The 56,273-nt window shown below is 69.4% G+C and carries 49 protein-coding genes and 2 pseudogenes; 37 read left to right on the forward strand and 14 right to left on the reverse strand.

From position 1 onward, the window contains the following. Positions 1–114: 114 nt before the first annotated feature. A pseudogene (locus ACFOMP_RS00005) lies at positions 115–365 on the forward strand (transposase); the annotation flags it as partial. 194 nt (positions 366–559) lie between these two features. Continuing rightward, the gene (aqpZ, locus tag ACFOMP_RS00010; protein WP_289896470.1) at positions 560–1,246 is read left to right on the forward strand and encodes an aquaporin Z; all 687 of its coding nucleotides are present in this window, start codon (positions 560–562) and stop codon (positions 1,244–1,246) included. A gap of 69 nt (positions 1,247–1,315) precedes the next feature. On the opposite strand, the gene ACFOMP_RS00015 is transcribed toward aqpZ, so the two are convergent. From ACFOMP_RS00015 to ACFOMP_RS00070, 12 genes are all read right to left on the reverse strand, one after another. Beyond that, positions 1,316–1,876, reverse strand: a complete 561-nt coding sequence (locus tag ACFOMP_RS00015; protein WP_289896469.1) for a biotin transporter BioY — start codon at positions 1,874–1,876, stop codon at positions 1,316–1,318. 24 nt (positions 1,877–1,900) lie between these two features. Next, entirely contained in the window at positions 1,901–2,503 is a 603-nt protein-coding gene (locus tag ACFOMP_RS00020; protein WP_379027289.1) for a CbiQ family ECF transporter T component, read from the reverse strand. Further along, entirely contained in the window at positions 2,478–3,218 is a 741-nt protein-coding gene (locus ACFOMP_RS00025; protein ID WP_379027291.1) for an energy-coupling factor ABC transporter ATP-binding protein, read from the reverse strand. The genes ACFOMP_RS00020 and ACFOMP_RS00025 overlap by 26 nt, the downstream gene beginning before the upstream one ends. 270 nt (positions 3,219–3,488) lie before the next feature. After that, the gene (gene yjfF / locus ACFOMP_RS00030; protein ID WP_379027293.1) at positions 3,489–4,460 is read right to left on the reverse strand and encodes a galactofuranose ABC transporter, permease protein YjfF; all 972 of its coding nucleotides are present in this window, start codon (positions 4,458–4,460) and stop codon (positions 3,489–3,491) included. Continuing rightward, the gene (locus ACFOMP_RS00035) at positions 4,457–5,476 is read right to left on the reverse strand and encodes an ABC transporter permease (RefSeq protein WP_379027295.1); all 1,020 of its coding nucleotides are present in this window, start codon (positions 5,474–5,476) and stop codon (positions 4,457–4,459) included. Before ACFOMP_RS00035 ends, yjfF begins: the two co-directional genes overlap by 4 nt. Further along, on the reverse strand, positions 5,473–6,984 hold the full coding sequence (locus ACFOMP_RS00040; RefSeq protein WP_379027297.1) for a sugar ABC transporter ATP-binding protein: 1,512 nt from the start codon (positions 6,982–6,984) through the stop codon (positions 5,473–5,475). The genes ACFOMP_RS00035 and ACFOMP_RS00040 overlap by 4 nt, the downstream gene beginning before the upstream one ends. 56 nt (positions 6,985–7,040) lie before the next feature. After that, positions 7,041–8,003 (reverse strand): galactofuranose ABC transporter, galactofuranose-binding protein YtfQ, encoded by a 963-nt coding sequence (gene ytfQ / locus ACFOMP_RS00045; RefSeq protein ID WP_379027298.1) that lies wholly within the window; start codon positions 8,001–8,003, stop codon positions 7,041–7,043. Positions 8,004–8,046: 43 nt separating this feature from the next. Then, on the reverse strand, positions 8,047–9,552 hold the full coding sequence (locus ACFOMP_RS00050; protein ID WP_379027300.1) for an aldehyde dehydrogenase (NADP(+)): 1,506 nt from the start codon (positions 9,550–9,552) through the stop codon (positions 8,047–8,049). Between the two features lie 10 nt (positions 9,553–9,562). Then, complete coding sequence (locus tag ACFOMP_RS00055) at positions 9,563–10,474, reverse strand: Gfo/Idh/MocA family protein (protein ID WP_379027302.1); 912 nt, start codon at positions 10,472–10,474, stop codon at positions 9,563–9,565. Continuing rightward, positions 10,474–12,222, reverse strand: a complete 1,749-nt coding sequence (gene araD / locus ACFOMP_RS00060) for an L-arabinonate dehydratase (protein WP_379027304.1) — start codon at positions 12,220–12,222, stop codon at positions 10,474–10,476. Before araD (ACFOMP_RS00060) ends, ACFOMP_RS00055 begins: the two co-directional genes overlap by 1 nt. Beyond that, on the reverse strand, positions 12,222–13,214 hold the full coding sequence (gene araD1 / locus ACFOMP_RS00065; RefSeq protein WP_289896460.1) for an AraD1 family protein: 993 nt from the start codon (positions 13,212–13,214) through the stop codon (positions 12,222–12,224). The genes araD (ACFOMP_RS00060) and araD1 overlap by 1 nt, the downstream gene beginning before the upstream one ends. A 354-nt stretch (positions 13,215–13,568) precedes the next feature. Then, a complete protein-coding gene (locus ACFOMP_RS00070; protein WP_289896459.1) occupies positions 13,569–14,753 on the reverse strand; it encodes a replication initiation protein in 1,185 nt (394 codons plus the stop codon). Positions 14,754–15,270: 517 nt separating this feature from the next. On the opposite strand from ACFOMP_RS00070, the gene ACFOMP_RS00075 reads away from it, so the two are divergent. From ACFOMP_RS00075 to ACFOMP_RS00110, 8 genes and pseudogenes are all read left to right on the forward strand, one after another. Next, entirely contained in the window at positions 15,271–16,680 is a 1,410-nt protein-coding gene (locus tag ACFOMP_RS00075) for an AAA family ATPase (RefSeq protein WP_379027307.1), read from the forward strand. Continuing rightward, positions 16,673–17,782, forward strand: a complete 1,110-nt coding sequence (locus ACFOMP_RS00080; protein ID WP_379027309.1) for a ParB/RepB/Spo0J family partition protein — start codon at positions 16,673–16,675, stop codon at positions 17,780–17,782. The genes ACFOMP_RS00075 and ACFOMP_RS00080 overlap by 8 nt, the downstream gene beginning before the upstream one ends. 1,002 nt (positions 17,783–18,784) lie before the next feature. Continuing rightward, positions 18,785–19,789: a helix-turn-helix domain-containing protein gene (locus ACFOMP_RS00085; RefSeq protein ID WP_379027311.1), complete on the forward strand. Its 1,005-nt coding sequence runs from the start codon at positions 18,785–18,787 to the stop codon at positions 19,787–19,789. Between the two features lie 202 nt (positions 19,790–19,991). Next, positions 19,992–22,004 (forward strand): annotated as a pseudogene (locus ACFOMP_RS00090) (TonB-dependent siderophore receptor). A gap of 146 nt (positions 22,005–22,150) precedes the next feature. Beyond that, positions 22,151–23,170, forward strand: coding sequence for an iron-siderophore ABC transporter substrate-binding protein (locus tag ACFOMP_RS00095; protein ID WP_379027313.1), 1,020 nt, complete (start codon positions 22,151–22,153; stop codon positions 23,168–23,170). Beyond that, positions 23,167–24,192 carry a FecCD family ABC transporter permease gene (locus tag ACFOMP_RS00100; protein WP_379027315.1) on the forward strand — a complete coding sequence of 342 codons (1,026 nt, stop codon included), beginning with the start codon at positions 23,167–23,169 and terminating at the stop codon, positions 24,190–24,192. The genes ACFOMP_RS00095 and ACFOMP_RS00100 overlap by 4 nt, the downstream gene beginning before the upstream one ends. A 2-nt stretch (positions 24,193–24,194) precedes the next feature. Next, the gene (locus ACFOMP_RS00105; RefSeq protein WP_379027317.1) at positions 24,195–25,232 is read left to right on the forward strand and encodes a FecCD family ABC transporter permease; all 1,038 of its coding nucleotides are present in this window, start codon (positions 24,195–24,197) and stop codon (positions 25,230–25,232) included. Next, the gene (locus ACFOMP_RS00110; RefSeq protein ID WP_289896452.1) at positions 25,229–26,080 is read left to right on the forward strand and encodes an ABC transporter ATP-binding protein; all 852 of its coding nucleotides are present in this window, start codon (positions 25,229–25,231) and stop codon (positions 26,078–26,080) included. The genes ACFOMP_RS00105 and ACFOMP_RS00110 overlap by 4 nt, the downstream gene beginning before the upstream one ends. Here the strand turns inward: ACFOMP_RS00110 and ACFOMP_RS00115 are convergent. After that, positions 26,068–26,778, reverse strand: coding sequence for a GntR family transcriptional regulator (locus tag ACFOMP_RS00115; protein WP_379027319.1), 711 nt, complete (start codon positions 26,776–26,778; stop codon positions 26,068–26,070). The genes ACFOMP_RS00110 and ACFOMP_RS00115 overlap by 13 nt on opposite strands. Before the next feature lie 142 nt (positions 26,779–26,920). Between ACFOMP_RS00115 and araD (ACFOMP_RS00120) the strand changes: the two genes are divergently transcribed. The 12 genes from araD (ACFOMP_RS00120) (at position 26,921) to ACFOMP_RS00175 (ending at position 40,937) form a co-directional block, all read left to right on the forward strand. Continuing rightward, on the forward strand, positions 26,921–28,657 hold the full coding sequence (araD, locus tag ACFOMP_RS00120) for an L-arabinonate dehydratase (protein ID WP_379027321.1): 1,737 nt from the start codon (positions 26,921–26,923) through the stop codon (positions 28,655–28,657). Between the two features lie 9 nt (positions 28,658–28,666). Next, entirely contained in the window at positions 28,667–29,392 is a 726-nt protein-coding gene (locus ACFOMP_RS00125; protein WP_379027323.1) for a ribonuclease activity regulator RraA, read from the forward strand. Between the two features lie 36 nt (positions 29,393–29,428). Continuing rightward, positions 29,429–30,943: an aldehyde dehydrogenase (NADP(+)) gene (locus tag ACFOMP_RS00130; protein ID WP_379027325.1), complete on the forward strand. Its 1,515-nt coding sequence runs from the start codon at positions 29,429–29,431 to the stop codon at positions 30,941–30,943. Positions 30,944–30,957: 14 nt separating this feature from the next. Continuing rightward, the gene (locus tag ACFOMP_RS00135) at positions 30,958–31,860 is read left to right on the forward strand and encodes a 5-dehydro-4-deoxyglucarate dehydratase (RefSeq protein WP_379027501.1); all 903 of its coding nucleotides are present in this window, start codon (positions 30,958–30,960) and stop codon (positions 31,858–31,860) included. After that, the gene (locus ACFOMP_RS00140) at positions 31,857–32,756 is read left to right on the forward strand and encodes a dihydrodipicolinate synthase family protein (RefSeq protein ID WP_379027327.1); all 900 of its coding nucleotides are present in this window, start codon (positions 31,857–31,859) and stop codon (positions 32,754–32,756) included. The genes ACFOMP_RS00135 and ACFOMP_RS00140 overlap by 4 nt, the downstream gene beginning before the upstream one ends. Positions 32,757–32,874: 118 nt before the next feature. Beyond that, positions 32,875–34,389, forward strand: coding sequence for an ABC transporter substrate-binding protein (locus tag ACFOMP_RS00145; protein ID WP_379027329.1), 1,515 nt, complete (start codon positions 32,875–32,877; stop codon positions 34,387–34,389). Positions 34,390–34,440: 51 nt separating this feature from the next. Beyond that, complete coding sequence (locus ACFOMP_RS00150; RefSeq protein ID WP_379027331.1) at positions 34,441–35,502, forward strand: Ldh family oxidoreductase; 1,062 nt, start codon at positions 34,441–34,443, stop codon at positions 35,500–35,502. 32 nt (positions 35,503–35,534) lie between these two features. Continuing rightward, positions 35,535–36,410: a DMT family transporter gene (locus tag ACFOMP_RS00155; protein WP_379027333.1), complete on the forward strand. Its 876-nt coding sequence runs from the start codon at positions 35,535–35,537 to the stop codon at positions 36,408–36,410. A gap of 129 nt (positions 36,411–36,539) precedes the next feature. Then, entirely contained in the window at positions 36,540–37,454 is a 915-nt protein-coding gene (locus tag ACFOMP_RS00160) for an ABC transporter permease (protein ID WP_379027335.1), read from the forward strand. A gap of 9 nt (positions 37,455–37,463) precedes the next feature. Beyond that, a complete protein-coding gene (locus ACFOMP_RS00165) occupies positions 37,464–38,384 on the forward strand; it encodes an ABC transporter permease (protein ID WP_379027337.1) in 921 nt (306 codons plus the stop codon). After that, entirely contained in the window at positions 38,377–39,999 is a 1,623-nt protein-coding gene (locus ACFOMP_RS00170) for an ABC transporter ATP-binding protein (protein ID WP_379027339.1), read from the forward strand. Before ACFOMP_RS00165 ends, ACFOMP_RS00170 begins: the two co-directional genes overlap by 8 nt. Beyond that, the gene (locus tag ACFOMP_RS00175; RefSeq protein WP_379027341.1) at positions 39,996–40,937 is read left to right on the forward strand and encodes a 2-hydroxyacid dehydrogenase; all 942 of its coding nucleotides are present in this window, start codon (positions 39,996–39,998) and stop codon (positions 40,935–40,937) included. The genes ACFOMP_RS00170 and ACFOMP_RS00175 overlap by 4 nt, the downstream gene beginning before the upstream one ends. A 69-nt stretch (positions 40,938–41,006) precedes the next feature. Here ACFOMP_RS00175 and ACFOMP_RS00180 read toward each other — a convergent pair whose 3' ends face one another. Further along, on the reverse strand, positions 41,007–42,158 hold the full coding sequence (locus tag ACFOMP_RS00180) for a 3-hydroxyacyl-CoA dehydrogenase (protein WP_379027343.1): 1,152 nt from the start codon (positions 42,156–42,158) through the stop codon (positions 41,007–41,009). A 144-nt stretch (positions 42,159–42,302) separates the two neighbouring features. On the opposite strand from ACFOMP_RS00180, the gene ACFOMP_RS00185 reads away from it, so the two are divergent. From ACFOMP_RS00185 to ACFOMP_RS00255, 15 genes are all read left to right on the forward strand, one after another. Beyond that, entirely contained in the window at positions 42,303–44,588 is a 2,286-nt protein-coding gene (locus tag ACFOMP_RS00185) for a bifunctional salicylyl-CoA 5-hydroxylase/oxidoreductase (RefSeq protein ID WP_379027345.1), read from the forward strand. Then, positions 44,585–45,325, forward strand: coding sequence for an SDR family NAD(P)-dependent oxidoreductase (locus ACFOMP_RS00190; RefSeq protein ID WP_289896438.1), 741 nt, complete (start codon positions 44,585–44,587; stop codon positions 45,323–45,325). The genes ACFOMP_RS00185 and ACFOMP_RS00190 overlap by 4 nt, the downstream gene beginning before the upstream one ends. After that, a complete protein-coding gene (locus tag ACFOMP_RS00195; RefSeq protein WP_379027348.1) occupies positions 45,322–45,759 on the forward strand; it encodes a MarR family winged helix-turn-helix transcriptional regulator in 438 nt (145 codons plus the stop codon). Before ACFOMP_RS00190 ends, ACFOMP_RS00195 begins: the two co-directional genes overlap by 4 nt. Beyond that, a complete protein-coding gene (locus ACFOMP_RS00200) occupies positions 45,756–46,568 on the forward strand; it encodes an enoyl-CoA hydratase family protein (protein WP_379027350.1) in 813 nt (270 codons plus the stop codon). Before ACFOMP_RS00195 ends, ACFOMP_RS00200 begins: the two co-directional genes overlap by 4 nt. A gap of 3 nt (positions 46,569–46,571) precedes the next feature. Next, entirely contained in the window at positions 46,572–47,708 is a 1,137-nt protein-coding gene (locus tag ACFOMP_RS00205) for an acyl-CoA dehydrogenase family protein (RefSeq protein WP_379027352.1), read from the forward strand. 16 nt (positions 47,709–47,724) lie between these two features. After that, complete coding sequence (locus ACFOMP_RS00210; protein WP_019351525.1) at positions 47,725–48,177, forward strand: cupin domain-containing protein; 453 nt, start codon at positions 47,725–47,727, stop codon at positions 48,175–48,177. Next, positions 48,177–48,596 carry an acyl-CoA thioesterase gene (locus ACFOMP_RS00215; protein WP_289896434.1) on the forward strand — a complete coding sequence of 140 codons (420 nt, stop codon included), beginning with the start codon at positions 48,177–48,179 and terminating at the stop codon, positions 48,594–48,596. Before ACFOMP_RS00210 ends, ACFOMP_RS00215 begins: the two co-directional genes overlap by 1 nt. After that, the gene (locus ACFOMP_RS00220; RefSeq protein ID WP_289896433.1) at positions 48,586–48,984 is read left to right on the forward strand and encodes a RidA family protein; all 399 of its coding nucleotides are present in this window, start codon (positions 48,586–48,588) and stop codon (positions 48,982–48,984) included. The genes ACFOMP_RS00215 and ACFOMP_RS00220 overlap by 11 nt, the downstream gene beginning before the upstream one ends. A 67-nt stretch (positions 48,985–49,051) precedes the next feature. Continuing rightward, positions 49,052–50,692, forward strand: coding sequence for an AMP-binding protein (locus ACFOMP_RS00225; protein ID WP_379027355.1), 1,641 nt, complete (start codon positions 49,052–49,054; stop codon positions 50,690–50,692). Between the two features lie 100 nt (positions 50,693–50,792). Continuing rightward, positions 50,793–51,938 carry an ABC transporter substrate-binding protein gene (locus ACFOMP_RS00230; protein WP_379027357.1) on the forward strand — a complete coding sequence of 382 codons (1,146 nt, stop codon included), beginning with the start codon at positions 50,793–50,795 and terminating at the stop codon, positions 51,936–51,938. Positions 51,939–51,998: 60 nt separating this feature from the next. Beyond that, on the forward strand, positions 51,999–52,910 hold the full coding sequence (locus ACFOMP_RS00235) for a branched-chain amino acid ABC transporter permease (RefSeq protein ID WP_289896430.1): 912 nt from the start codon (positions 51,999–52,001) through the stop codon (positions 52,908–52,910). A gap of 3 nt (positions 52,911–52,913) precedes the next feature. After that, positions 52,914–53,906 (forward strand): branched-chain amino acid ABC transporter permease, encoded by a 993-nt coding sequence (locus tag ACFOMP_RS00240; protein ID WP_379027359.1) that lies wholly within the window; start codon positions 52,914–52,916, stop codon positions 53,904–53,906. Beyond that, positions 53,899–54,663: an ABC transporter ATP-binding protein gene (locus tag ACFOMP_RS00245; protein ID WP_379027361.1), complete on the forward strand. Its 765-nt coding sequence runs from the start codon at positions 53,899–53,901 to the stop codon at positions 54,661–54,663. Before ACFOMP_RS00240 ends, ACFOMP_RS00245 begins: the two co-directional genes overlap by 8 nt. After that, the gene (locus ACFOMP_RS00250) at positions 54,660–55,349 is read left to right on the forward strand and encodes an ABC transporter ATP-binding protein (RefSeq protein WP_379027363.1); all 690 of its coding nucleotides are present in this window, start codon (positions 54,660–54,662) and stop codon (positions 55,347–55,349) included. The genes ACFOMP_RS00245 and ACFOMP_RS00250 overlap by 4 nt, the downstream gene beginning before the upstream one ends. Beyond that, a complete protein-coding gene (locus ACFOMP_RS00255; protein WP_379027365.1) occupies positions 55,350–56,162 on the forward strand; it encodes an alpha/beta hydrolase in 813 nt (270 codons plus the stop codon). Positions 56,163–56,273: the final 111 nt, after the last annotated feature.

Consider the following 56,273-nt stretch of genomic DNA (forward strand, 5'->3'; position numbering starts at 1 on the left):
ATCCCAGCTACCACCCTGGATTCGCGAGATGAATCCCTCACGCGATTTGTGCAACAGAGCCATGTGCCGGCAAAGACTTTGGCATAATGGGCCGTATCGCGAACCGCGTTGCTGAATTGGCTGCTCGCGGATCACGGCTGTGATGCCGATTGGTTCCGCGAAGCCCGGCAAAGCCGGGGGATCAAGCCCTGCGTCCCGCCAGGAAGTCGCGCGGCCAATCCGGCAGATATGACCGGCGCCGCTACCGCATCGGGATCATGTTCGGCCGCCTGAAGGACGGGCGCAGGGTCGCAACACGCCACGACAGATCCCCGAAGGTCTTCCTCTCCGCCATGGCCCTCGTGGCAACCGTGATCATCTGGATAGGACAGATCAATCGGTCCAGGGGCCGGCCCTGCGCGACCGCCGCGGAAATTCCGGCGCCGCCGCGGCACCCGGGGGGCTGGCCGGGGCATCGGAATTTTCTTGCCAAAATTCGGGACTTGCGCTGCACTTCGTCTTGTCCCGGCGCCGCCTCGCGATGCCGGCGGCCGTGTTTTCAATTATGGAGTTCCCAATCATGCGTAAGCAACTGGCCGCCGAGACGGTCGGCACTTTCTGGCTGGTCTTCGGAGGCTGCGGCAGCGCCATCCTCGCCGCCGCCTTTCCCGACCTGGGCATCGGCTTCACCGGCGTGGCGCTGGCCTTCGGCCTGACGGTGGTGACTATGGCCTATGCCGTGGGCGGCATCTCGGGCGGGCATTTCAATCCCGCCGTCTCGGTCGGCCTGACCGTGGCCGGCCGCTTTCCGGCCGCACGGCTGCTGCCCTATATCGCCGCGCAGCTCGTCGGCGCCATCCTGGCCGCCGCGGCGCTCTACCTGGTCGCCTCCGGCAAAGCCGGCTTCGCGCCGGGCGGCTTCGCGGCCAACGGTTACGGCGAGCATTCGCCCGGCGGCTATTCCCTGACCTCGGCCCTGGTGATCGAGATCATCCTGACCGCGATCTTCCTGTTCGTGATCCTGGGCACCACGCATGGCCGGGCGCCGGTCGGCTTCGCGCCGCTGGCCATCGGCCTGACCCTGACGCTGATCCACCTGATCTCGATCCCGGTGACCAATACCTCGGTCAACCCGGCGCGCTCGACCAGCCAGGCGCTGTTCGCCGATGGCTGGGCGCTGGGGCAGCTCTGGCTGTTCTGGCTGGCGCCGCTGCTCGGCGCGGTGCTGGGGGCGCTGGTCTGGAAGGCGGTGGGCGAGACGGACTGAGCCGGGCTTCCCCGCACCGGCCCCGGGCGGCATGATTCCGGCCGCCCGGATGCCCCGCCGAAATCCGCGTCAGGAGGCGCCGTCGCGGCGCTGCCAGGCGATGCTTTGCGGCCGGACCTGCGCCAGCACCTGCACGAGCAGGCCGGTCACCACCGCCTTCAGCAGGTCGCCGGGGATGAAGGCCGCCGACAGCAGCGTCGCCTCGGCCAGCGATTTCTTCAGCGCGAGCGCCATGCCGGCGATGCCGAAGACGTAAAGCACCAGCACGCCGCCCAGCACCGCGCCCAGGCCGGCGGCAAGGCCCGGGTGGCGGATGCCGGATTTCTCGACGAACAGGCCGGTGACGGCGGCAGCCGGGATCCAGCCCAGCAGGAAGCCGGTGGTCGGCGCCATGAACACGCCCAGCCCGCCGCGCCCGCCGGCCAGCAAGGGCAGACCCAGCGCCACCAGCAGGATGAACAGCAGGCAGGCCGCGACGCCGCGCTTCCAGCCCAGCACCGCGCCCGCCAGCATCACCCCCAGCGTCTGGGCCGAGATCGGCACGCCGAAGCCCAGCGTGATCGCCGGCACCAGCCCCAGCGCCGCGATCAGCGCCGCGAACATCGCCACATGGGCAAGGTTTCTTTCCATTCCCCGAACCTTTCTATCGAAGCTCTATCGCAGCGGGCCGCCGCGCGCCCGCAGCGCCTCGGCGACATGATCGGCATCGTCCAGCGCCAGCAGCGCCAGCGGCAGCACCAGTTGCGGCCCCGGCCGTCGGGCCGAGCGCGCCCGCCAAGCCTCGACCAGCGCGCCCGCCTTCTGGATCAGCACCGGCGTGAAGCGGATGACCAGCGGGATCGCCGTCTCCAGCAGGTGCATGGGCAGCCCCAGCCGTTGCAGCGGCCGGCCCAGCGCGCGCACCACATCCGTCAGATCCTCGAGCGAGGTGGTCATGGTCACCAGATTGGCCAGCGCCACCGCCGTCGCCATGCGCAGCGCCAGAAACACGCCCTCGGCCGGGCTGCCCGACAGCGCGTGCCAGACCAGCACCAACCCCACGAAGGGCAGCACGATGCGCAGCGCCGCCAGCCCCGCGCGCAGGAAGACCGGCCCCGGCAGCGCGTAAAGCGCCAGCGCCAGGCCCAGCGCGGCACATTGGAACCACAGCGCCTCGACCGCGAACAGCGCCGTCGAGGCCAAGCACAGCGCCGCCAACTTGGCCGCCGCCGGCCAGCCATGCGCGCGCGTCCTAATCGGAGAGCTGAGAGAGATCATCCAGACCACCCTGACGGATCATTTCCGCGGTAAAGCGCGGCAGCACCAGATCGGCCGCCCCCGAGGCGACAAGCCGCCCGCGGTCCAGCCAGTGCACCTCATCATAGCCGCGCAGATCGCCGGGATCATGCGAAATATGCAGCAGCCGGATGGCGCAGCGGTCAAGATGCCGGCCAAGCTGCATCTTGGTCGGAATGTCGAGACCGGCGAAGGGCTCGTCCAGGATCAGCAGTTGCGGCCGCATCGCCAGCACCGCCATCATGCAGACCAGATGCTTCTGGCCCTGCGACAGCGACTGGATCGGCGCGTCCTTCCAGCCCGCCTTGTCGAACAGCGCCAGAACACGCAGCGCCTCGGCCGCCGCCTCGGATTTCGACCGGCCCTGCTGGCGCAGGCCGAAGGCGATCTCCTCCTGCACGCGGGGGAAGATGATCTGGTGCTCGGGATTCTGGAACAGGATGCCGACGGTGGCCAGCGCCGCCTTGCGGTCGGCCTGGACGTCGATCCCCTCGACCCGCAGCGTGCCGCGGCTCGGCGCCAGCAGCCCGGCCAGCAGCCGCGCCAGCGTGCTCTTGCCCGAGCCGTTGCGCCCCACCACGCCGATGCGCCGCGCCGAGCTGCGCAGCGTCAGCCCGGACAGGATGACCCGCCCCGCCACCTCGTAGCCGAGATCCTCCAGCTGGACGGCATGGCGCAGGTCGGCGGTCGCTTGCATGGCGGGCGGTTTCGGCTTCCGGTTGGTCTGGCCCGCTTGATGTCCGCAACCGGCCCGCCGCGCAAGGGCCATGGGCCGGAAAACAACGGCTCGACGCAAAGAGACAAGCAGGTCCGACGGATCTGCAATCGCGGCCCTGGGCAGCGCGGCCGGCCGGGGTGCTGGGCGGGCGCCGGGCCGCACTTGCACCCGGGTCGCCACCGGAAGGCTCCGAACCCGGCGGTCAAGCTCCAGCCGGGGCCGGGAAACCGGTCCCCGGCACATGCGCCCTCAGGCCCCGGCGGCAAGCCGGGATTGCGACAGCTTCAGCAGGCCCTTCTGCAGCAGGATGAACACCAGCAGCAGCACGCCGATGACGATCTTGGTCCACCAGCTCGACAGCGTGCCGTCGAAGACGATATAGGTCTGGATCAGCCCCATGGTCAGCACGCCGACCAGCGTGCCGAACATATAGCCCGCGCCGCCGGTCAGCAGCGTGCCGCCGATCACCACCGCCGCGATGGCGGTCAGTTCCGTCCCCACCGTCGCCAGCGAATAGCCCGAGCCGGTATAGATCGAGAACACGATCCCCGAGAGCCCCGCCATCAGCCCGGAAAAGGCATAGACCAGCATCGTGGTGCGGCCTTGCCGGACGCCCATCAGCCGCGCCGTCGCCTCGCCGCCGCCCAGCGCATAGACCGAGGCGCCGAAGCGGGTCTTGTGGGCGACGACCATGCCCGCCAGCACGGTCAGCAGCATGACGACGCCGATCAGCGTCAGCCGGCCCTTGCCGGGCATCAGCCAATAGGCCGATTGCAGGGTCTTGTAGAACGGATGCGCGATCGGCACCGAGTCGATCGACAGCATATAGGCCGCGCCGCGCGCCAGGAACATGCCGGCCAGCGTGACGATGAAGGCGGGCATCGCCAGCCGGTCGATCAGGAAGCCCATGGCCGCGCCGAAGGCGGTGGTCAGCGCCAGCAGCAGGGCAAAGACCACCAGCGGGTGCAGCGACGTCTCGCGCAGGATCACGGCGATGAAGACGCCGGAAAAGGCGATGACGCTGCCCACCGACAGGTCGATGCCGCCCGACAGGATCACCAGCGTCATGCCGACCGCGACGATGCCCAGATAGGCGTTGTCGGTCAGCAGATTGCCCATCACCCGCGTGGACAGGATGTTCGGGAATTGCAGCCAGCACAGCAGATAGGCCAGCAGGAAGATCACGACGGTCGCGTAAAGCGGCAGGGCGCGGGTGTTCATTTCGCGGCTCCTCGGTGCAGCGCGGCCTCGCGGCTGGCGCGGTGGCTGTCGCGCCACAGCCGCCATTCCCCGGCGATGCGCGGCGATTGCAGCACCAGGATCACCAGCACCAGCCCGGCCTTGATGACCAGGTTGTATTCGGACGGGAACCCGGCCAGCAGGATGCCGGTGTCGATGGTCTGGATGATGAGCGCGCCCAGAAGCGAGGCGATGATGGAAAACCGCCCGCCCAGCAGGGAATTGCCGCCGATCACCACGGCAAGGATGGCGTCCAGCTCCAGCCACAGCCCGGCATTGTTGGCGTCGGCGCCGCGGATGTCGGCGGTGACGACGATCCCGGCCAGCGCCGCGCAAAGCCCCGAGACGACATAGACCGCGATCAGCAGCACCGTGGCGTTCACCCCGGCCAGGGCGCTGGCGCGGCGGTTGATGCCGATGGATTCGACCAGCAGGCCAAGCGCGCTGCGCCGCATCAGCGCCGCCATGCCCAGGCCGCAGGCCAACCACAGCCAGGCCGGCACCGGCAGGCCCAGCAGGCTGCCCGAGCCGAAGAAGGCGAAGCCGGCGTCGGTGAAGGTCAGGATGCGGCCCTCGGTGATCAGCTGGGCGATGCCGCGCCCCATGGTCATCAGGATCAGCGTAGCGACAAAGGGCTGGATGCCGACCACGGCGACCAAGAGCCCGTTCCACAGCCCCGCGAGCGCACCGGCGGCCAGCGCCAGCAGCAGCGCGGGCACCAGCCCCCAGCCGCCGGCCACGGCCCATGCGGCGACCGCGCCGCAGATCGCCATGGTGGTGCCGACCGACAGGTCGATGCCGCGCGTGGCGATGACCAGCGTCATGCCCACCGCCAGCAGCGCCACCGGCGCGCCGCGCTTCAAGACGTCGACCATCGGCCCGACCAGCCGGTCGCCGCTGACGCCGATCTTCAGGAAACCCGGATAGAACACCGTCACCAGCGCCACCAGCAGCGCCAGCGCGACCAGTTGCGGCGCGATGCGTTTCAGCAGGGTCATGCCGCCACCTCCCCGTCACGGCCGGCACCGCCGGCGATGGCGCGCATGATCTCCGCCCCGGTCACGCGCGGCCCGTCCAGCTCCGCGACATGGCGGCGGTCGCGCAGCACGATCACCCGGTCGGCGCTGGCGACCAGCTCGTCGATCTCGCTCGAGACCAGCAGGATCGACATGCCGGCCTGGGTCAGCTCGCGGATCAGGCGCAGGATCTCGGCATGGGCGCCGACGTCGATGCCGCGCGTCGGCTCGTCCAGGATCAGGAAGCGCGGGTTCATCGCCAGCCAGCGGGCAAGGATGGCCTTTTGCTGGTTGCCGCCGGACAGCTCGCCGATGGGCTTTTCCCGGCCCGAGGTGCGGATGTCGAGCCGCTTGATATAGTCGTCGGCGATGCGGTTTTGCTCGGCGCGTGGGATCCTGCGCGCCCAGCCGCGCCGGGCCTGCAGGCCCAGGATGATGTTCTCGCGGATCGACAGTTCGGCGACGATGCCGTCGGTCTTGCGCTCCTCGGGGACGAAGCCGAAGCCTTCGGCGATGGCGGCGCGCGGGCTGGACAGGTCCAGCCGGGACTGTCCGTCGCTGGCCTCGCCCGATTGCGCGGGACGCACGCCGAACATCAGCTCGGCGCTTTCGGTCCGGCCCGAGCCCAGCAGGCCCGCCAGCCCCACCACCTCGCCCTGCCCCACGGTCAGGTCGAAGGGCTCGACCACGCCGCGCCGGCCGAAGCCGCGGAATTCCAGCAAAGGCGGGCGGACGGCGGCGGTCCGGGCCGCCTGCCCGGCCACCTCATGCTCCAGCGCGCGGCCCAGCATGTGCTCGATCAGCTTCACCCGGTCCAGCTCCGCCGTGCGCTCGGTGACGATCTTGCGGCCGTTCCGCAGCACGGTCACCCGGTCGGTCAGGTCGAACACCTGGTCAAGGAAATGCGACACGAAGACGATGCCCAGACCGCGCTCGCGCAGCCCCCGCACCACGTCGAAGACCATGCGCACCTCGGCCGCGTCCAGGCTGGCGGTCGGCTCGTCCAGGATCAGCACCTTGCCCGACAGCGCCACGGCGCGGGCGATGGCGACGATCTGCTGGATGGCGACGGAATAGCTGCCCAGATCGCGATCCACGTCGATGTCAAGGCCATAGGGCCGCAGCGTCTCGCGCGCCTCGGCCCGCAGGGCGCGGCTGTCGATCAGCCCCCAGCGGCGCGGCTCGCGGCCGAACATCAGGTTCTGCGCCACGGTCAGGTTGGGCAGCAGGTTCACCTCCTGATAGACGGTGCCGATGCCCTGCTCCTGCGCCTCGACCGTGGATTGCGGGTCGATGGTCGCGCCGTCCAGGGTGATGGTGCCGCCGTCGCGGCGATAGGCGCCGGTCAGGCATTTGATCAGCGTGGACTTGCCGGCGCCGTTCTCGCCCAAAAGCGCGTGGACCTCGCCGGCGGCCAGGTCGAAATCCACCGCGTCGAGCGCCTGCGTTCCCGGGAATGTCTTGGTCAAAGACCGGATGGTCAGCAGCATCGTGCCCCCCTTCTGCCGGTTGCCGGGCCGCGCGACGGCGGCCCGGCCGCTGGCTGTCAGTAGCCCAGGCCCTTGCGCCGCTCGTATTCGCCGGCGGGATCGTCGGCCTGGGTGTAGAGCTTCGACTCGGTCTGCAGGAACTTCGCCGGCTGGGTGCCGTCCTTCCAATAGGCGGCGAGCGCGTCGAAGGCCGGGCCGGCCATGTTCGGCGTGAGCTCGACGGTGGCGTTCGCCTCGCCATTGGCCATGGCCTGGAACAGGTCCGGTACGCCGTCGATCGAGACGACCAGGATGTCGGTGCCCGGCTTCAGCCCGGCCTCCTTGATGGCCTGGATCGCGCCGACCGCCATGTCGTCGTTATGGGCGTAAAGCGCGCAGATGTCCTTGCCGCCGTTCTCGGCCTGCAGGAAGCTCTCCATCACCTCCTTGCCCTGGGCACGGGTGAAATCGCCGGTCTGGCTGCGCACGATCTTCAGATTGTCATGGCCGGCCAGCGCGTTCTCGAAGCCCTTCTTGCGGTCGATGGCCGGGCTCGATCCGGTGGTGCCCTGCAGCTCGACCACGCGGCATTCCTTGTCGCCGACGCTATCGACCAGCCATTTTCCGGCAACCTCGCCCTCATGCACCAGGTTGGAACCCACGGCGGTCAGGTACAGATCGTCCGAACTGTCCACCTGCCGGTCCAGCAGCACGACCGGGATCTCGGCCTCCTTGGCCTCCTGCAGCACGGCGTCCCAGCCGGTGGCGACGACCGGCGCCAGCAGGATCGCGTCCACGCCCTGCGCGATGAAGGAGCGGATCGCGGCGATCTGGTTTTCCTGCTTCTGCTGCGCGTCCGAGAATTGCAGCTTCAGGCCGCGCTCCTCGGCCTGGGTCTTGGTCAGCGTGGTCTCGGCCGCGCGCCAGCCGGATTCCGAGCCGATCTGGGAAAAGCCGACGGTTTCGCCCTCGGCCAGCGCGGCCGTGGCCGAGATCGCCAGCGCGGCAGCGGCGGCGGTGCTCATCAGGAATCTGGTCATGGTTTCCTCCCTGTTATGACCGTTGTGGTCGGGGCCGCTCCTCTCAGCCCCGCAAATCCTCCGGCAGCAGCGCGTCGGGCAGGTTCTGGAAGCAGACCGGCCGCAGGAAGCGGCGGATCGCCAGAGTGCCGACGCTGGTGGCGCCGAAATTCGTCGAGGCCGGGTAAGGCCCGCCATGCACCATGGCGTCGGCGACCTCGACCCCGGTGGGCCAGCCATTGGCCAGCACCCGGCCGGCCTTGCGTTCCAGGACCGGCATCAGCCGCCGGGCCAGCGCGGTGTCGCCGGCCTCCATCTGCAAGCTGGCGGTCAGCTGGCCGTCCAGCGCGCGGGCAAGGCCCAGTATCTCGTCGTCCGAGGTGGTGGTGACGACGAGGCCGAGCGGGCCGAAGACCTCTTCCCCCAGGTCGTGGCTGTGCAGGAAGTCCCGCGCGCTGGTCCGGTAGATGCCGGGCCGCGCGTTGCGGCCCCGGCTGTCCTGTTCAAGCACCGCCGCGGCATGGGCTCCGATACGGGCGGCGCCTGCGCGATAGGCGGCGGCGATGCCCTCGGTCAGCATGACCTGTTCCGGGGCGTCCGCCAGCGCCTCGACGGCGGCGGCGGTGAAGGTGTCGGCATCCTCGGCGCGCAGCACCAGCAGGCCCGGATTGGTGCAGAACTGGCCCGCGCCCATGGTCAGGCTGGCGGTCCAGTCGCGGGCGAGCTGCGCGCCCCGCGCCGCGAAGGCCCCGGGCAGCACGAAACAGGGGTTGATGCTGCCGAGTTCGCCGAAGAAGGGGATCGGCTCGGGCCGCGCCGCGCACAGGTCGTAAAGCGCCCGGCCGCCGTGCAGGCTGCCGGTGAAGCCCACGGCGCGGATCAGCGGGTGCTGCACCAGCGCCGCGCCGACCTCATGCCGGTCGCCGTGGATGAAGCCGAAACTGCCGGCGGGCATGCCGGTGGCGCGGATGGCGGCATGGATGGCCTCGGCGACGATCTCGCCGGTGCCGGGATGGGCGGGATGGCCCTTGACCACCACCGGGCAGCCCGCCGCCAGGGCCGAGGCAGTGTCGCCCCCCGCCGTCGAAAACGCCAGCGGGAAGTTCGAGGCGCCGAAGACCGCCACCGGCCCGATCGGGCGCTGGATCAGCCGCAGGTCGGGACGCGGCGGCTGGCGGTCGGGCAGCGCCTTGTCGTGGCGGCGGTCGAGGTAATCGCCCTTGCGGATATGATCCGCGAACAGCCGCAACTGGCCCACGGTGCGGCCGCGCTCGCCTTGCAGCCGGGCCTCGGGCAGGCCGGTTTCCTGCGTGCCGATGGCGGTGATCGCCTCGGCCCGCGCCTCGATTTCACCGGCGATGGCGTCAAGGAAAGCCGCGCGCTCCTCGCGCCCGGTCCAGCCATAGGTGCAGAACGCCTCCTCGGCCGCCGCGCAGGCGCGATCCACCAGATCGGCGCTGCCGCCGGCGAAACCATGCGCCGGGCCATGCGCCGGGGCGGAACGGAAACGCGCCTCGCCCACGACCCATTCGCCTGCGATCAGATGCTTGCCTTGCGGTGTCCAGCCCATCGGTTTTCCTTCAGAAGTCGAATGCGTTCACGGTGTTGCGGCTGCCAAGGGTGAAGGCATCCGCCACCAGCACCATGGGCGACAGGTCCACCTCGGATGCGCCCTCGCGCACCAGCCGCGCCATGCGCGCGTAAAGCGCCAGATATTCGCCCATGATGCTGGCCTGCCCGCCGGCCTCGGTGCCGTCGATCTCCAGCACATTGCCGCCCAGCCGCAGGACGAGATGGCCGGCATCGGTCTGGAACTCCATGTCCCAGGTCTGCGGGCCCTGCTGGCGGAAGTCGAAATCGGCGGTGATATTGCCCGACAGCGCCAGCCGCGCGGCGATGGGGGCCTGGCGGTTTTCCGGGAAATCCAGTTCGGCGGCGCGCAGATGCACCGGCATCGGCAGGATCTCGGTCAGGATCGACAGCGCGTTGATGCCGGGGTCGAAGACGCCCATGCCGCCGGCCTGAAAGATCCAGTCCTGGCCGGGATGCCATTTGCGCACGTCCTCGCGCCAGGTGATCCGACCCTCGTGGATCACGCGGTCCGCCAGCCATGCCTTGGCGGCGGCAACGGCATGGGCCATGCGCGAATGCCAGGTGGCATAAAGCGTCACCCCCTGCGCCTGCGCCAGGTCGCGCAGGATATGCACCTCGGCCAAGGTCGCGCCGGGCGGCTTTTCCAGCATCAGGTGACGCCCGGCGCGCAGCACCGCCTGCGCCGCCTCGAAACGCGGCACCGGCGGCAGGCACAGGCTGACCGCACCGATGTCGGGGCGGGCCGCCAGCATGTCCTCGATGCGCGGGAAAGCCTCGATGCCCTCGACCTTGCCATGGCGGCTGACCGTCGCGGCCAGTTCCCAGTCCGGGCTCGAGGCCAGCGCCGGAACGTGCTGGTCCAGCGCGATCTTGCCGATGCCGACGAGCGCGAGTTTCATCAGTGGCTGTCCTTTCCGACCGGGTTGCCGCGGCAGCCGCGCAGGAAATCCAGATCCGCGCCGGTATCCGCGCCCATGACATGCGCCTGATGCAGCCAGGCGTAACCGCTCGCCGGCCGGTCGGGCAGCGGCTGCCACGCCGCCAGCCGCGCCGCCAGTTCCGCGTCGGAAATTTCCAGATGCAGCCGACGGTTCGGCACGTCCAGCTCGATCATGTCGCCGTCGCGCACCACCGCCAGCGGCCCGCCCGCCGCCGCCTCGGGCGAGGTGTGCAGCACCACGGTGCCGTAGGCGGTGCCCGACATGCGCGCGTCGGAAATCCGCACCATGTCGGTGATGCCCTTCTTCAGCACCTTGGGCGGCAGGCCCATGTTGCCGACCTCGGCCATGCCGGGATAGCCCTTGGGGCCGCAATTCTTCAGCACCATGACGCAGGTCTCGTCGATATCCAGCGCCTCGTCCTCGATCTTGCGCTTGTAATCGTCGATGTCCTCGAAAACCACGGCGCGGCCGCGATGCACCAGCAGATGCGGGCTGGCGGCCGAGGGCTTCAGCACCGCCCCCTTGGGCGCCAGGTTGCCGCGCAGGACCGCGATGCCGCCCTGATCGGTCAGCGGCCGGTCGGCGGGCAGGATCACGTCCTCGTTCCAGTTCACCACGTCCTTGACCTCGTCCCAGATCGTGGCGCCGCTGACGGTCAGCGCGTCCTTGTGCAACTGCCCGGCCTCGCCCAGCCGCTTGATGACCACGGGCAACCCGCCGGCATAGAAGAACTCCTCCATCAGGTATTGCCCCGAGGGCATCAGGTTCACGATGGTCTTGACGTCCCTGCCGCAGCGGTCCCAGTCGTCCAGCGTCAGATCCACCCCGACCCGGCCGGCCAGCGCCAGCAGATGCACCACGGCGTTGGTCGAGCCGCCGATGGCGCCGTTGGTGCGGATCGCGTTCTCGAAGGCCAGCTTGGTCAGGATGTCGCTGGGCTTCAGGTCGTCCTTGACCATCTGCACGATGCGCCGGCCGGACAGCTGCGCGATGACGCGGCGGCGACTGTCCACCGCCGGGATCGCCGCATTGCCGGACAGCGCCATCCCCAGCGCCTCGGCCATGCTCGCCATGGTGCTGGCGGTGCCCATGGTGTTGCAGGTCCCGGATGAGCGGGACATGCTCGCCTCGGCCTCCAGGAACTCCTCCTGCGTCATCTCGCCGGCCTTCACCGCCTCGCTGAACTTCCACAGATGCGTGCCGGACCCCACCCGCTCGCCGCGGAAATAGCCGTTCAGCATCGGGCCGCCGGTGACGATGATCGAGGGAATGTCGGTCGAGGCCGCCGCCATCAGCAGGCTGGGCGTGGTCTTGTCGCAGCCGACCAGCAGCACCGCGCCGTCCATCGGCTGGCCGCGGATCGTCTCCTCGATCGCCAGCGCCGCGAGGTTGCGAAACATCATCGCGGTCGGGCGGAAGGTGTTCTCGGACGCCGAGAACACCGGCACCTCGACCGGGAAGCCGCCGGCCTCCCAGATCCCGGCCTTCACCTTTTCCGCCAGCTCGCGCAGATGGCCGTTGCAGGGCGTCAGGTCCGACCAGGTGTTCAGGATGCCGATCACCGGGCGGCCGTCGAACAGGTCATGCGGCCAGCCCTGGTTCTTCATCCAGCCGCGATGATAGATCGCATCGCGCGAGGTGCCGCCATACCATTCCTGCGAGCGCAGCCGGCGCGGCCAGGGGGCGGGGGTGAAACGCTTGCCCATCACAGCACCTCGACCATGGCGGTTGCGGAACCGGCGCCGGCAGCGCCCTCCAGCGGGTTGCGCAGCGGCAGGCCCAGCGCCGCCGCCTCGATCTCGAAACAGTCGCCGGGCCGGGCCTGGAAGCCGTCGGCAAAGGACAGCGTCGCCGTGCCGAAGAAATGCACATGCACGTCGCCCGGCTGCCGGAACAGCCCGTATTTGAAATGGTGGTATTCCAGATTGGTGATGCTGTGGCTCATGTTCGCCTCGCCCGACAGGAAGGGCTTTTCCCAGATCACCGCGCCGTCGCGCCGGATGCGGCTTCTGCCCTCGACATGCTGGGGCAGCGCGCCCAGCAGCATCTCGGGACCGAAGCTGGCCGGGCGCAGCTTGGAATGCGCCAGCCACAGATAGTTGCCCCGCTCGGTCACATGGTCCGAGAACTCGTTGCCCAGCGCGAAGCCCATGCGGAACGGCCGCCCGTCCGGGCCGATGACATAGAGGCCGGCGATCTCGGGCTCCTCGCCGGCATCCAGCGCGAAACCGGGCGAGGCCAGCGCCGCCCCCGGCGCCACCGCGGCATGGCCGTTGCCCTTGTAGAACCATTCCGGCTGCACGCCGATCTCGCCGCGGCGCGGCTTGCCGCCCTCCAGCCCCATGCGGAACATCTTCATGCTGTCGGTCAGCTCGTCCGCATCCGGGTCGCCATGCATCGCGTCCCGCGTCGCCGCCGAGCCCAGATGCGTCAGGCCGGTCCCGGTCAGGTGCAGATGCGCGGGGTCCGGGTGATCGACCGGCAGCAGCATCCGCCCCTCGGCCAAGGCCTGGGCCAGATCGACCGCGGCGCCCTGCCCGCGCCGCCGCGCCTCCTCGGCCAGGCCATGGCCGGCGGCGATGGCGGCCAGCGCCAGGTCGCGGCTGCTGTCCACCCCCGGCACCAGATGGGCGCCGCCGCCGTCGCGCAGCGCCACGGCGCGGCGGCCATCGGTCAGTCTCAGTTGCGACAGGAACATGGAACACCCTTCGATTCTTGGCGTGGATGGTGCGGCGGTCGCCGCCGCCCGGCCCGGCCGACGGACCGGGGACCGGCGGGACAGGGAAAAACGGTCGTCGATGCAGCGGCTGCGAATGTCATGTCTTCCTCCGCCCGGCGGCGCCTGGCCGCCCGTTGCCCGCGCCCGCCGGCATGGGCCATGCCGGGACGATAGCAAGCCAAGGACATGATGATAAAATTACATTGACACCATTCTTCATACCGAAATCGGTATGGAAAATGCCGCGCTTGCAGCATGACGCGCAAGCCGGCCGGTACGGGCTTCCACCGCCGGCGCCCGATCACCCCGCCCGCCGGACAGGACAGCGACAGGCTATTCCTCCAACCCCTCCAGCAGCCCCGGCGACATCTCCTCCCAGAAGGCGGCGATGCGGGTGCTGTTCAGCGGCGACATCCAGCCGTGCTTCTCGAAATCATCGCGCATCCGCGCATCGGAAAGCTGCGCCAGGAACAGCCGCTTGTCGGCGTCGCGCTGGGTGGGCGTGCGGGCCTTGACCGCCTCGAGGATGCGGCGCAGCCGCTCGGCCCGCGGGTTCGGGCCACCCCCCTCCCCTGCCCGCTCGGGCACCGGGCCGAAATTGCCCTCCAGCGCCGCGGTCAGATAGCCCAGTTTGCTTTTGACATTCTTGCGGGTCTCGACATAGTCGAGCTTCTCCAGCACCTGCTCCTCGCCATGCGCCGAAAGCCATTGCCGCGCCAGCCGGTCGCTGACCCCCAGGCCGCGCAGCCGGGCATAGACCGCGCCATGCCGCATCCCCTCGCCGTCGTCCATGTCCAGGATCGCCAGCTGCGGGTTCTCCTTGATGCGGAAGCGGATATCGGTCACCACCCTGCCCTGCTTCTTGGTCTCGGGGGTCAGCAGGATGTTGCTGGTGCGGTTCACCTCGTCCACCGCCGGCTTGATGACCTTGGCGTTCAGATGCTTGAAGGTCTCGTAATAGGCGCTGCCATCCACCCCCATCAGCCGCCGGAACAGGTCCAGCGGCCACCAGCCGGTCGATCCGGTCCTGACGAAGCGATAGCAGTTCTCGTAAAGCGCCAGCGCGTGGCCGCTGGTGAAGCGGCGCTGGATGTTCAGGTTGATCAGCGCGAAGACCTTCGGATCGTTCAGCTTTTCCGCCAGCGCCGGGGAATAGGCGTATTCGCAGATCCCGCCCTTCAGCTTGGCATAGCTCAGCAGGCTCGACACGCCCCATTCCTGCTGGCCCTTCTCGTCCAGCATGTCCCATTCCGCCACCGTCTCGGCCAGGCCGCGCAGCGACTGCTTCAGCGTATCCATGTCGTTGCTGTTATAGCCGATCATCAGGCACAGCGTCCGCGCGTCGATCTGGTGGCGGGTGCGGCTGGTCAGCGTGTCATAGGCATTGAGCAGCAGCACGTTCGACAGCTTGCGCTGCAGCAGCGTCAGCTTGCCCGAGACATGGATCGCCGCCACATGTTTCTTGACCGCCCCCCGGCGCAGCGCGCCCGAAAGCTGGTCGCGAGGAATATCGTCCATCGCCCTGCCCTTTTTATCGTTACCCGGATTATGACGGATAAGGTACCTTCCGACAACAGCTATCCGGGTTCCCGTCACCGCCGCCGGCGGGTCCCGTAGACGGGTTCCTTTGCGCCGCCGCGGCCGATAAGGCACCCGTTTACAGGAGGCGCAGGTGGCATATCCGGGCGAAACCGGGCCGAAAACCGCATATCCGGGCCGATCCCGCAGCCGGAAACCCCTGTTCCCGCGAATCGGTGCCCGCCATCCCGGAATCGGGTGCCCTTCGTCCCGCAGACGGGTGCCCGTGATCCTGAAAACGGGTGCCGGATTGCCCGTATCATCCTGAAATATCGTGATTTTCACGATGGAAAGATTCTAAAGTCCTGAAAGGAATCACAAGCTTTATGCTGCTGCTTTCTGCTGATTTTTCAGGAATTTCGCTGCGAAACCTCGCAGGGCGATTCACTTGCCCCCGGCGATGTGTAATAGTTTCGCCAAAACACCCATCGAAGCAGCACATCGCAGAGGTAGTGACATGTCCTCAGGCAAGGATCCCCTTCCCCCTTATTTCAACATCAACCCGGCCCGGGCCGCCGAGCGGCTGTCCGAGCCTATCGACACCGCCCGATTCGCAAAAGCCGCCGCCTTCGCCGCCAAGGGCCGCCAGGACCTGGCCGAGCGCGGCTACGCCCCGGACGGCCGGAAGCGCCTGCGCCGCTTCTCGACCTGGGAGGTCTGCCGCTACCTGATCCCGGTGGCGCCGGCGCATTTCCGCCGCGTGCTGCTGAAGAACCCCGACCTGCCGCAGGGCCAGGGCGAGGGCAACTCGAAATGGTTCAGCCTCGACGACGTGCTGCGGCTGCGCGACCATTTCGCGGCCGAGGGCGCGGCCGGCCGCGAATACCGGCCCTGGCGTCCCGAGGGCCTGCCGGCCAAGACCATCGCCGTGGCCAATTTCAAGGGCGGGGTCGGCAAGACCTCGACCGCCGCGCATCTGGCCATGTCGGCGGCGCTGGACGGCTACAAGGTGCTGGTGATCGACCTCGACAGCCAGGGCAGCATGACCTCGATCATGGGCGGCAAGGTGGCCGACGAATGGTCCACCGCCTTCCCGCTGCTGGCCAAGGATTACGCCCTGGCCCTGCAGGACGAGAACCGGGTGCGCGAGGCGGCGGGCCAGACCCCCCTGCCCTTCGACGAGACCCTGACCGAGGCGCTGAAGATCACCGCCCAGGATCTGATCCAGAAGACGCATTGGCCGAACATCGATCTGCTCGGCGCCCAGCTCAACCTCTACTGGGCCGAGTTCCAGGTGCCGGTCTGGCGCATGGGCCTGCGCGGCTGGCCGCTCTGGGACGCGCTTGGCAATGCGCTGGTCAGCGACCGCATCGTCGACAACTACGACATCATCATCCTGGATACCCCGCCGGCGCTTGGCTACCTGACCATCAACGCGCTGGCGGCGGCCGATATCCTGCTGGTGCCGCTGGGCGCCTCGTTCCTGGAATTCGATTCGACCGGGCGCTTCTTCGACATGCTCTATTCGACCTTCGCCAGCGTCGAGGAAGGCGAGAACGCCGCCCGCCGCCGCGACGGCCTGCCCGAGATGCGCTTCGAATGGGACGCGGTGCGGGCGATCATCACCCGCTTCGACGCCGGCCAGCAGACCGACCTGGCCAATGTCATCCAGGCCTATTTCGGCGATTTCATGACCACCTACCGGCAGGAGCTGACCGCCATGGTCGGCCAGGCCGGCGAACAGGTGAACGGCATCTACGAGGCCGATTACCGCGAGTTCAACCGCGAGACCTATGTGCGCGGCCGCGAGACCTTCGACCGCACCTGGGCCGAGGTCAAGGAGCTGATCCTGGGCACCTGGTGGCGGGATCTGCAGATGGAACAGGCCGAGCGGGCCGCGCAGGTGAAGGAGCAGGCGCATGGCTAAGCGCAGAAGGCTGGAGACCCCGAGCAGCGCCGATCTGGACCGGATCGAGGAACAGTTTCGCAGCGAAACCTTCGAGCGTCCGGCCCTGGGCCGCGGCATCGCGCCGATCGCCCAGGTCGCCGCCGACAGCGCCGCCCTGACCAGCGCCGAAAGCACCGAGAGCCGCGCCGCCCGCGCCCGGACCGAGGTCGACGCCGCCCGGCTGCGGACGGCGCAGGAGCAGGGGCTGCTGATCGTCGAGCTGCCCCTTGAGCAGATCGACGAGACGGCGATGATCCGCGACCGCCTGGTGATGAACGACGAGGACATGCAGGAACTGCGGCTGTCGATCGCCGCGCATGGGCTGCGGCTGCCGATCGAGGTCTTCGAGATGGAGGCGCCGGACGGGCAGGGACCGCGCTACGGCCTCATCTCGGGCTATCGCCGGCTGCATGCGGTGCGGGCGCTGCACGAGCTGACCGAGGCCGAGAAGCACCGCCGCATCCGCGCCCTGATCCGGCCCCGCACCGAGACCGACGCGGCCTTCGTCGCCATGGTCGAGGAGAACGAGGTCCGCGAGGAGCTGAGCCATTTCGAGCGCGGCCGCATCGCCGTCATCGCCGCCAATCAGGGCGCCTTCGCCAATACCGAGGATGCGGTGAACAAGCTGTTCGCCACCGGCTCGAAGGCCAAGCGCTCCAAGGTGCGGTCCTTCGCGCTGATCTTCGAGGAGCTGGGCGACATGCTGCGCTTTCCCGAGGCGTTGACCGAACGGCGCGGGCTGCGGCTGTCGGCGGCGCTGCGCAACGGCGCCGAGGCCGGGCTGCGGCAGGCGCTGTCGGTGCGCGTCCCCGCCGATGCCGAGGAGGAATGGACCCTGATCGAGCCGGTGCTGCAGGCGCTGGAAAGCGCGCCGCGCGAGCCGAGCCGCGGCGGGCGACCGCGCTCCCGGCCGGAGGGCTATGGCTGGATCGACGACATGACCATCCGCACCACCAGCGGCATCCTGATCCGCCGGGCCCGGGACGGCAAGGGCCACATCCTGCGTCTGGAGGGCAGCCCGCTGGACGACGAGCTGATGGAAAGCCTGATGCTGGAGATCCGCGCCCTGCTGGAAAAGTGACGGTTTCGCAGCGAAACCCTGGCGCATGCCCCGGCCCGGCTTGATCGCCGGGCCGGGGCATGGCATGTTGGGCCATGCTTGGGCAGCGGCTGGTCAGGTCGCCGACGGGGTAGGGAAGCGGACATCCGGGTGATCCGCATATCCACAAAATTCTGCGGATTGAGCGCGGCGCGCGCCGGGATTCGTTGCCGGTTGCTGGCGCGGTGAAAAACCCGGCCTGCGGGGTTTCGGCTGGCGGGAGGCGCCGGCGCACGCTGGCCGGACGGGTAGTCGCGCAACGGTGAGGAATGGGCCGTGCCGCCCCGGCGGTGGGGCTGTCGCCGCTGCGCGTCCCCGGGCAGGATGGCGCGGATGGCTGGGGATCCGGCAGACGGAAAGGCGGCCGGTTCCGGGGGCCGCGCGGCGCGTTCCGCAACGCGGCGGGTCGCGGCATATCCGGAGATTGCGGTGGCCGGGAAGGCGCCGGGGAATGGGCCGGCGCGGCGGGCGAGGGGGCAGGCCGCCTGCCTGAGAGAAAGGCCGTGCGAGCGGCGCCGTTGCAAGCGGCCTTTGGACAACGGAGAGGGCAGGGCGGGCCTGCAGCGGGCCGCCCGCCCGTCATATCCGCGTCTTTGCGCATATTCGAATATTTCAGGGCGCCGGGCGTGAACAGCGCCGAGACGATGCCGATGCGCCAGACCAGGAAGCGCGACAGGATCGGCGCGTGGCGGGGCGTGGCGTGGCCTCGGCGCGGCCATGCCGGCTGGCGTCGCGGCTGTCGTTCGTTGCCCTGCGGCCGGGGCGTTGCTGACCGGGCCGCGCAATGCGGCTGTTGCGCCCCTGGCGGCCCGGTGTCGCGCGCGGCGGCCGGGAGCAGGCCGTTCAGGTGCTGCATAATTGCGACAGAGCCGCGCCCGATCCCGGCCGGGCGGCGCCGGGAGGGGTTGCAATGGTTGATGGTTTTGGTAGGTTATCCCTTTCATCCGCGCCTTCAGGCCCGAAGGCCCAGCCGAGCCGCATGCGATGAGTTATCGCCACTCCATGACCTGCCATACCGAGGGCATCCGGCCCACGACGCCCGTGCAATGGCGCGGCCTGGACGGGTTGGTCAGCGTCTATTGGCAGGCCGAGGGCCAGACCGGCGCCCGGGGCTATTACCTGTCGCCGGACCCGCGCATCGTCTTCTTCTTCAACGACGTCGCCTCGCAGATCCGGCTTTCCAACCGCGACAGCGGCATCGGTCGCCATTGCCGGCCGATGACGCGGGCGATCTATGTGCCGGCCGGGCTGCCGATCTGGACCCGCTTCACCGCGCCGCACGCGTTTTCGCATCTGGACCTGCATGTGCATCAGGACCGGCTGCTGCGCTTCCTGTCGCCGCCGCTGGGCCGGTCCGAGGCCATGGCGGTCCTGCGCCGCCCGGTCGAAACCCAGGACGCCGCCGCCATCGACGCGCTGGCGCGGCTGCTGGTCGACGAGGTGGCGGCGCCGCGCCGGCACGGGCTTTATGCCGAAAGCCTGGTCGGCAGCATCTTCGGCGCCCTGCTGGACCTGCCGCAGCAGGCCGAGGCGTGCCCGGCGGCGCGGCTGACGCCGGCGCAGATGAAGCGGCTGCGGGCGCGGCTGGCGGCCCGGCCCGACCGGCGGCTGACGGTGGCCGAGATGGCCGAGAGCGTCGGCCTGTCGGACAGCTGGTTCGCGCATGTGTTCAAGGCCACCACCGGCACGACGCCGCTGCAATGGCAACTGGGCCAGCGCATCGGGCTGGCCCAGCGGCTGCTGCTGGATCCCGAGCTGCGGCTGGCCGACATCGCCGCGCAGCTGGGTTTTTCCGACCAGGCGCATCTGACGCGGGTGTTCCGCAAATCCTGCGGCACGCCGCCGGCGGCGTGGCGGCGGGCGCGGCTGGCGGGGCAGGGGGAACACGCGGTGGCAGATGTGCAACAGGCCTTGCCAATCCCGGCCGGGGCCGCAGCTTTGGACAAAAACCGCAGCATCCTTCAAGACGGGTGCCGGCAAGACGGTTAACCGCCCGGCTTGCGGTAAACGACCCAGCCAGTCCTTCGTTCCTGTCGAAGCCAGCCAGATCAGCATTGCCAGCAGGATCATACTACAGGAGTGCCTCATGGCCGTGCAACGAACCGGCTTCGCCCGGAACAAACCCCTGTCCCATCGTGCCGCCCGGTCGCTGCTCTGGTCGGGAGCCGCGCTTGTGCTGGCAGGCACCGCAATGGCGCAGGACGGCGTGGAATCCCAACCCATCGTGCTGGAGACCGTGACCCTGACCGGCGGCGCGATCCGGGCGGCGGACAATTCCATCGTCGAGGGCCATACCGCCACCGGCTCGAAAACCCCGACCGAACTGGTGGAGGTGCCGGCGCAGGTCTCGGCGGTGACCGAGGACGATCTTCGGACCCGCGACCCGCGGACCCTCATGCAGGCGCTGTCCTATACGTCCAGCGTTTCGGTTGACGAATACGGTTCCGACAACCGTTACGACTTCTATCGCATCCGCGGCTTTTCGGCATCCGGCACCTATCGCGACGGCCTGCCGCTGCGCACCTTCAACTTCACCGGCGGCCGGATCGAGCCCTATTCGGTCCAGCGCATCGAGGTGCTGAAAGGCTCGACCTCGAGCCTGTTCGGGTTGAACGGGCCGGGCGGGCTGGTCAATGTCATCACCAAGCGGCCGCAAAGCGATCCTTTCGGCGAGGTCTTCGTGACCGCCGGCGACGGCATCGCCGAGACCGGCGTGGATTTCGGCGCCCCGATCGACGCGGACGGGACCTGGACCTATCGCCTGACCGCGAAACTGCAGGACAGCGAGGATGGCAGCCCGGCGCTGAACGACGACCGCGCCTATCTTGCCGGGGCGCTGACCTGGAAACCCGGCGATGCGACGGCGCTGACGCTGCTGGCGAATTACTACGACATCGACGGCAATGCCGGAAACAGCATTCCCGTCGGCTCGGCCGCGTCGCGCGACACCTATTTCGGCGAGCCGGATTTCAATGCGCTCGACCGGATCGAGCGCAGCTTCGGCTATGAGTTCAGCCATGATTTCGGCAACGGCCTGACCTTCCGCCAGAACGCGCGCTATTCCTCTTTCGACATGAACCTGAAGCAGGCCTATGTCAGCGGGCTCAGCGGCGATGACGTCCTGCGCTCGGCCTACGAGGTCGATGGCGAGCTGAAGCGCTTCGCCATCGACAACCAGCTGCAATACGACCGCGACTTCGGCAATGTCGGCAGCCGTTCGCTGCTGGGCGTCGAATATGTCAAGGACGACCTTGACGAGGCCGTGGATTATTTCACCGTGCCTTCGGTCGATATCGACGACCCGGTGCCCTGCGGCCTGCGCTGCCTTGCCCCGGCGGGCGGCACCATCTACGACATGACGCAGAAGTCGACCGGCATCTATCTGCAACAGGAACTGACCTTCGGCGACCGCTGGATCCTGACGCTGGGCGGGCGTTACGACACGGTCAGGACCGATACCGGCGCCGCTGCCGGCACGAACGAGCAGGACGCCTTCACCAAGCGCCTGGGCCTGACCCACAAGATCAATCCCGACCTGGCGGTCTATGCCAATTATTCGGAATCCTTCGAGCCGGTCTCCTCGGGCTATGTGCCGGCGCTGACCGACGCGCCCGAGCCGCAAGAGGGGCGGCAATACGAACTGGGAATGAAATACCGGCCTGCCGGGGGCGATGCCTTGCTGAGCGCGGCGCTGTTCGACCTGAGCCAGACCAACGTGCCGCGGGTGAACGACGACTTCACCTATTCGCAGGTCGGCCGCATCGACGTGCGCGGGCTGGAGATCGAGGGCCGCATGCCCGTCGGCGACCAGGCCAACCTGCTGTTTTCCTATTCCTAATGGGATTCCGAGATCGTCGGCGGCCCGAATGCCGGCAACTCCCCCGAGCTGACGCCGAAGCATCTGGCCTCGGTCTGGGCGGATTACACCTTCGCGGACAACAGCCCGGCGGCCGGGCTGCGGCTGGGCGGCGGGGCGCGTTTCCTTGGCTCGCGCTGGTCGGATGACGGCAATACGGTCAAGATCGGTTCGGCGGTGGTCTTCGACGCGATGGCCAGCTATCCGCTGACCGACAAGACCGAGCTGGCGGTGAACGTGTCGAACCTGTTCGACCGGAAATACATCTCGGAATACAACTTCACCAACACCTCGATCTTCTATGGCGACGGCCGCAGCGTGCAGGCCACCTTGCGCCACCGCTGGTAGGATCCGATCTGCGGGTCGCCGCTGCGATGGCGGCCCGTCGCTGGCCGGGACGCGGATCCCTGTCCTTGTCCGGACCGGCCCTTTCTTGACTCGCGCCGGGCGGCATGAAACCGCCCCTGGCCGCCGCCCGTGGAAGGAACCGCATCATGCCCCGAGACCGAATCCGCCCCGTGCTGGCCTGGACCCTGCTGGCCTGGGCCCTGCTGGCCGCGCTGGCACCGATGGCCGGCCGCGCCGAGACCCCGGCGCCGGCGGGCTTTCCGCTGGAGATCCGCCACGCCTTCGGCACCACCACCATCCCCGCCAGGCCGCAGCGGGTCGCCACCGTGGCCTGGGCCAATCACGAGGTGCCGCTGGCGCTGGGCATCGTGCCGGTCGGCTTCGCCGCGGCGCGTTTCGGCGATGACGACGGCGACGGCGTGCTGCCCTGGGTCGAGGCGCGGCTGCAGGAGCTGGGCGCCGAACCCCCGGCCCTGTTCGACGAGGGCGACGGCATCGACTTCGAGGCGGTCGCCGCCAGCCGCCCCGATGTCATCCTGGCCGCCTATTCCGGGCTCAGCCGGGCCGATTACGACACGCTGAGCCAGATCGCCCCGGTCGTCGCCTATCCCGAGACGCCCTGGGCGACGGACTGGCGCGAGATGATCCGGCTGAACAGCGCCGGCCTGGGCCTGCAGGCCGAGGGCGAGGCGCTGATCGCCCGCATCGAGGGCCGGATCGCCGGCACGCTGGCCAAACATCCGCAGCTGGCCGGAAAATCGGCGATGTTCGTGACCCATCTCGACACCACCAATCTCAGCCTGGTCAGTTTCTATACCACCCATGACACGCGGGTGCAGTTCTTCGCCGATCTGGGGCTGCGCTCGCCGCAAAGCGTGGTCGCGGCCTCGGCGGATGGCAGTTTCTCGGGTCAGGTCAGCGCCGAGCGGATCGACAGCTTCGACGATGTGGACATCCTGGTGACCTATGGCAGCCGCGACCTGTTCGAGGCGATGCGGCAGGATCCGCTGATCTCGCACATGCCGGCGGTCCGGGACGATGCGCTGGTGATGCTGGGCAGCGATCCCCTGGGCACGGCGGCCAACCCGACGCCGCTGTCGATCCCCTGGGTGCTGGACGATTACGTGGCGCGGCTGGCCGAGGCCGCCGCGGGCAAGGCCCGATGACGATGCAGGCCGGCGCCCTGCCGTGCCGCCGGACGGCGTGCAACACGCTGGGGCTGGCGGCGGCGCTGCTGCTGGTGGCGCTGCTTTGCGGGCTGTCGGTGGCGATCGGCACCCGCGAGGTGGGCTGGGACGCCATCGCCGCCGCGCAGGCCGGCCGGGCCGAGACCATCGGCCAGGCCGCCGTCGCCGCGCGGCTGCCGCGCACCGCGCTGGCCGGTCTGGCCGGGGCGGCGCTGGGCCTGTCCGGGGCGCTGCTGCAGGGCGTCACCCGCAACCCGCTGGCCGATCCGGGCATTCTGGGCATCAACATGGGCGCGGCGCTGGCGGTGGTGGTGGGCGTGGCCTGGCTTTCGATCACCTCGGCCGAGGCCTATATCTGGGCGGCGATCCTGGGCGCCGGGCTGACGGCGGTCTTCGTCTATGTCATCGGCTCGCTGGGCCGGGGCGGCGCCACGCCGCTGAAGCTGGCGCTGGCGGGGGCGGCGACCTCGGTGGCCTTCTCGTCGCTGGTGATCGCGGTGGTGCTGCCGCGCGGCGACATCGCCGGGGGCATCCAGTCCTGGCAGATCGGCGGCGTCGGCGGCGCCACCTTTGCGCGGCTGGCGCCGGTGCTGCCCTTCCTGGCGGCGGGCTTCGCGATCAGCCTGCTTTGGGCGCGCAAGCTGAACGCGCTGGCGCTGGGCGACGAACTGGCCGCCGGCCTGGGCGAGAATGTCGCCCGCACCCGCGCCATCGCCGGGCTGGGCGCCATCCTGCTGTGCGGCGCGACCACGGCGGTCTGCGGCCCCATCGGCTTTGTCGGCTTGGTGGTGCCGCATTGCTGCCGGCTGCTGGTCGGCACCGATCACCGCTGGCTGCTGCCCTTCTCGGCGCTGGCCGGGGCGGGGTTGCTCTTGGTCTCGGACATTCTGGGCCGCATCCTGGCCCGGCCGGGCGAGCTGGACGTGGGCATCGTCACCGCCTTCGTCGGCGCGCCCTTCTTCATCTGGATCGTGCGCCGCCAGCGGCTGCGCGCGCTGTGACCATGGCCGACACCCCTACGCTTGCCGCCATCGCCGCCGCGCGGCAGCGCCGCTGCCGCCGGCGCCGGGCCATCCTGGCCGGGCTGGCGCTGCTGATCGCCGCAATGCTGGCGCTGACGCTGATGCTGGGCCAGTCCTTCACCCCGCCCGGGCAGGTGATCCGCGTGCTGGCCGGCGAGGAGGTGCCGGGCGCCGGCTTCACCGTGCGCCAGCTGCGGCTGCCGCGCGCGGTGCTGTCGGTGCTGGCCGGGCTGTGCTTCGGCATGGGCGGCGCGGCCTTCCAGATCATGTTGCGCAATCCGCTGGCCAGCCCCGACATCATCGGCATCAGCTCGGGCGCCAGCGCCGCGGCGGTGCTGGCCATCGTGGTGCTGGGGATCAGCGGGCCGGCGGTGCCGATCCTGGCCGTGGCGGCGGGGCTGGCGGTGGCGCTGGCGATCTACGGGCTGTCCTTTCGCGGCGGCGTCGCCGGCACCCGGCTGATCCTGGTCGGCATCGGCGTCGCCGCCATGCTGCACAGCGTCATCGCCTATACGCTGTCGCGCGCCCCGGCCTGGGATCTGCAGCAGGCGCTGCGCTGGCTGACCGGCAGCGTCAACGGCGCCCGGCTGGACCAGGCGCTGCCGCTGCTGGCGGTGCTGGTGCTGGCGGGCGGGGCGCTGCTGGCGCGGTCGCGCGACCTCGAGGCGCTGCGCATGGGCGAGGACATGGCCGCCGCGCTTGGCGTCCGGGTCGGGCCGACGCGGACGCTGGTGATCGGCTGCGCGGTGGGCATGATCGCCGTGGCGACGGCGATCACCGGGCCCATCGCCTTCGTCGCCTTCCTGTCGGGGCCGATCGCGGCGCGGATCGTCGGCAGCGGCGGCTCGCTGCTGCTGCCCTCGGCGCTGGTCGGCGCGGCGCTGGTGCTGGCCGGCGATTATTGCGGGCAGTTCCTGATGCCGGGCCGCTATCCGGTCGGCGTCGTCACCGGGGCGCTGGGGGCGCCCTATCTGATCTACCTGATCGTGCGGGTGAACCGCGCAGGAGGCTCGCTGTGACCGCCGAGAACCGACTGATCGCCGAGCGGCTGACCGCCGGCTATGGCGAGGCCGCCATCCTGCGCGACCTGGACCTTGCCGTCGCGCCGGGCCGCATCACCGCCATCGTCGGGGCCAATGCCTGCGGCAAGTCCACGCTGCTGCGCAGCCTGGCGCGGCTGCTGGCCCCGGCGCAGGGCCAGGTGACGCTGGACGGCCGCGCCATCCACCGCATCCCGGCCCGCGAGCTGGCGCGGACGCTGGGGCTGCTGCCGCAATCGCCCATCGCCCCCGAGGGCATCACCGTGGCCGAGCTGGTCGGCCGCGGCCGCCACCCGCATCACGGTCTGATGAGCCGCTGGAGCGCCGAGGACGACCGCGCCGTCGCCGCGGCGCTGGACGCCACCCGGACCGCCGAGCTGGCCGAGCGGCCGGTGGACGAGCTGTCCGGCGGCCAGCGCCAGCGGGTCTGGATCGCCATGGCGCTGGCGCAAGCGACCGGCATCCTGCTGCTGGACGAGCCGACGACCTTCCTGGATGTCAGCCACCAGGTCGAGGTGCTGGACCTGCTGGTCGATCTGAACCTGACCCGCGGCACCACCATCGTCATGGTGCTGCACGACCTGAACCTGGCGGCGCGCTATGCCGACCTGCTGGTGGCGATGCGCCGGGGCCGGCTTTACGCCTCGGGCCCGCCCGAGACGGTGCTGACCGCCGAGACCTTGCGCGCCGTCTTCGGGCTGGACAGCCGCGTGGTGACCGATCCGATCTCGGGCCGGCCGATGATGCTGCCCATCGGCCGGCACCGCATCGGTGCCACGGCCGAGCCCGGCGGCAAGGCGCAGGCGCGGCAGGCTCAGTCGAAATAGGCCGGGAATTCCTGGCGCAATTCCTCGACCTTGGCCACGGTCTGGCTGAGATGGTCGCGGATCGCCGCCATCGCCGCCTCGGGATCGCCCGAGGCGATGCCGTCCAGGATGGCGTAATGCCCGGCCAGGATGTTCAGCACCTTGCCCTTTTCGGGCAGGTGCAGGCGGCGGATGCGCTCCAGATGGCCCGAGCGTTCGCGCACCAGCTGATGCAGCCCGGCGCGGCCGAGGCCGGCGAACAGCGTCTGGTGGAACAGCTCGTCCAGTTCCTGGAACACGGCGATCTGGCTGGAATCGTCGGCGATCGCTTCCTGCATGCGCACGATCGAGCGGGCGCGGGTCACGGTCTCGGCGTCGCGCTCGGCCGCCAGCCGGCGGCAGACCTCGGTTTCCAGGGCCACGCGCAGGAAATGCGCCTCGTAGGTGCGGGGGATGTCGATCCGCGTCACCGTGGTCTTGGATTGCGGGAAGATATGCACCAGCCCTTCCTGCTTGAGCAGCTGCAGCGCCTCGCGGATCGGGGTCTGGCTGACGCCATAGGTCTCGGTCAGGTCGGCGCGCGACAGGGTGGTGTCGGGCGGCAGTTCCAGGGTGATGATGCGCTTGCGCAGGCTTTCATAGACGCGCTGCACGGTGCTGCCCCCCGCCTGGCTGGGGGTGGCGGGCAAGCCCAGGCTGGCCGCAAGCGATGTCGCCATTCCGAACACTCCTTCGATCGCCCGAAGCCTAAGCGCTGGGCAGGGCGTCAACAACAGAAATAACGCTATTGATATAGTTGTTGAACTGAAATATTAGTATTCCTGACGAGGCGCCAAGTGATTCCGGCGCGGAGGAGGGGTCATGTCGAGACAAAAAGCCGCCGGCGAGCTGCGCTCGGCCCGCTGGTTTGCGCCGGACGATCTGCGCAGCTTCGGCCACCGGTCGCGGATGATGCAGCTGGGCTATGGCGAGGCGGATTTCCACGGCAAGCCGGTGATCGGCATCCTGAACACCTGGTCCGAGCTGAACACCTGCCATGCGCATTTCCGCGAACGCGCCAAGGACGTGGCGCGGGGCGTGCTGCAGGCGGGGGGCCTGCCGGTCGAGATGCCGTCGCTGTCGGTCGACGAAAGTTTCACCAAGCCGACCTCGATGCTTTATCGCAACATGCTGGCGATGGAGACCGAGGAGATGATCCGCTCGCACCCGCTGGACGGGGTGGTGCTGATGGGCGGCTGCGACAAGACCACGCCGGGGCTGGTCATGGGCGCGATTTCGGCGGGCATCCCGATGATCTATCTGCCGGCCGGCCCGATGCTGCGCGGCAATTATGCCGGGCGCATCCTGGGGTCCGGGTCGGATGCCTGGAAATACTGGGACGAGCGCCGGGCGGGCAATATCACCGATCAGGAATGGATCGGGCTGCAGGGCGGCATCGCGCGCTCGGCCGGGGTCTGCATGACCATGGGCACGGCCTCGACCATGACCGCCATCGCCGATGCCATGGGGATCACCCTGCCGGGCGCCTCGTCCATCCCTGCCGTTGATGCCAACCATCAGCGCATGGGCGCCGATTGTGGCCGCCGCATCGTCGAGATGGTGTGGGAGGATCTGACCCCCGACCGGATCGTCACCGAGGCCGCGGTCAGGAATGCCGCCGTGGTGGCGATGGCGACCGGCTGCTCGACCAATGCCGTGGTCCATCTGATCGCCATGGCGCGGCGCGCGGGCATCGACCTGACGCTGGACGACATGGACGCGCTGGGCCGCACCACGCCGCTGATCGCCAATGTCCGGCCCTCGGGCAAGGACTACCTGATGGAGGATTTCTATTACGCCGGCGGGTTGCGCGCGCTGATGAAGCGGATCGAGGACCGGCTGGACCTGTCCTGCATGACCGTCACCGGCCAGACCATGGGCGAGAACCTGGAAGGCGCGGCGGTCTATAATGACGACGTGATCCGGCCGCTGTCGAACCCGGTCTATCGCGAAGGTTCGCTGGCGGTGCTGAAGGGCAACCTGTGCCCGGACGGCGCGGTCATCAAGCCCGCCGCCTGCGATCCGCGCTTTCACCTTCACGAGGGCCCGGCGCTGGTCTTCGACAGCTATCCCGAGATGAAGAAGGCCGTCGACGACCCCGACCTGGACGTGACGCCGGACACGGTGATGGTGCTGCGCAATGCCGGGCCGCAGGGCGGGCCGGGCTTTCCGGAATGGGGGATGCTGCCGATCCCCAAGGCGCTGATCAGGCAGGGCCATCGCGACATGCTGCGGATTTCCGACGCGCGCATGTCGGGGACCAGCTACGGCGCCTGCATCCTGCATGTCGCGCCGGAAAGCCATGTCGGCGGACCGCTGGCGCTGTTGCGGAACGGCGATATCGTGCGGCTGGACCTGCCCGCGCGCCGCCTGGACATGCTGGTGGACGAGGCCGAGCTGGCCCGCCGCCGCGCCGCCTGGACCCCGCCGCAGCCCCGGTTCGAGCGCGGCTATGGCTGGATGTTCCTGCAGCACGTCACCCAGGCCGACCAGGGCTGCGACTTCGATTTCCTGCAAACCGACTTCGGCCGCCCGGCCGGCGAGCCCGACATTTTCTGAGGCATGACCATGACCGAACACCCGCTTTCCGACGAAACCCGCGCCAAGCTGAAGACGGTCTCGACCGCCTCCATCGCCACGGCGCTGTATAAACGGGGTCTGCGCAACCAGTTCATCCAGGGCGTGGTGCCGGTCGCGCCCAAGGACGAGAACATGGTCGGCCCGGCCTTCACCCTGCGCTATATCCCGGCGCGCGAGGATCGCAACCCGATCACCGTCTTCCGCAACGCCGACCACCCGCAGCGCGTCGCCATCGAGACCTGCCCGGCCGGTCACGTGCTGGTCATGGACGGGCGCAAGGATGCCCGCGCCGCCACCGCCGGCTCGATCCTCATCACCCGGCTGGCGCTGCGCGGCGCGGCGGGCGTGGTCACCGATGCCGGGATGCGCGACGCCGAAGGCATCGGCAGGCTGGACATGCCCGCCTATTTCGCCCGGGCCTCGGCGCCCACCAACCTGACGCTGCACGAGGCGCTGGACATCAACGTGCCGATCTCTTGCGGCGACGCGCCGGTGTTTCCGGGCGACATCATGGTGGGGGACAAGGACGGCGTGATGGTGATCCCGGCGCATCTGGCCGACGAGATCGCCGAGGAATGCACCGGCATGGAAAGCTATGAGGATTTCGTGCTGGAACAGGTGCAGGGCGGCGCGGCGATCATCGGCCTTTATCCCTGCACCAGAGACGAGAACCGGCAGAAATACCAGGACTGGCGCGCCCGCACCGGCCGCTGAGCCCTTGGCCGCCCGCAGCCGCGGAAAGGATTTCCGATGCGTTACACCCCCCATGGCAAGCACCTGATCGCCGGCGACTGGATCGCCACGGAACGGCAATTTCCCAATGAGCCGGCCCATGGCCCGGCCTGCAGCTTTTCGGTCGGCACCGTCGATCTGGTGCACCGTTCCTGCGCGGCTGCCGAGGATGCCTTCCGAAGCTACGGCAATGCCTCGCGCCAGACCCGCGCCGCGCTGCTGGAGGCCATCGCCGAGGAGATCGAGGCCCGCGCCGAGGCGATCACCCAGATCGGCAGCGCCGAGACCGGCCTGCCCGAGGCGCGGCTGCAGGGCGAGCGCGGCCGCACCGTCGGCCAGTTGCGGCTGTTCGCCGAGCATATCCGCAAGGGCGATCATCTCGACCGCCGCCACGATGCCGCGTTGCCCGACCGCCAGCCGCTGCCGCGCCCGGATATCCGCATGGTGCAGCGCCCGATCGGGCCGGTGGCGGTGTTCGGCGCCTCGAACTTCCCGCTGGCCTTCTCGACGGCGGGGGGCGACACCGCCGCCGCCCTGGCCGCCGGCTGCCCGGTGGTGGTCAAGGGCCATTCCGCCCATCCCGGCACCGGCGAGATCGTCGCCGAGGCCATCCATGCCGCCATCGCAAAGACCGGCACGCATCCCGGCACCTTCAGCCTGATCCAGGGCGGCGACCGCAAGGTGGGCGCGGCGCTGGTCCAGCATCCGCTGATCAAGGCGGTGGGCTTCACCGGCTCCGTTGCCGGGGGCCGGGCGCTGTTCGATCTTTGCGCCGCGCGGCCCGAGCCGATCCCGTTCTTCGGCGAGCTGGGCTCGGTCAACCCGATGTTCCTGCTGCCCCATGCCACCCGCGCCCGGGCCGAGGATCTGGGCCGCGGTTGGGCCGGTTCGCTGAGCATGGGCGTGGGTCAGTTCTGCACCAATCCCGGCATCGCGGTGGTCGCCGACGGCGCGGATGCCGACCGGTTCGTCGCCGCCGCCAAGGCGGCGCTCGAGGCCGTTGCCCCGCAGACCATGCTGACCAAGGGCATCGCGCGCGCCTATCGCGACGGCCAGGCGCGCTTCGAGACGCGCAATGCGGTGACGCCGGTCCTGACCACCGACAGCCATGGCCGCGCGGCCAGCCCGAACCTTTACCAGACCACGGCCGCGGCCTGGCTGCAGGACCCCGCGCTGGGCGAGGAGGTGTTCGGGCCGCTGGGTCTGGTGGTGCGCGTGCGCGACCTGGCCGAGATGCTGCGGCTGGCGCGCGGCTTCCAGGGCCAGCTGACCGCGACCATCCACATGGACGCGGCCGATCTGGCCGATGCGCAGGCGCTGCGCCCGGTTCTGGAACGCAAGGCCGGCCGGGTGCTGGTCAACGGCTTCCCGACCGGGGTCGAGGTCTGCGACGCCATGGTGCATGGCGGCCCCTATCCGGCCAGCACGAATTTCGGCGCCACCTCGGTCGGCACCCTGTCGATCCGCCGCTTCCTGCGCCCCGTCGCCTATCAGAACTTCCCCGAAGAACTCTTGCCCGAGGATCTGCAATGAAGGATGTCCCCATGATCGCCCCCGACCAGCTGCGCGAGATCATCCGCACCGGCCTGCTGTCATTTCCGGTCACCGCGTTCGACGATCAGGACCGCTTCAACCCCAGGCCCTTCGCGGCGCATCTGGAATGGCTGTCCTCCTATCCCGTGGCCGGGCTGATCGTCGCCGGCGGCACGGGCGAGCTGTTCTCGCTGACCCCGGGCGAGGTGGTCGAGGTGGTCCGGACGGCGCGGCAGGTTTCGGGCGATCAGCCGGTGATCGCCGGTTGCGGCTACGGCACCCGCATCGCCTGCGACATGGCGCGCGAGATCGAGGCGGCCGGCGGCGACGGCATCCTGCTGTTGCCGCATTACCTGACCGAGGCCCCGGCCGAGGGCATCGCCGACCGCATCCGTGCCGTCTGCAACGCCACCCGGATGGGCGTGATCGTCTACAACCGCGGCCAGGCGCGGGTCAGCGCCGAACAGCTGGCGCAGCTGGCCGACGAATGCCCGAACCTGATCGGCTTCAAGGACGGCACCGGCGATATCGACATGGTGCGCCGCGTCACGGTGCTGCTGGGCGACCGGCTGTCCTATATCGGCGGCATGCCCACGCATGAGCTGTTCGCCCAGGCTTACAAGGGCGCGGGGATGCCGACCTATAGCTCGGCGGTGTTCAACTTCGTTCCGGAAACGGCGCTGAAATTCCATGCGGCCTTTACCGCGGGCGACGACGCCACCTGCGAACGGATGCTGCGCGATTTCTACTATCCCTTCGCGAAGATCCGCGACCGCAAGGCCGGCTATGCGGTGGCGGCCGTCAAGGCGGGCGTGCGGCTGCGCGGCTTCGATGCCGGCCCGGTGCGCGCGCCGCTGACCGACCTGACCGAGGACGAGATGGGCATGATGCAGGCCCTGATCGACAGCGCGCCATGACGCTGCAATCCGCGCTGACCGGCATCTCGGGCATCCTGGTCACGCCCTTCGATGCCGAGGACCGGATCGCGCCGGCGCGGCTGGGACCGATCCTCGACCGGGCGCTGGCGGCGGGGCTGCATGTGCCGGTGGTCAACGGCAATACCGGCGAATTCTACAGCCTGACCGTGGACGAGGCCGAGGCGATCTGCGCCGAGCTCTGCGCCATGGTCGGCGGCCGGGCGCCGGTGCTGGCCGGGGTGGGGCGGTCGGTCAAGGACGCCTGCCGGCTGGCCGCGGCGGCGGCGCGGGCCGGGGCGGCGGGGCTGATGGTGCATCAGCCGCCCGATCCTTTCGCGGCGCCGCGCGGGGTGGTGGATTACGTCCGCCGCGTCGCGGATGCGGGCGGCGGCCTGCCCTTGATGCTGTATCTGAGGAACGACGCCATCGGCACCGCGGCCATCGCCGCGCTTTGCGCCATTCCCGGCGTGATCGGCGTGAAATGGGCGACGCCCAACCCGTTGCGGCTGGCCGAGGCGATCGCCGCCTGCGATCCCGGCATCATCTGGGTCGGCGGGCTGGCCGAGGTCTGGGCGCCGGCGCTTTACGCGGTCGGGGCGCGCGGCTTCACCTCGGGGCTGGTCAACATCTGGCCGGAACGCTCGCTGGCGATCCATGCCGCGCTTGAGAGCGGCGACTATGCCGCGGCCCGGGCGCTGATCGCCGGCATGGCGGCTTTCGAGGAGATCCGCGCGCAGGAACTGAACGGCACCAATGTCACCGGCGTCAAGGCGGCCTTGCAGGCCATGGGCCAGGATTGCGGCCCGACCCGCCCGCCCGCCGCCTGGCCGCTGACCGAGATCCAGCAGCGGCGCATGACCGAATTCCTGCGTCGCGCCGGATTGCCGCAAAATTGAAATATTAATGTATGTAAATACGGGACAGGCTAGACTGCGAAACGGAATCGGGGCGAGCGGACGCCAGCAGCCGCCGCGCCGGGCCATGAAAACAGCCCAACCGGGCAAGGGAGGATCCATGAACACCAAAGCCATCTTTCTGTCGGGGACGATCCTGGCTGCCGGCCTGTCACCGGCCCTGGGGCAGGAGGGCGGCCGCGACGTGACGGTCGTGCTGTCCGAAACCGTCAGCGTGGTCGAGCCCTGCATGGCCGCGCGCCAGGATGTCGGCCGCGTCATCTCGGAAAACGTGAACGAGATGCTGATCGAGTTCGACTATGTGAACGGCGGGTTGAAGCCGCGCCTGGCGACGGAATGGAGCCAGGTCGACACCGACACCTGGGAGTTCAGGCTGCGCGACGGGGTCAAATGGCACGACGGCAGCCCCTTCACCGCGAAGGACGTGCAGTTCAGCATCGAGCGCAACAAGAACGCCGACCTGTCCTGCGAAACCGGCGGCAAGTATTTCGGCGGCATGGAGTTCGGCTTCGAGACGCCGGACGACCACACGATCCGCATCACCACCACCCCGCCGCAGCCGATCCTGCCCTTGCTGCTGTCGGTGATGCCGGTGCAATCGGCCGCGACCACGCCGGCCGGCGAGTTCGACCGCAAGCCGAACGGCACCGGCCCCTATGTCTTCAGCGACTGGCAGAACGGCCAGTCGATCACCCTGACCCGCAACCCCGATTACTGGGGCGAGCAGCCGCAGGTGGAAAAGGCCACCTACCTGTTCCGGTCGGACAGCGCGGTCGCCGCCGCGATGGTCGAGACGGGCGAGGCGGATATCGTGCCCTCGATCGCCTTGCAGGACGCCAACAACCCGGAGACGGATTTCAGCTATCCGAATTCGGAAACCACCTCGCTGCGCATCGACACCCGGGTGGAGCCCACGAACGACCGCCGCATCCGCGAGGCGCTGAACCTGGCCGTGGACCGGCAGGCGATGATCGGCACGCTGTTCCCGGCGGATGCGCAGATCGCCACGCATCTGGTCGTGCCGACCACCATCGGCTACAACCCGGATGTTCCCGCCTGGCCCTATGATCCCGACCGCGCCCGCGACCTGGTCGAGGCAGCCAAGGCCGACGGCGTGAACGTCGACGCGCCCATCCGCATCATCGGCCGCAACGGCATGTATCCCAACGGCACCGAGACGATGGAGGCGATGATGGCGATGTTCCAGGACATCGGCCTGAACGTCGCGCTGGACAGTTATGACGTCTCGGTCTGGAACAACTATTTCGTTTCGCCCTTCGTGGCCGATGCCGGGGCGACGCTGACCCAGTCCCAGCACGACAACGCCACCGGCGATCCGGTCTTTACCGCGCATGTGAAATACGCCTCGGACGGCGCGCATTCCATGGTCCGCGACCCCGAGGTGGACCGGCTGATCGCCGAGGCCAGCGCCGCCACCGGCGAGGCGCGCACGACGCTGTGGCAGCAGCTGTTCACCAAGGTGAATACCGAGATCATCGCCGATGTGCCGATGTTCCACATGGTCGGCTTCACCCGCGTCTCGCCGCGGCTGGATTTCAAGCCGACCATCGCCACCAATTCGGAACTGCAATTGCAGCAGATCCGCTTCAGGTAACCGGCAGCCGGGCCGGGACCGCCCGGCCCGCCCCCGTGAGAGGAGATGCCGATGCGCTATGACCGCTCGGAGCTGCTGGCCTATGCCGAAGCCCTGCTGACCCGCGCCGGGATGGAGCCCGACAAGGCCGCCGTCACCGCCGAGATCCTGATCGAGGGCGACATGATCGGCCACGACACCCATGGCTTGCAGCTGATGCCCTGGTATCTGGAATGCCTGGCGGAGGGCAGCCTGAACGGTATCGGCAGCTACGAGGTGGTGGCCGACAAGGGCGCGGGCTTCGTCTGGGACGGGCGGCTGCTGCCCGGCGCCTGGCTGCTGACCCGCGCGCTGGCTCAGGCGATGGAGCGGGTGCGCGACCACGGCATCGTCGGCGCCGCCATCCGCAATTGCCACCATACCTGCGCGCTTTCGGCCTATATGCGGCGGGCGACGGATCGGGGGCTGATCGTGCAGCTGTCGGTGTCGAACCCGGCGGCGCGGCGGATGGCGCCCTATGGCGGCACGCGGGCCGTGCTGACGCCGAACCCGCTGGCCATGGGTTTCCCGACCTCGGGCGATCCGATCCTGGTCGATCTGTCCTCGTCGATCACCACCACCACGATGACGCAGCTTCTGGCCAAGCGCGGCGAACGCTATCCCGAGCCCTGGGGCCTGACCGCCGAGGGCCAGCCCACCGACGACCCGCGCGAGATCACCGAGCGCGGCGGCACCATGATGCCCCTGGGCGGCGCGTCGAAGGGGCACAAGGGCTATGGCCTGGCGCTGATCGTCGATCTGCTGGGGCAGGGGCTGTCGGGCAAGGGCCGCGCCAATACCCAGGCGCCCGGCCCGCTGGCGCAAAGCGTCTTCCTGCAGGTCATCGACCCGGCTTTCTTCGCCGGGCTGGACGCCTTTACCGGACAATCCGACTGGCTGGCCGAGGCCTGCCGCAGCAATCCGCCGGCGCCCTGGAACAGCGGCGCGGTGCGGGTGCCGGGCGACGCGGCCTCGGCCAGGCGGCGCGAGGCGTTGCGGCTGGGCGTGCCGGTGGCCGGGAACGACTGGCAACGCCTGGCGAGACATGCCGAGCGGCTGGGCGTCGCGCCGCCCGAGCCGCTGTCCCGGCAGTGACCCGGCATCCCGGTCCCGGTTGCCGCCGGGGCATGACCGGCCGCTCGGGGCTGCTCGCCGCCGGGCTGATGCTGGCCGCGGCGGTGCTGGCCGGGCTGGATGCGGTGATCGTGCGGCTGCTGGCCGGCGAGGTGCATCCGCTGGTCATCGGCTTCTTCCGCGCCCTGTTCGGGCTGGCGGCGGTGCTGCCCTGGATCCGGCGCGTCGATCTGCGCGCCTCGCCCTGGCGGTGGATGCATGTGCTGCGCGCCGGGCTGAAACTGGCCGCGCTGGTCGCGGTCTTCGTGGCCTTCGCCCATGCGCCGCTGGCCGATGCGATGGCGCTGACCTTCACCATGCCGCTGCTGGTCACGCTGGGCGCCTGGGTCTTCCTGGGCGAGAGCATCGGCCGCGCGCGTCTGCTGGGCGCCCTGGCCGGTTTCGGCGGCGTGCTGATCGTCGTGCGCCCCGGCGCCGGCTTCGATCCCTGGCTGCTGTTCGCCTTCGCGGGCGCGGTGCTGACGGCGGCGATCCAGCTGATGCTGCGCCACATGACCCATGCCGACACCACCCAGCGGCTGGTGGCCTGGAACCTGATCGCCATGGTGCCGCTGGGGCTGCTGGCCGCGGCGGCGGTCTGGACGACACCCAGCCCGGCGCAGCTTGGGCTACTGGCCCTGCAGGGCGCGCTGGGGGCGCTGAACATGACGCTGATCACCCGGGCCTTCGCGCTGGCCGATGTCTCGTTCCTGGCACCGCTGGACTTCCTGCGCCTGCCGGCGGTGGCGGTCCTGGCCTGGCTGGTCTTTGCCGAGGTCGCGCCCGGTTCGACCTGGATCGGCGCCGGGATCATCGTCGCCGCCAGCCTGATTTCGCTGCAGGCCGGCAAGCGGCAAAAAAATTCTTCCCAAGAGCGTCAGAGATACTAATATATCAATTCAGGTGCGACGATTCGCCCCATCGGCCCGGCGGAGGATCAGGGCCGGCGCCGTCGCCCCCGGGGCTGCGGCCAGAGGGCAGGGTCGGAACTGCCACGCAACGGAGGAGGGGTCGACCCCATGACCAGCTTCATCGGGAAACGGGCGCTTGCCAGCGGCATATCGCTGGTCGGCCTTGTCATCCTAGTCTTTTTCCTGTCCCGGCTGACCGGCGACCCCACCAACCTGTACCTGCCCCTGGATGCCTCGATCGAGGCGCGCGAGCAGTTCCGCGAGCTGCACGGCTTCAACGACCCGCTGGCCGTGCAGTTCGGCCGCTATGTGCTGGATCTGGCGCAGGGCGATTTCGGGGAATCGCTGCAGCAGGCCCGCCCGGCGATGGAGGTGGTGCTGCAGGCCTTCGGCTGGACGCTGCGGCTGGCGGTCATCACCATGACCTGCGTGACGGTCGCCGCCATCGTCATCGGCTCGCTGGCGGCCTTCAGGGTCGGTGGCGTCTTCGACCGCATCGCCACCTTCTTTTCGCTGATCGGCGCCTCGGCCCCGGATTTCTGGCTGGCCATCGTCGCCATCGTCATCTTCGCGGTGAACCTGCACTGGCTGCCGACCTCGGGCACCGGGACGCCCTGGCACTGGGTGCTGCCGGTGGCGGTCTTGTTCGTGCGGCCCTTCGGCCTGATCCTGCAGGTGGTGCGCGGCGCGATGATCACGGTGCTGTCCTCGGCCTATGTCAAGACGGCGCGGGCCAAGGGGGTGCGCAGCCGGCCGATCATCTTCGTGCACGGGCTGCGCAACGCCATGCTGCCGGTCATCACCGTGATCGGCGACCAGGCGGCGGCGATCCTGAACGGTGCCGTGGTGATCGAGACGATCTTCGGCTTTCCCGGCATCGGCAAGCTGATGATCGACTCGATCCTGCTGCGCGACTTCTCGGTGGTGCTGGCCTCGATCATGGTCTCGGCGGTCGCCATCTTCATCATGAACCTGTTGATCGACATCGCCTATGCCATGCTCGATCCCCGCATCCGGTATTGAGCGATGGCAATGATCGACACCCGACTCCACGCAGACCCCAAGCCGCGCGGCCCGGTCCTGACCTGGCTGGCGATGCTGTGGGCCGACAAGCTGGCCTTCTTCGCCGCCCTGTTCCTGCTGGTCGCCGTGCTCTGCGCGATCCTGGGCCCCTGGCTGATGGGCGATCTGGCGACGAAGCAGAACCTGCGCGGCCGCAACGCCCCGCCCTTCGACCTGGCGCGGGGCTGGCTGATGGTCCTGGGCGCCGATGCGCTGGGCCGGCCGCTGCTGCCGCGCATCGTGGTCGCGGCGCAGAACACGCTGATGGTGGCGGGCGCGGCGGTGCTGTGCTCGGCCGTGATGGGCTGCGGGCTGGGCCTAGTCGCGGGCTATAGCCGCAAGCGCGCCGCGCAATGGATCATGCGGCTGGGCGACGTGATCATGTCCTTCCCGTCGCTGCTGCTGGCGGTGATCGTGCTGTACATGCTGGAGCCCTCGGTCGCCAATATCGTGCTGGTGCTGGCGATCACCCGCATCCCGGTCTATCTGCGCACCACCCGCGCCGAGGTGCTAGAGGTGCGGGAACGCATGTTCGTGCAGGCCGCCCGCGTCATGGGCGCCTCGGACCGGCGCATCATCTTCCGCCACATCCTGCCGGTGGTGCTGCCGACGTTGCTGACCATCGCCACCCTGGATTTCGCCTTCGTGATGCTGGCGGAAAGCTCGCTCTCGTTCCTGGGCATCGGCATCCAGCCGCCCGAGATCACCTGGGGCCTGATGGTGGCGCAGGGCCGCGAATACCTGACCACCGCCTGGTGGCTGTCCTTCTGGCCGGGGCTGGCGATCATCCTGACCACGCTGTCGCTGAACCTGCTGTCGAACTGGATGCGCATCGCGCTGGACCCCGCCCAACGCTGGCGGCTGGAAATGAAAGGCCGCAAGAATGGCTGAGCCCCTGCTGGAAGTGCGCGACCTGTCGGTCGAGTTCCACACCGCCGCCGGCACCGTGACGGCCGTGCAGAATGTCAGCTGGCATCTGGACCGCGGCGAGACGCTGGCGATCCTGGGCGAAAGCGGGTCGGGCAAGTCGGTCTCGGCCTCGGCGGTGATGAACCTGATCGACATGCCGCCGGGCCGGATCACCTCGGGCGCGATCCTGCTGAACGGGCAAGACATGCTGACGATGACCGCCGAGCAGCGCCGCCGGATCAACGGCTGCAAGATCGCGATGATCTTCCAGGATCCGCTGGCGCATCTGAACCCGGTCTATACCGTCGGCTGGCAGATCGCCGAGATGGTGACGACCCATGGCGGCAGCCGCGGCCAGGCGCGGGTCCGCGCGCTGGAGCTGCTGCGCCGCGTCGGCATCCCCGAGCCCGAGGCGGCGATGCGGAAATATCCGCACCAGTTCTCGGGCGGGCAGCGGCAGCGGCTGATGATTGCCATGGCCCTGGCCTGCAAGCCCGACATCCTGATCGCCGACGAGCCAACGACCGCGCTGGACGTGACCGTGCAGGCGCAGGTGCTGGACCTGCTGGGCGAGTTGCAGGCCGAAACCGGCATGGGCCTGCTGCTGATCACCCATGACCTGGGCGTGGTGGCCGAGATCGCCGACCGGGTGGTGGTGATGAACGGCGGCTGCATCGTCGAGACCGGCCCGGCCGCCGAGGTCTATGCCAATCCCCGCCATCCCTATACCCGCAAGCTGATCGACGCCGCGCCCGGCAAGGGGGCGATGCCGGACGAGCGCGACCGGAGCGGCCAGCCGCTGCTGCGGGCCGAGCGGCTGACGAAATCCTATGGCGCCTTCCGCGCGCTGAAGGGCGTCGATCTGACCATCATGCCGGGAGAAACCGTCGCGGTGGTGGGCGAAAGCGGGTCCGGCAAGTCCACGCTCGCCCGCGCGATCCTGCGGCTGGACGACCCGGACGGCGGCCGCATCCTTTATCGCGGCAACGACCTGATGGCGATGGCGCCGCGGCAGCTGTTCGGGCTGCGCCGCGACCTGCAGATGGTGTTCCAGGATCCGACGCAATCGCTGAACCCGCGCATGACGGTGTTCCAGCTGATCTCGGAAGCCTGGGTCATCCATCCCGACATCCTGCCCCGGGCCGGGTGGCGCGACCGGGTGGCCGATCTGCTGGTCAAGGTCGGCCTGCACCCCGAGATGGCCGCGCGCTATCCGCACCAGTTTTCCGGCGGCCAGCGCCAGCGCATCGCCATCGCCCGCGCCCTGGCGATGGAGCCGAAGCTGATCGTCTGCGACGAGGCGGTTTCGGCCCTCGACGTGTCGATCCAGGCGCAGGTGATCGGGTTGCTGGACGGCTTGCGCCGGGAATTCGGCCTGTCCTATCTGTTCATCGCCCATGACCTGCCGGTGGTGCGCGATTTCGCCGATCGCGTCATCGTCATGAAATCCGGCGAGATCGTCGAGGAAGGGCCGGTGCGCCAGATCTTCGACGCCCCCGCCCATCCCTATACCAGGGCGCTGCTGGCGGCGAGCATTGATCCCGATCCCGAGATCCAGGCCGCCCGCCGCGCCGTCCGCCAGCCGGAGACCGCATGAAGCCTGATGTCCTTGTCGCCTATCCCCTGCGCCCCCGGTTCATGCAGGAGCTCGAGGCGCGCTATACCCTGCACCGGCTGGACCTGGCCCCGGACCGCGAGGCGGTGCTGGCCCAGGCCGGGCCGCTCTGCACGGCGATGGTGGTGAACGGCCATGTCGCCGTCGATGCGGCGCTGCTGGACCGGCTGCCGGCGCTGCGGCTGGCTGCCTGTTCCTCGGCCGGGTTCGACCTGATGGACCTGCCCGAGATGACGCGGCGCGGCATCACCCTGACCAACACCTCGGTGGCGCTGGTCGACGACGTGGCCGACATGGCGATCCTGCTGATGCTGGCGGCGCGGCGGCGGCTGGTTCAGGCCGATGCCTATGTCCGTTCCGGCGATTGGGGGCGGCAGGGCATGTTCCCGCTGACCGCCTCGGCCGCCGGCAAGCGGGCGGGGATCGTCGGCCTGGGCAATATCGGCCGCGCCATCGCCCGGCGCTGCGAGGCGATGGGGCTGCGCATCGGCTATTGCGGCCGCCAGCCCAAGCCTGGCGTGGGCTACGATTATTTCGCCGATCCGGCCGCCCTGGCGGCCTGGGCCGACATCCTGATCGTCGCGACGCCCGGCGGGGCCGCGACCCGGGGGCTGGTTTCCGGGGCGGTGCTGACCGCGCTGGGGCCGGCCGGCACGCTGGTCAATGTCGCGCGCGGCACGGTGGTGGACGAGGCGGCGCTGATCGCGGCGCTGCGCGACGGCCGCATCGCCTCGGCCGGGCTGGACGTGTTCCTGAACGAGCCGCAGCCCGACCCGGCGCTGACGGCGCTGCCGAATGTGACGCTGTATCCCCATCACGCCAGCGGCACCGAGGAAACCCGCGACCGCATGGCGCAATTGACGGTGGAGAATCTGGATGCCTTCTTTGCCGGCAGGCCGCTGCCGACCCCGGTGAACTGAAGCCGGCGCGTCGGCGGTCGGCATCGGGGCGCGCCACTGCCGTGCCCGCGATACGGCACGCGGCAAAGCTCAACGCGTGCCAGGCGCCGGCCCGGCCGCGGGGTGCGGCATGGCCAGCCCCGGCGCCGGCCGGTAGCGCCCTTGCAGATGCGCCGGCGCGGCGGCGGCAAGCCGCTGCAGCCGGGCCAGCACCGGTTCGCGGCCCTGCGCGGCCAGGATCTCGAACGGCCCGCGCGGGAAATTCAGCCCCAGTTTCAGCGCCGTGTCGATGCCGTCCTGCGTGGTGCCGCCCTCGGCCAGCAGCCAGCCGGCCTCGTTGACCAGCGCCGTCTCGATGCGCAGGACGATGGCCTCGGCATCCCCCGGGGCGGGGCCGGGCTTTTCGGGGAAAAGGAAACCCCGACCGGTCTTGCGCCCCAGATCGCCCGCGGCGACCTGCCGGCGCAGCGCCGCGAAGACGTGATAGCGCGGGTGGTCCTGCATGGCCGCGGCCAGGCTTTCGGTGGCGGCCAGGTTGATGTCGGCCCCCACCAGGTCGATCAGTCCGAAGGGGCCCAGGGGATAGCCCGCCGCCAGCATCGCCGCGTCGATTTCATCGGCGCAGCGGCCTTCCTCGAGCAGCGCCAGCGCCTCACCGTAGAACGGTCGGGCGCAGCGGTTGACGATGAAGCCGGGCCGGTCGGGGCAGGGGATCAGCGTCTTGCCGGCCCGTTCGGTCAACTGCCGGGCGCGCGCCAGCGCCGCCGCGCCGGAGCCGGGATGCGCCACCAGTTCGACCAGTTTCATCACCGGCGCCGGGTTGAAGAAATGCAGGCCCAGCAGGCGCTGGGGCCGCGAAAGCCCCTGGGCCATGGCGGCGACCGACAGCGACGAGGTGTTGCTGGCCAGAACCGCATCGGGCGCCACCACCGATTCCAGCGCTGCGAACAATGCGCGCTTGACCTCCATGCGCTCGACCACCGCCTCGATGGCCAGATCGGCGCGGCCCATGGCCTCGGGACCGTCGACCAGGGTGATGCGCGACACAAGCGCGTCCAGATCGGATGGCGCCAGCTTGCCCGCCTGAACCCGCCGGGCCAGACGGGCGCGCAGCCGCTGCAGCGCCGTGTCGCGCACATCCGCCGCGGCATCGGTCGCCAGCACGGCGAAGCCCGCGGCGGCATAGGTCTGGGCAATGCCCAGTCCCATCGTCCCCAGCCCGATCACGGCGATGGTGGTCATGTCGGAATCCCCGCCCCCTGTCCTTGGCCCATCCATCATGCCACGACCGGAAATCGTTTCAAGTTTGAAATTTTAAACTTGAAAGGAATCCGATTCGCTGTCAGCTTTTTCCGCAACGGGCCGGAAAGGCGCAGGGAGGCGGCGATGAAGATCTTGTGCATGGGCGGCGGGCCGGCGGGACTGTATTTCGCCATCTCGATGAAGCTGCGCGACCCCTCGCACCAGATCACCGTGCTGGAGCGCAACAAGGCCAACGACACCTTCGGCTGGGGCGTGGTGCTGTCGGACGACGCGCTGGGACGGATGCAGCAGAACGACCCCGCCAGCACCGAGGCGATCCGCAGCCATTTCGCCTATTGGGACGACATTGCCGTGGTGCATGACGGGGTGCGCACCGTCTCGGGCGGGCACGGCTTCGCGGGCATCGGCCGCAAGCAGATGCTGGTCCTGCTGCAAGCCCGGGCGCGGGCGCTGGGCATCGACCTGCGCTTCGAGACGGTGTTCGGATCGGCCGGGGAATACCGCCGGGACTATGATCTGGTGGTGGGGTGCGACGGCATCAACAGCCTGGTGCGCAGCGAATATGCCCAGGTGTTCCAGCCCGATATCGACACCCGCCGCTGCAAGTTCATCTGGCTGGGCACGCATCAGAAATTCGACGACGCCTTCACCTTCATCTTCGAGCGGACCGAGCATGGCTGGGTCTGGGCGCATGTCTACCAGTTCGACGGCGACACCGCGACCTTCATCGTCGAGACCCTGCCCGAGACCTGGGAGAAGCTGGGCTTCGCCGGGATGTCCAAGGAGGAATCGGTCGAGACCTGCCGCAGGATCTTCGAGCGCCATCTGGGCGGCCACGCGCTGATGTCGAATGCCGCGCATCTACGCGGCTCGGCGGTCTGGACCCAGTTCCCGCGGGTGATCTGCGAGCGCTGGTATCACGAGAATGTCGTGCTGATGGGCGACGCGGCGGCGACCGGGCATTTCTCGATCGGCTCGGGCACGCGGCTGGCCTTCGACAGCGCCATCGCGCTGGCCGAATACCTGCATTCCGAACCGACCATGCAGCGCGCCTTCGAGCGCTATCAGGAGGAGCGCCGCGTCGAGGTGCTGCGCCTGCAATCCGCCGCCCGCAACAGCCTGGAATGGTTCGAGCAGGTCGAGCGTTACCTGGACATGGAGCCGCTGCAATTCGCCTATTCGCTGCTGACCCGTTCGCAGCGCATCAGCCACGAGAACCTGCGCCTGCGCGACCCCGCATGGCTGGGCCGGGCCGAGGACTGGTTTCAGGAACGCGCCGGCGGGCGCAAGGGCCGCCGGCCGATGTTCGCGCCCTTCCGCCTGCGCGACATGGTGCTGGAAAACCGCGTCGTCGTCTCGCCCATGGCGCAATACAAGGCGGTGGACGGCTGCCCGACCGACTGGCATTTCGTCCATTACGCCGAACGCGCCAAGGGCGGCGCCGGGCTGGTCTATACCGAGATGACCTGCGTCTCGGCCGAGGGGCGGATCAGCCCCGGCTGCCCGGGTCTTTACGCGCCCGAGCACGAGGCGGCCTGGAAGCGGATCGTCGATTTCACCCATGCCGAGACCCGGGCCAGGATCTGCATGCAGATCGGCCATTCCGGCCGCAAGGGCTCGACCCAGCTGGGTTGGCAGGATGCCGACCGGCCGCTGGCCGAGGGCAACTGGCCGCTGATCTCGGCCAGCGCCATCCCGTGGCAGGACGGCAATGCGGTGCCGAAGGCCATGGACCGCGCCGACATGGACCGGGTGCGCGACCAGTTCGTCGCCGCGACCGGGATGGCGGCGCGGGCGGGTTTCGACATGGTCGAGCTGCACGCGGCGCATGGCTATCTGATCTCCAGCTTCATCTCGCCGCTGTCGAACCGGCGCGAGGACGCATATGGCGGCAGCCTGGAAAACCGCATGCGCTATCCGCTCGAGGTGTTCGCGGCGATGCGCGCCGCCTGGCCGGCGGAAAAGCCGATATCGGTGCGCATCTCGGCCAATGACTGGCTGGGGGACGAGGGCGTGACGCCCGAGGAGGCGGTCGAGATCGCCCGGATGTTCGCGGCCGCCGGCGCCGATATCATCGACGTTTCGGCCGGGCAGACCAGCACCGAGGCGCGGCCGATCTATGGTCGGATGTTCCAGACCCCGTTCAGCGACCGCATCCGCAACGAGGCCGGGCTGGCGACGATGGCGGTGGGCAACATCACCGAGGCCGATCAGGTGAACGGCATCCTGCTGGCCGGCCGGGCCGATCTGGTCTGCCTGGCGCGGCCGCATCTGGCCGATCCCTATTGGGCGCTGCATGCCGCCGTCGAGGCCGGGGATGAAGCGGCCGCATGGCCCTTGCCCTATCTGGCCGGCCGCGACCAGGCGCTGCGGCTGCGCAGCCGCGCGCAAGAGGCGATCCGGGCATGACGGCGATGGCGGGCAAGCGGGTATTGATCACCGGGGGCGGCACCGGCACCGGCGCCGATCTGGCCCGCGTCTTCGCCGGGGCCGGGGCCGAGGTGGTGATCTGCGGCCGCCGCAAGGCGCCGCTGGAGGCGGTGGCCGAACGGATCGGCGCCCGCGCCCTGACCGCCGACGTGACCGACGAGGCCAGCGTCAAGGCGATGTTCGCCGCGGCCGGCCCCTGCGACATCGTCATCGCCAATGCCGGCGCGGCGGACAGCGCCCCCCTGGGACGCACCACGCTGGCGCAGTGGCACGCCATGCTGGCGGTGAACCTGACCGGCACCTTCCTGACCTTCCGCGAGGGGCTGGCGCAATTGCCCGGCTGGGGCCGGCTGATCGCCGTGGCCTCGACCGCCGGCCTGCGGGGCTATGCCTATGTCGCGCCCTATGCGGCGGCCAAGCATGGCGTGGTCGGGCTGGTGCGCAGCCTGGCGCTGGAGGTGGCGCGGCGGCCGGTGACGGTGAACGCGCTGTGCCCCGGTTTCCTGGATACCGAGATGACGGCGCGATCCGTCGCCACCATCATGGACAAGACCGGCCAGAGCCGGGATCAGGCGCTGGCCGCGCTGACCGCCACCAATCCACAGGGCCGGCTGGTCCAGCCCGCCGAGGTCAGCGCCGCGGCGCTGTGGCTGTGCGGGCCGGGTTCCGAAGGCGTCAACGGCCAGGCCATCGCCATTTCGGGGGGCGAGGCATGAGCGATCCGCTGTCCAAGCGCCGGCTGAAGCTGTGGATCCGCCTGCTGGGCGTCACCCGCGCGGCCGAGGGCCAGTTGCGCGAATTCCTGCGGGTCCGGCACGACACGACGCTGCCGCGCTTCGACGTGATGGCCGCGCTGTATCGCCGGCGCGAGGGGCTGAGCATGACCGAGCTGTCGCGGATGCTGCTGGTCTCGAACGGCAATGCCACGGCGGTGGTGGACCGGCTGGAAAAGGACGGGCTGGTCCGGCGCACGCCGTCCGAGACCGACCGGCGCACGGTGCTGGTGGCGCTGACGCCGGCGGGGCTGGCGGCCTTCGAAGGTTTCGCCGTCGATCACGAGGCCGAGGTGAACCGCATCCTCGCCGGCCTGACCGAGGAGGACATCGAGTTGCTGACCGAGATCCTGAAACGCATGGGGGGTGTGAAATGACCAAGCTGGCCGGGCTGAAGCCGCAGCATTTCCTGTGGCAGGTGCGGGATCGCGTCGCCACCATCCGCCTGAACCGCCCCGAGCGCAAGAACCCGCTGACCTTCGACAGCTATGCCGAGCTGCGCGACACCTTCCGGGCGCTGGCCTATGCCAGCGATGTGGATGTGGTGGTTCTGGCCCCGAACGGCGGCAATTTCTGCTCGGGCGGGGATGTGCATGACATCATCGGCCCGCTGGTCGGCATGGACATGAAAGGGCTTCTGGCCTTTACCCGCATGACCGGCGATCTGGTCAAGGCGATGATCGGCTGCGGCAAGCCGGTGATCGCGGCGGTGGACGGGATCTGCGCCGGCGCCGGCGCGATCCTGGCCATGGCCTCGGACCTGCGGCTGGCCGCGCATGACGCGAAATGCGCCTTCCTGTTCACCCGGGTCGGGCTGGCCGGCTGCGACATGGGCGCCTGCGCCATGCTGCCGCGCATCATCGGCCAGGGCCGGGCGGCCGAGCTGCTTTACACCGGCCGGGCGATGAGCGCCGAGGAGGGCCATGCCTGGGGCTTCTGGAACGCGCTGCACGGTGCCGAGGCGCTGGAGGCCGAGGCGCAGGCTCTGGCGCGGCGGCTGGCGGCCGGGCCGGTCTTTGCCCATGGCATCACCAAGACCCAGCTGAACCAGGAATGGAACATGGGGCTGGAACAGGCCATCGAGGCCGAGGCGCAGGCGCAGGCGATCTGCATGCAGACCCGCGATTTCGAGCGCGCCTACCGTGCCTTTGTCGCCAGGGAGAAACCCGTCTTTCAGGGGGATTGAGACATGGCGGATCGCAGCTTTCTGGACTGGCCGTTCTTCGAGCCGCGCCACCGCGAACTTTCGGCGGCGCTGGAGGCCTGGTGCGCGGTGCATCTGCCGGTGGATCACGGCGACGTGGACGCGGCCTGCAAGGCGCTGGTCGCGGCGCTGGGACAGGCGGGCTTCCTGCGCCATAGCGGCGCGGATGCGGACGAGGCGCTGGACGTGCGCAGCCTGTGCCTGATCCGCGAGACGCTGGCCCGCCACGACGCGCTGGCCGATTTCGCCTTTGCCATGCAGGGGCTGGGCATGGGGGCGGTCACGCTGTTCGGCTCGGAGGCGCAGCGCGCCTGGCTGGAAAAGACCCGCAGCGGCCGGGCCATCGCGGCCTTCGCCCTGACCGAGCCGGGCGCCGGCTCGGACGTGGCCAACACCGCGACCCTGGCCGAGCGCGCGCCGGGCGGCTGGCGGCTGAGCGGCGAAAAGACCTATATCTCGAATGGCGGCATCGCCGATCTCTACCTGATCTTCGCCCGCACCGGCGAGGCGCCCGGGGCGCGCGGGTTGTCGGCCTTTCTGATGCCGGCGGACAGTGCCGGCCTGACCATTGCCGAGCGGATCGAGGTCATCGCCCCGCATCCGCTGGCGCGGCTGAAGCTGGACGGCGTGATGCTGCCGGATGCGGCGCTGATCGGCCGGCCGGGCGAGGGCTTCAAGATCGCCATGTCGGTGCTGGACGTGTTCCGCCCCACGGTCGGGGCGGCGGCGCTGGGCATGGCGCGGCGGGGGTTGGACGAGGCATTGGCGCGGGTGCGGCGGCCGCGGGCCGGCGGCGGCACCTTGGCCGATCACCAGATCGTGCAGGGCCACCTGGCCGACATGGCCGTAAGGGTCGATGCGGCGGCGCTGCTGGTCTATCGCGCCGCCTGGACCAAGGACATGGGCGCACCGCGCATCACCCGCGAGGCGGCGATGGCGAAACTCTACGCCACCGAGGCGGCGCAGGAGGTGATCGACACCGCGCTGCAGCTGCATGGCGGCGACGGCGTGCGCCATGGCAGCGCGGTCGAGGCGCTTTACCGCGACATCCGCGCCCTGCGCATCTACGAGGGCGCCAGCGACGTGCAGCGCGTGGTCATCGCCCGGAGCGTGCTGGGCTGAACAACGGGAGGACGGCATGGACAAGGCATTGGACGGCGGCATCACCCGCCGGGGCGACGGGATCGAGGGCCGCGAATGGAACATCCTCGGCCAGCGCTATTTCCCCAAGGCGGATTGCGGCAGCGCCTTCGCCTTCGAGACCAACAGCGAGCCCGGCCAATTCGTGCCGGTGCATGTCCACCCGACGCAGGACGAGTTCATCCTGGTGCAGGAGGGCGAGCTGCATGTGAAGCTGGACGGCATCTGGTCGGTGGCGAAGGCGGGCGACCTGGTGCGGATGCCGCGCGGCGTTCCGCATGGCTATTTCAACAAGTCCGACAAGCCGGCGCGGGCGCTGTTCTGGGTCTCGCCCGCCGGCAACCTGCGCGCGCTGTTCGAGGCGCTGCACGACCTGACCGACATTCCGACCGTCGTCGAACTGTCGGCCCGCCACCAGGTCGACTTCCTGCCGCCGGAGGCCAATGACTGATGCGCTATCGCCGCCGGATCCAGGTCGAGTTCAACCATTGCGACCCGGCGGGGATCGTCTTCTATCCCCGTTACTTCGAGATGCTGAACTCGGTGATCGAGAACTTCTTCGCCGAGGTGCTGGCCTATCCCTTCGCCCGCATCCATGTCGAGGAACGCTGCTCGGTCCCGACGGTGCAGATCGACGCCGGCTTCCGCGCGCCCTCGCGCCTGGGCGAGATGCTGGAATTCGCGCTGGAGGTGCAGCATGTCGGCCGCTCCAGCGCCCGGCTGGCGCAGCGGGCCAGCGCCGGCGGGCAGCAACGCCTGCATTGCGTCTCGACCCTGGTCTGGGTCACGCCCGAGGGCCGCGCGGCGCCCTGGCCCGAGGCGATCCGCCGCAAGATGACCGCATTCATGGAGGCATGCGATGGTGCATGAGGTTCTGCATCCGAGGAACTGGAAGGCGACGCCGGGCTATTCCAACGGCATCGCCGCCACCGGGCGCATGGTGTTCACCGGCGGCATGATCGGCTGGAACGAGCAGCAGGAATTCGAGACCGACGATTTCGCCGAACAGGTGCGCATCACCCTGCGATCCATCGTCGCCGTGCTGGCCGAGGCCGGCGCCCGGCCCGAGCATCTGGTCCGGCTGACCTGGTATGTCACCGACAAGCGCGAATACCTGGCGGCGCTCAAGGGCATCGGTCAGGCCTACAAGCAGATCATCGGCCGGCACTACCCAGCCATGGCGCTGGTGCAGGTCGTGGCCCTGGTCGAGGACCGCGCCAAGGTCGAGATCGAGGCAACCGCCGTGATCCCCGGCTGACCGGGGGCGGGGCGCCCGCGGGCCAAGGCACGACAAGATGCCGGCCCGCCCAACAGGGAGATTGAAGATGACAGGCAATCCGCCGCTCGGACCCTCGGCGCATGTCGATACCTTCCCGCGCGACAACCTGCCGCCGGCCGAGCTTTGGCCGCGGCTGCTGCTCGAGGGTTTCGACTATCCCGAATACCTGAATGCCGCGGTCGAGCTGACCGACCGCATGGTCGAGAAGGGTTTCGGCGACCATATCGCGCTGATCGGCAACGGCCGCATCCGCAGCTACAAGGAGCTGACCGACTGGACCAACCGCATCGCCCATGCGCTGGTCGAGACTTACGGCCTGCGGCCCGGCAACCGGGTGCTGATCCGCTCGGCCAACAACCCGGCCATGGTGGCCTGCTGGCTGGCGGCGACCAAGGCCGGCGCGGTGGTGGTCAACACCATGCCGATGCTGCGCGCGGCCGAGCTGGCCAAGATCATCGACAAGGCACAGGTCAGCCACGCGCTTTGCGACACAAGGCTGATCGACGAGCTGGCGCTGGCCGCCAAGGACAGCCGGCACCTGAAAACCGTGATCGGCTTCGACGGCACCGCGAACCACGATGCCGAGCTGGACCGCGCCGCCCTGTCCCAGCCGGTGCGGTTTCAGGCGGTGCGGACCGGCCGCGACGACGTGGCGCTGCTGGGCTTCACCTCGGGCACCACGGGCGAACCCAAGGCGACGATGCATTTCCACCGCGACATCCTGATCATCGCCGACGGCTATGCCCGGGAGGTGCTGCAGGTGCGGCCCGAGGATGTCTTCGTCGGCTCGCCGCCGCTGGCCTTCACCTTCGGGCTGGGCGGGCTGGCGGTGTTTCCGCTGCGCTTCGGCGCCTCGGCCGCGCTGCTGGAAAACGCCACGCCGCCGAACATGGTCGAGATCATCCAGAAATACCGCGCCACCATCTGCTTCACCGCGCCGACCGCCTATCGGGTGATGATGCGGGCGATGGACGAGGGGGCGGACCTGTCCAGCCTGCGCGCCGCCGTCTCGGCCGGCGAGACGCTGCCGGCGCCGGTCTACGAGGAATGGATGCAGAAGACCGGCAAGCCGATGCTGGACGGCATCGGTTCGACCGAGATGCTGCACATCTTCCTGACCAACCGCGTCAGCGACAGCCGCCCGGCCTGCACCGGCCGCCCCGTCGCGGGCTACGAGGCGCGGATCGTCGGCCCGGACGGCTGCGGGCTGCCGCCGGGCGAGACCGGGCGACTGGCGGTGCGCGGCCCGGTCGGCTGCCGCTATCTGGCCGACCCCGACAAGCAGCGCGCCTATGTGCAGGACGGCTGGAACCTGACCGGCGACAGTTTCTGGCAGGACGAGCAGGGCTATTTCCACTTTGCCGCCCGCACCGACGGCATCATCATCTCCTCTGGCTACAATATCGCCGGCCCCGAGGTCGAGGCGGCGCTGCTGGCGCATCCCGACGTGCTGGAATGCGCCGTGGTCGGCGCCCCGGACGAGGCGCGCGGCCAGATCGTCGAGGCGCATGTCGTCCTGCGCCCCGGCGCCGCGGCGGGCGAGGCCATGGCCAAGGGTCTGCAGGATCACGTCAAGGCGGTGATCGCGCCCTTCAAGTATCCGCGCCGGGTGGTGTTCACCGCGGCGCTGCCCAAGACCGAAAGCGGCAAGATCCAGCGTTTTCGCCTGCTGGAAGGGCGGGCATGACCACGGGTGGCGGGCCGGGGGCGCGAAAGCCGTTGCAGCCCGCCGCCGCATCATAAAAACATGCGACAACCAATCGTCGCTTCAAAACAGGGAGTTTGTCATGAAACTGAAAAGGCTGCTGATCGGCGGCGCCGCCGCGCTGGCGCTGGCCGGGGCCGCCCAGGCCGAGGGCGTCAAGGTCGGGATGATCACCACGCTGTCGGGCGGCGGCGCCGGGCTGGGCGTCGATACGCGCGACGGCTTCCTGCTGGCGTTGAAGAACGCCGGCGAGGCGGGCCAGGCGGTCGAGCTGGTGATCGAGGACGACCAGCAGAAACCCGATGTCGCGGTGCAGATCGCCGACAAGATGATCCAGTCCGAGCAGGTCGACGTGCTGACCGGCATCGTCTGGTCGAACCTCGCCATGGCGGTGGTGCCGGCGGCGGTGGCGCAGGACAAGTTCTACCTGTCCACCAATGCCGCGCCCTCGCAGCTTGCCGGGGCCGGCTGCAACCCGAAATATTTCTCGGTTTCCTACCAGAATGACAACCTGCACGAGGCGGCGGGGGCCCATGCCACCGATGCCGGCATCGGCAAGGTCTTCATCATGGCGCCGAACTATCCCGCCGGGCAGGATTCGCTGGCGGGTTTCAAGCGCTATTACAAGGGCGAGGTGGTCAGCGAGGTCTATACCCAGGTCGGCCAGACCGATTACGCCGGCGAGATCGCCCAGATCCGCGCCAGCGACGCGGATGCGGTGTTCTTCTTCCTGCCGGGCGGCATGGGCATCGCCTTCATGAAGCAATATGCCGAATCCGGCGTCGGCAAGCCGCTGATCGGCCCGGCCTTCAGCTTCAGCCAGGACATCCTGCCCGCCGTGGGCGATGCCGCGCTGGGGGTCAAGAACACCGCGCAATGGTCCAAGGACCTGGAGAACGAGGCGAACAAGACCTTCGTCGAAACCTTCCAGGCCGAATACGGCCGGCTGCCCTCGCTTTACGCGGCGCAGGCCTATGACACGGCCAACCTGCTCCTCTCGGCCATCGCCAAGGCCGATGTGGGCGATGCCGACGCCTTCCGCGCCGCGCTGGCCGAGGCGGATTTCCCCAGCGTGCGCGGCAAGTTCCGCTTTGGCCCGAACCAGCACCCGATCCAGGACTATTACGTGCGCGAGGTGGTCAAGGAAGGCGACGTGCTGACCAACAAGATCGTCGGCCCGGCCATGGCCGACCATGGCGACGCCTATGCCGAGCAGTGCAAGATGTAAGCCCTGCCGGGCCGGACCGACACGGCCCGGCCCCCTGGCCAATCGGGAGAGAAAGCGGTGATGCTTCTGGCCGAGCAGGCGCTGAACGGCCTGCAATACGGGATGATGCTGTTTCTGATGGCGGCCGGGCTGACCCTGGTCTTCGGCGTCATGGGGCTGATCAACCTTGCGCATGGCTCGCTCTACATGACCGGGGCCTTCGCCTGCGCGGTGGTGGCGGCGGCCACCGGCTCGTTCTGGCTGGGGCTGGCGGCGAGCCTGGCGGCGGCCGCCGCCGCGGGCGCGCTGGTCGAGATCGCGGTGATCCGCCGGCTTTACGCCCGCGACCATCTGGACCAGGTGCTGGCGACCTTCGCGCTGATCCTGGTGTTTTCCGAGGGCACGCGCTGGCTGTTCGGATCGTTTCCGCTTTACCTCAAGCTGCCGCCCTCGCTTTCCGGGGCGGTGCTGCTGCCGGGCGGGCTGCATTATCCGCTGTTCCGGCTGGTGATCATCGGCTTCGGCGCGGCGGTGGCCCTGGGCCTGTGGTGGCTGATCACCCGCACGCGGCTGGGCATCCGCATCCGCGCCGGCGAGGCGGATCGCGAGATGATCGGCGCGCTGGGGGTGGATATCGCCCGGCTCTACACCATCGTCTTCGCGCTTGGCGCGGCGCTGGCGGGGTTGGCGGGGGCGCTGGTCGGCACGATCCAGTCGGTGCAGGTCGGCATGGGCGAGCCAGTGCTGATCCTGGCCTTCGTGGTGGTGGTGATCGGCGGCATCGGCTCGATCAAGGGCGCCTTCATCGGCGCGCTGCTGGTCGGCATGACCGACACGCTGGGCAAGGCGCTGCTGCCGGATCTGTTCGGGCAGGTGCTGGACGCCTCGAGCGCCAATACCGTCGGGGCCTCGCTGGCCTCGGTGCTGATCTATGTGCTGATGGCCGTGGTGCTGATCCTGCGGCCGCAGGGGCTGTTCGGGGCGAGGAGCTGAACCATGCGCGCGATGCTGACCCGCGACACCGCGATCAACCTGGCCATCCTGGCCCTGCTGGTCGCCACCGCCATCGCCGCGCATCTGCTGGGCGAGGGCTTTGCCGTCACGCTGGCGACCAAGGCGGCGATCTTCGGCCTGGCCGGCGTGGGGCTGAACCTGGCGCTGGGCTATGGCGGGCTGATCTCGTTCGGCCATGCCGCCTTCTTCGGCATCGGCGGCTATGTGACCGGGATCCTGGCCAGCCATGCCGCCGCCGGCACGCCGGTCGCCACGCTGCCCTTCACCGTCATGGGCAGCAACGAGATGCTGGGCATCTGGCCCATGGCGATGCTGGCGGCGGGGCTGGCGGCGCTGGCCATCGGGGCGCTGTCCTTGCGCACCTCGGGCGTCTATTTCATCATGGTGACGCTGGCCTTCGCGCAGATGCTTTATTACTTCGCCATCAGCTGGCCGCGCTATGGCGGCGAGGACGGGCTGAGCTTCTATGTCCGCAACAGCTTTCCCGGCCTGAACACCTTCGCCCCGATCCAGTATTTCGCCATCTGCGCCGTGCTGCTGGCCGTGGCGCTGGGCTTTACCGCCGTGGTCACGCAGTCGCGCTTCGGCCTGGCCTTGCAGGCGGCGCGGCAGAACGACCAGCGCACCGTCGCCGTCGGCATCCGCCCCTATGCCATCCGGCTGATGGCTTTCGTGCTGTCGGGGATGATCGTCGGGCTGGCGGGGGCGCTTTACGCCGATCTCAACCGTTTCGTCAGCCCGGCCATGCTGTCCTGGCACATGTCGGGCGAGATCATGGTCTTCGTCATCCTGGGCGGCGTGGGGCGGCTTTGCGGCCCGGTCGCCGGCGCGGCGATCTTCATCCTGCTGGAGCATGTGCTGGGTGGCATCAGCGACTACTGGCAGGCGCTGCTGGGCCTTCTGCTGCTGGCCATCGTTCTGTTCGCGCCGGGCGGACTGATCGGCATCGTCACGAGAAGGGGCCGCCATGCCTGAGCCGAAACGCAACGAGCCCATCCTGGAGATCCGCGGCCTGCGCAAGTCCTTCGGCGCCTTGCTGGCGACCGACGATGTCAGCCTGGACCTGCGGGCGGGCGAGATCCACGCCCTGATCGGCCCGAACGGCGCCGGCAAGTCCACGCTGATCAAGCAGATCGTCGGCGAGATCCGGCCCGACGCCGGCAGCATCCGCTTCGAGGGGCAGGTGATCGATACGCTGGACGCGGCGGCGCGGGCACGGCTGGGGCTGGCGCGCAGCTTCCAGGTGTCCTCGGTGATTCCGGATTTCACCGTGCTGCAGAACGTCATGCTGGCCGTGGCCGGGGCCAGCGGCGCGGTGTTCCGCTTTCACCTGCCGGCGCTGGCCGACCGCAAGCTGACCGAGCCCGCCCTGTTCCATATCGAGCAGGCGGGGCTGGCCGGGCGGCAGCTGGTCCCCGCCGCGACGCTGTCGCATGGCGAGCGCCGCAAGCTGGAGATCGCCATGGCGCTGGCGCTGCGCCCGCGCGCCTTCCTGCTGGACGAGCCGATGGCCGGCATGGGGCTGGAAGGCGGGCGGCAATTGACCGCCATCCTGTCGGAACTGCGCGCCGAGGCGCCGATCCTGCTGGTCGAGCATGACATGGACGCGGTCTTCGCGCTGGCCGACCGCATCTCGGTGCTGGTCTACGGCCGGATCATCGCCAGCGGCAGCGTCGCCGAGATCCGCGCCAATCCCGAGGTGCGGCGCTCCTACCTGGGAGAGGAGGCATGACCCGGCTTCTGGAACTGCGCGACGTGACCGCATCCTACGGCCCGGTGCAGGCGCTGTTCGGCATCACCCTGGATCTGGACCAGGGCGAGCTGGTGGCGCTGATGGGCCGCAACGGCATGGGCAAGACCACGACGATCCGCTGCATCAGCCGGCTGATGCCGCATTCCGGCGGCAGCCTGCGCCTGGCCGGCCGCGATGTCGCCGGGCTTTCCGCGCCTAAGGTGGCGCGGCTGGGCGTCGGGCTGGTCCCCGAGGGCCGGCGCTGCTTCGCGCCGCTGACCGTGGCCGAGAACCTGACCGTCGCCGCCCGCCCCGGCCCCTGGGACATGGCCCGGGTCTGCGCGCTGTTTCCCCGCCTGCAGGAACGCATGGGCCAGGTCGCGCGCACCCTGTCGGGGGGCGAGCAGCAGATGCTGGCCATCGGCCGGGCGCTGATGACCAATCCGCGCCTGCTGGTGCTGGACGAGGCGACCGAGGGACTGGCGCCGGTGGTGCGGCAGGAGATCTGGGAGGGCGTGCGGCGGCTGAAAGCCGAGGGATTGTCGATCCTGCTGGTGGACAAGTCGCTCAGCGAGATCGCCTCGGTCGCCGACCGGGCGGTGATCGTCGAACGCGGCGCGACGGTCTGGCAGGGCGGCATCGCCGATCTGACCCCGGACCTGACCGACCGCTATCTGGGGGTATGAATGGCGACGGCGATCTATCGCGGCATGACCCGACAGGACCTGGACACGGCCTACAGCAACACCGGCAGGCTTGCGGATTTTCCGGGGCTGATGCGGGACTTCCGCGCCCGCAGCGCCGCCCTCTATGCCGAGCATGATTGCCGGCGCGACCTGCATTACGGCCCCGGCGCGCGCCAGACCTACGACTGGTTGTCCTGCGGCAGGCCGGATGCGCCGGCCTTCGTCTTCATCCACGGCGGCTATTGGCAAAGCTGCGTCAAGGAGGATTTCGCCTTTTGCGCCGCCGGGCCGATGGCGCGCGGCCATGACGTGATCCTGGCCGAATACACGCTGGCGCCCGAGGCCTCGATGACGCAGATCGTGGCCGAGATCGGGCGCCTGCTCGATCATCTGGCGCCCCGGATTGCCGGGCGGCCGCTCTGCCTGGCCGGGCATTCCGCCGGCGGGCACCTGGCCGCCATGCATCGCGGCCACCCGGCGGTGGGCTCGGTGCTGGCGATCAGCGGCCTGTTCGATCTTGAGCCCATCGGCCTGGGGGCGCTGAACGACAAGCTGCAACTGACCCCGGCCGAGATCGCCGCCTGCAGCCCGCAGCGCCACATCGCTGCCGGCGCGCCGACGCTGGTCGCGGTCGGGGCCGGGGAGCTGCCCGAACTGATGCGGCAATCCGACGATTACGCCGCGGCCTGCCGGCGGGCGGGCCAGCCGGCGGCGCTGCTGCATGTTGCCGGTTGCGACCATTTCCAGGTGCTGGACGACCTTGCCGACCCGGCCGGCGCGCAACTGACCGCGCTGGCCCGGCTGGGCCGGTGAGGGGGGCGCAGGGCGCTGAACCGGGCCTGAAACGTGCCGAAGCCCCCGGCAGACTGCAGACTGCCTGCTGGCAGCGCGGCGTCATTCTGACGCGATGCGGCGCGGGCCGCA

The sequence above is a fragment of the Paracoccus simplex genome, assembly GCF_042648325.1.
Classification (GTDB): domain Bacteria; phylum Pseudomonadota; class Alphaproteobacteria; order Rhodobacterales; family Rhodobacteraceae; genus Paracoccus; species Paracoccus simplex.

Bases quoted from the DNA above. Each gene is read 5' to 3' on its own strand.
- ACFOMP_RS00160 (WP_379027335.1), top strand. From the start codon at position 36,540: ATGACCAGCTTCATCGGGAAACGGGCGCTTGCCAGCGGCATATCGCTG.
- araD (WP_379027304.1), bottom strand. From the start codon at position 12,222: ATGGGCAAGCGTTTCACCCCCGCCCCCTGGCCGCGCCGGCTGCGCTCG.
- ACFOMP_RS00185 (WP_379027345.1), top strand. From the start codon at position 42,303: ATGAAGATCTTGTGCATGGGCGGCGGGCCGGCGGGACTGTATTTCGCC.
- ACFOMP_RS00230 (WP_379027357.1), top strand. From the start codon at position 50,793: ATGAAACTGAAAAGGCTGCTGATCGGCGGCGCCGCCGCGCTGGCGCTG.
- ACFOMP_RS00125 (WP_379027323.1), top strand. From the start codon at position 28,667: ATGACCGAACACCCGCTTTCCGACGAAACCCGCGCCAAGCTGAAGACG.
- ACFOMP_RS00050 (WP_379027300.1), bottom strand. From the start codon at position 9,552: ATGGGCTGGACACCGCAAGGCAAGCATCTGATCGCAGGCGAATGGGTC.
- ACFOMP_RS00250 (WP_379027363.1), top strand. From the start codon at position 54,660: ATGACCCGGCTTCTGGAACTGCGCGACGTGACCGCATCCTACGGCCCG.
- ACFOMP_RS00235 (WP_289896430.1), top strand. From the start codon at position 51,999: ATGCTTCTGGCCGAGCAGGCGCTGAACGGCCTGCAATACGGGATGATG.
- ACFOMP_RS00105 (WP_379027317.1), top strand. From the start codon at position 24,195: ATGGCCGACACCCCTACGCTTGCCGCCATCGCCGCCGCGCGGCAGCGC.
- araD (WP_379027321.1), top strand. From the start codon at position 26,921: ATGTCGAGACAAAAAGCCGCCGGCGAGCTGCGCTCGGCCCGCTGGTTT.
- ACFOMP_RS00195 (WP_379027348.1), top strand. From the start codon at position 45,322: ATGAGCGATCCGCTGTCCAAGCGCCGGCTGAAGCTGTGGATCCGCCTG.
- ACFOMP_RS00180 (WP_379027343.1), bottom strand. From the start codon at position 42,158: ATGACCACCATCGCCGTGATCGGGCTGGGGACGATGGGACTGGGCATT.
- ACFOMP_RS00095 (WP_379027313.1), top strand. From the start codon at position 22,151: ATGCCCCGAGACCGAATCCGCCCCGTGCTGGCCTGGACCCTGCTGGCC.
- ACFOMP_RS00055 (WP_379027302.1), bottom strand. From the start codon at position 10,474: ATGAAACTCGCGCTCGTCGGCATCGGCAAGATCGCGCTGGACCAGCAC.
- ACFOMP_RS00170 (WP_379027339.1), top strand. From the start codon at position 38,377: ATGGCTGAGCCCCTGCTGGAAGTGCGCGACCTGTCGGTCGAGTTCCAC.
- ACFOMP_RS00240 (WP_379027359.1), top strand. From the start codon at position 52,914: ATGCGCGCGATGCTGACCCGCGACACCGCGATCAACCTGGCCATCCTG.
- ACFOMP_RS00115 (WP_379027319.1), bottom strand. From the start codon at position 26,778: ATGGCGACATCGCTTGCGGCCAGCCTGGGCTTGCCCGCCACCCCCAGC.
- ACFOMP_RS00130 (WP_379027325.1), top strand. From the start codon at position 29,429: ATGCGTTACACCCCCCATGGCAAGCACCTGATCGCCGGCGACTGGATC.
- ACFOMP_RS00175 (WP_379027341.1), top strand. From the start codon at position 39,996: ATGAAGCCTGATGTCCTTGTCGCCTATCCCCTGCGCCCCCGGTTCATG.
- ACFOMP_RS00075 (WP_379027307.1), top strand. From the start codon at position 15,271: ATGTCCTCAGGCAAGGATCCCCTTCCCCCTTATTTCAACATCAACCCG.
- ACFOMP_RS00025 (WP_379027291.1), bottom strand. From the start codon at position 3,218: ATGCAAGCGACCGCCGACCTGCGCCATGCCGTCCAGCTGGAGGATCTC.
- ACFOMP_RS00220 (WP_289896433.1), top strand. From the start codon at position 48,586: ATGGTGCATGAGGTTCTGCATCCGAGGAACTGGAAGGCGACGCCGGGC.
- ACFOMP_RS00035 (WP_379027295.1), bottom strand. From the start codon at position 5,476: ATGACCCTGCTGAAACGCATCGCGCCGCAACTGGTCGCGCTGGCGCTG.
- ACFOMP_RS00165 (WP_379027337.1), top strand. From the start codon at position 37,464: ATGATCGACACCCGACTCCACGCAGACCCCAAGCCGCGCGGCCCGGTC.
- araD1 (WP_289896460.1), bottom strand. From the start codon at position 13,214: ATGTTCCTGTCGCAACTGAGACTGACCGATGGCCGCCGCGCCGTGGCG.
- yjfF (WP_379027293.1), bottom strand. From the start codon at position 4,460: ATGAACACCCGCGCCCTGCCGCTTTACGCGACCGTCGTGATCTTCCTG.
- ACFOMP_RS00190 (WP_289896438.1), top strand. From the start codon at position 44,585: ATGACGGCGATGGCGGGCAAGCGGGTATTGATCACCGGGGGCGGCACC.
- ACFOMP_RS00255 (WP_379027365.1), top strand. From the start codon at position 55,350: ATGGCGACGGCGATCTATCGCGGCATGACCCGACAGGACCTGGACACG.
- ACFOMP_RS00210 (WP_019351525.1), top strand. From the start codon at position 47,725: ATGGACAAGGCATTGGACGGCGGCATCACCCGCCGGGGCGACGGGATC.
- ACFOMP_RS00215 (WP_289896434.1), top strand. From the start codon at position 48,177: ATGCGCTATCGCCGCCGGATCCAGGTCGAGTTCAACCATTGCGACCCG.
- ACFOMP_RS00020 (WP_379027289.1), bottom strand. From the start codon at position 2,503: ATGATCTCTCTCAGCTCTCCGATTAGGACGCGCGCGCATGGCTGGCCG.
- ACFOMP_RS00145 (WP_379027329.1), top strand. From the start codon at position 32,875: ATGAACACCAAAGCCATCTTTCTGTCGGGGACGATCCTGGCTGCCGGC.
- ytfQ (WP_379027298.1), bottom strand. From the start codon at position 8,003: ATGACCAGATTCCTGATGAGCACCGCCGCCGCTGCCGCGCTGGCGATC.
- ACFOMP_RS00205 (WP_379027352.1), top strand. From the start codon at position 46,572: ATGGCGGATCGCAGCTTTCTGGACTGGCCGTTCTTCGAGCCGCGCCAC.
- ACFOMP_RS00070 (WP_289896459.1), bottom strand. From the start codon at position 14,753: ATGGACGATATTCCTCGCGACCAGCTTTCGGGCGCGCTGCGCCGGGGG.
- ACFOMP_RS00100 (WP_379027315.1), top strand. From the start codon at position 23,167: ATGACGATGCAGGCCGGCGCCCTGCCGTGCCGCCGGACGGCGTGCAAC.
- ACFOMP_RS00155 (WP_379027333.1), top strand. From the start codon at position 35,535: ATGACCGGCCGCTCGGGGCTGCTCGCCGCCGGGCTGATGCTGGCCGCG.
- ACFOMP_RS00245 (WP_379027361.1), top strand. From the start codon at position 53,899: ATGCCTGAGCCGAAACGCAACGAGCCCATCCTGGAGATCCGCGGCCTG.
- ACFOMP_RS00040 (WP_379027297.1), bottom strand. From the start codon at position 6,984: ATGCTGCTGACCATCCGGTCTTTGACCAAGACATTCCCGGGAACGCAG.
- aqpZ (WP_289896470.1), top strand. From the start codon at position 560: ATGCGTAAGCAACTGGCCGCCGAGACGGTCGGCACTTTCTGGCTGGTC.
- ACFOMP_RS00015 (WP_289896469.1), bottom strand. From the start codon at position 1,876: ATGGAAAGAAACCTTGCCCATGTGGCGATGTTCGCGGCGCTGATCGCG.
- ACFOMP_RS00225 (WP_379027355.1), top strand. From the start codon at position 49,052: ATGACAGGCAATCCGCCGCTCGGACCCTCGGCGCATGTCGATACCTTC.
- ACFOMP_RS00150 (WP_379027331.1), top strand. From the start codon at position 34,441: ATGCGCTATGACCGCTCGGAGCTGCTGGCCTATGCCGAAGCCCTGCTG.
- ACFOMP_RS00200 (WP_379027350.1), top strand. From the start codon at position 45,756: ATGACCAAGCTGGCCGGGCTGAAGCCGCAGCATTTCCTGTGGCAGGTG.
- ACFOMP_RS00080 (WP_379027309.1), top strand. From the start codon at position 16,673: ATGGCTAAGCGCAGAAGGCTGGAGACCCCGAGCAGCGCCGATCTGGAC.
- ACFOMP_RS00085 (WP_379027311.1), top strand. From the start codon at position 18,785: ATGAGTTATCGCCACTCCATGACCTGCCATACCGAGGGCATCCGGCCC.
- ACFOMP_RS00140 (WP_379027327.1), top strand. From the start codon at position 31,857: ATGACGCTGCAATCCGCGCTGACCGGCATCTCGGGCATCCTGGTCACG.